Consider the following 57,671-nt stretch of genomic DNA (forward strand, 5'->3'; position numbering starts at 1 on the left):
TTATTATGGTTTTCTTATGTAATGAAGGTTTTTGCTGAAACGATTAAAATTAAATTTATCAGTAAGTTGATTGCTTTATTTTGGGGTTTTTCATTGGTGGTTAGCTGATGTTTATTATTTAAATTATTAATGTTTGTAAAATAAATGAAAAATATTATTGTACAGTTTCAATGTTATCTACTTATATTTAAGTCATCTTTATCAGCTGGCTGATAGAGATCACATTAAAAAAACAAGACAAAATAGATTGCGCTGATTTCTTTGCTGCTGTTAACCACACCAGAAACAAGCTTAAACCCTCTTTAGCGAGGTGTTTATTTACCCTCCGGCGTCCGACTTATCAGGCCCCCCGATAAGCTCTTACGTGGAGATAGTGATTTGCTTGATTTTTGAGGTTTTCCATGGCGAATTCAGCGGTTGGCGCAATTGATATTATTTCGCGGCAAAACGGGGCATTGATTTCAGAGGTTGCAGGTAATCAGTCAGTCGTGGCGCTTAACGGGTTGAGCATCGTGCGAATCCATGGCTCGGTAGACAGTGTTGCCAGCTATGAGCGTCAGGGTAATGATCTGATTTTGCACATGAAAGATGGCACCACGGTGCGTTATCAGCACTTTTTCACCGCCGACGCTGAGGGAAATTACAGCGAATTGGTGTTTGATGATGGTGTCAATCCACCGGTACATGCCACTTTCCCTGCTGCCATGGGCGCAGCAGCTGCGGGTGATGCCATTCTGATGCCACAATTTACCACAATCGATGGTGTGGCCGGTTTAGCTCTGGGGGGCAATACCAGCTCGGCGGGGCTATTGGCGGGCGCATTGGGCTTTTTGGCGATTGCCGGCGGTATTGGTATTGCTGCGTCCCACAACAGTAATGGCAGCTCAAGCGGTGGCAGTTCGGGAGGAAATAACGGCGGTAATAACGGCGGTAATATTGATCCTCCTGGTAATGGCGGCAATCCGAATCCCGTACCCACATTGACAGTCAATCCATTGACCGGCGATAACCGCCTCAATGGTAGCGAAGTGAATTCCAATCAAATCTTAAGCGGTACAACAACGGGGGTTGCCGCAGGGCAGTTGGTGAATGTCACCATTAATGGCACCACCTATACGGCGAAAGTTCAAGCCGATGGTTCGTGGAGCGTTTTGTTACCGGCCGGTGTACTGCAAGGCTTACATGACGGTAGCTATCCGGTGGTAGTCACGGTAGCCAATGGTAGCGGTCAGACTGCGCAGCAAACCATCACATTGATGGTTGATACTACCGCGCCAACATTGACCCTCTCTCCCGTCGCTGGTGATGGCATTATCAACGCAGCCGAAGCCAAAGCAACAGTTGCCATTGGCGGGACATCATCAGCCATTGGCGCAACCGTCACCGTGGTATTTAACGGGAAAGCCTATACCGGCACGGTACAAAGTGATGGGCGCTGGAGTGTGGATGTTCCGGCCAGCGCGCTGGTTGGGTTAAAAGACGGTTCACAGTCGATATCGGCTACGGTGAGCAACAGTGCGGGCAACAGCGCCAGTGCCAGTGGCAGTGTGATGATTGATGCTGATCCTGCTAACTTTCCCACATTACTCGTCAACTCATTTGCCAGCGACAATCATCTGAATGGTGCAGAGCAGAAAGTCAGCCAGACATTGAGTGGCGAAACCACCCATGTCGAAGCTGGCAGATTAGTGCTTATCACGCTGAATAATAAGACCTATAGCGCCACGGTTGGGGCGGGTGGCAAATGGAGCACTCAGATTCCACCTGCCGATTTGGCGATGCTCGCCAATGGCTCCGCCACTATTCACGTTGAAGTCACCAATGCTGCGGGCAATCCGGCCAGCAAAGACAGCGTTTTCACTGTCGATAGCACGCAGGGCGGTTTGGGGATAAACCCGGTCTCCGGTGATAACCTGATTAACGCTAATGAAGCGCAGACTGATCTCACCGTCACCGGCACATCGGCAGGGCTGGCGGTGAATACGCCAGTGAAGGTCACATTAAATGGTGTCACTTATCACGGCACTGTGGATGCCAATGGCAACTGGAGTGTACTAATCCCGAAAGGGGATTTAGGCAAACTGAGCGATGGCCCGATAACCTTAACGGTGCAAGCCGCCGGGTTACCAGACGCCACCTTGCCACTCGGGATTTATATCAATAATCTGCCAGCGGCGACATTCAGCACGCCTTTTGGTGATGGAAATCTCAATGGCACCGAGGTGAAGAGCGACCAAACACTCCAGGGTTCAACGGGGGTGAATGGGGCGGGGCAGACGGTGACGGTGAGCTTTAATGGCGTGACATATCACCCGCTGGTGGCGCTGGATGGCAGTTGGTCGCTGGTTTTCCCCAGCGCGGTATTACAGGCGCTGGGGCAAGGGAATATCCCACTGCTGGTAACCGTCAGCGATATAGCGGGTAATAGCAAAAGTCAGCTACTGACAGTGAATGTGGACACTCAGGCTCCGACACTGACGGTCAATCCGGTTGCTGGTGACGGCACCATTAATGCTATTGAAGCTGCCGCGCCGGTAACCCTTAGCGGCCGAAGTTCTGAGATTGGCGCGACAGTCGTCATCACTTACGCAGGGAAATCTTATCAGGCCGTGGTCCAGGCGGACGGTTCCTGGCATGTCGATATCCCTGCTGGCACATTAGCGGGGATTACTGATGGCAGCCACCCGTTAACGGCGACGGTAATGGATGCGGCGGGTAACATCACCAGTGTTACCTCGAATGTGACGTTGGACGCCAATCCTGCCAATCTGCCTACCTTATCTATCAATACCTTTGCGGGTAACAATATTCTCGATGCTGCCGAACAGCGCGTTGACCAGATAATCAGTGGCACCACCACCCACGTGGAAGCCGGCCGTGTGGTCACTATCTTGCTGAACGGTAAAACCTACCAGACCACGGTGGGGGCTGATGGCAGTTGGAGTGTCAAAGTCAGTGCTGCTGATCTGGCTCTACTGGGCAATGGCAATGCTGGCATCACCGCAACTGTCACGGATGCCAGTGGCAATGCCGCCACTGAAACTCATAATATTACCGTCAATGATAAGTTGACCGGGCTGGGTATCAATCCGGTGACGGGCGATAACCTGATTAATGCGGCTGAAGCAGCGGCAGGTGTCACGGTCAGCGGCACATCATTCAATGTGAATGCCGGGCAAACAATCACCCTGACATTAAATGGTAAAACCTATACTGCGCAGGTGGGGGCGGATGGACGCTGGAGTGCTCAGATTTCAGCGGCGGATCTGGCTCAACTAGCGGATGGCAGCGCGCTATTAACTGCCAGTGCCACCGATGCTGGCGGCAGTCCCATTAGCAGCTCGGCAAATCTGGGTATTTATACCCATACGCGACCTACTGCCAGCCTGACTCCACCTTTTGGTGACGGCACACTCAACAGTACGGAAGCGGCACTCGGCCAGACATTAACCGGCAGCACCGGTGTTACTGGCAATGGTCAGAAGGTGAGTGTGACTCTTGGCGGGGTGACTTATGCCGCTACGGTTGCCGCAGACGGCAGTTGGTCATTGCCGCTTTCAGCCAATGCATTGCAAGGATTGGGGCAAGGCACCCAGCCACTGGCGATTACTGCCAGTGATGCGGCCGGTAACAGCAATACCCTCAACACTCAATTCAAAGTGGATACTCAAGCCCCCACGTTATCTGTTGCTCCGATTGCGACAGACAACATTATCAATGGCGCAGAGGCCGCCGCCAGCATTACCGTGCGGGGTACCAGTTCGGAAATCGGCGCTATCGTGAAAGTGAGTATCGGCGGGCAACTCTACTCCGGCGCGGTGCAGCCTGATGGTAGCTGGAGTGTCACTATTCCGGCTGGTGCGCTGTCATCACTGGGTGATGGCCGCTATGTAGTGAGCACGCAGGTTCAGGATGCAGCGGGTAACAGCACCACCGTGACACAAGATGTCATGCTGGATGCCGATCCCCGTAATTTCCCAACACTGTCTATTAGTGCCTTTGCGGATAACAATATTCTGGATGGCGCTGAACAGAAAGTGAGTCAGACCGTCAGCGGCAGTACCACCGGCATTGAGGCTGGGCGAACGATTACGATATCCCTTAACGGGAAAACCTACAGCGCAACCGTGGATTCCGCCGGTAAATGGAGTACAACCATTCCAGCCGGGGATTTGGCATTACTGACCAATGGTATGATCAATATTACCGCGACGGTCAGTGATGTGAATGGCAATGCCGCCAATAGTAGTCACACCATTATTGTTAATAATACTCAAAGCGGGATTGGTATCAGCCCGCTGACCGGCGACAACCTGATCAACGCGCAGGAAGCGGCGGCAGGTATCACGGTGAACGGCACCTCCAGCAATTTGAATGCTAACCAGACTATTACGGTGACGCTGAATGGCAAAACCTACACCACCACCACCGGATCGAATGGGAATTGGAGTCTGGCGCTATCTGCTGGTGATTTAGCCCTGTTGGCTGATGGGAAAATCACACTGACCGCTACTGCAACTGACAGCGCGGGGAATACGGTATCCACCAGCAGCGAACTTGGGGTTTATATTCATAATCTGCCGGCGGTTGTGACCAATCTCCCCTTTGGTGATGGCACCCTCAACCAAACCGAGGCCGGTATCAGCCAAAGTTTAAACGGCACCACCGGTGTGACGGGCGCAGGGCAGTCGGTGATGATAACCATCGGGGGAAAAACCTATCAGGCCGCCGTGGGTAATGACGGCCAGTGGTCATTAACCTTGCCACCGAGCGTGTTGCAAGGGCTGGCACAGGGCGGGCAGTCAATTAAGGTACAAGTAACTGATGCTGCGGGGAATACCAATAGCGCCACCAGCGCCATTTCGGTTGATACGTTGCCGCCTGAGTTATCGGTAGGGCCAATTGCCGTTGATGGTGTCATAAACGCCACGGAAGCGGCGGTCAACATTCCGGTATTTGGTACCTCGAATGAAGTGGGCGCGGCAGTTAATGTGGTGATAAATGGCCAAACCTACAGCACCACGGTGAGCAATACTGGCAGTTGGAGTGTTGATATCCCGGCTAATACCCTCAATTTGTTGGCCGATGGCAGCTATCCCATCACCATTACGATTCAGGACAGTGTTGGCAATATCACTACCGTGACTGAGAATATCAAGCTGGTCACCCAGTCGCTTCCGAATCCAACACTCAGTACGCCGTTTGCGGATGGCTATCTCAATGCCGCAGAAGTCACCTCCAGCCAGACATTAACCGGCAGCACCGGCGTGAGTGGCGCGGGGCAACAGGTGGTGGTGATGGTGGGCGGGGTCAGTCACACGTTGGTGGCAGATAGTCAGGGCAACTGGCAATTAACTCTGCAACCGTCAGAATTACAAAATCTGCCTAATGGCAATCTGGTGATCTCAGTTACCGCGACCGACAGCGCAGGTAATAGCAACATTTACACTGGCAGCGCGACGGTGGATAAAATTGCCCCCGCACTGGTGGTTAACCCTATCAGTAACGACAATATCATCAATGCCATCGAGGCCCTGAGTACCGTCAATATCACGGGGAGTGCGCCTCAATCTGAGGCGGGGCGAACAGTGTCGGTGCAGCTAAACGGGGTAACTTACAGCAGTTTGGTGCAACCGGATGGCACCTGGAGTATTCCGCTGAGTAACAGCGTGCTGCAAGGGCTGGCGGATGGTAACTATCCGGTGCGCGTCACACTCAGCGACAGCGCCGGTAACCAAACCACAGTCGACCGCACGCTAACCATCGATGCCTCGCCGGTCAATCTTCCTACGGTGACAATTAACAGCATCTCGGGTGATAACTTTATTAGTCGTGTTGAGTCCACCAAAGATGTGTTGATCAATGGGGTGTCCAGCCATGTTGAGGCCGGGCGCACCGTCAGTGTGATGCTCAATGGCAAAACCTATAGCGGCACGGTGCAAAGTGACGGCAGTTGGCAAGTGACGGTTCCGGCCGCCGATGTCAGTCAGTTACCGGAAGGGGCCTTAACTGCGCAGGCGACCGTGACAGATGTGGCGGGGAACCCGGCGAGTGATACGCATCAGGTCACGGTGATTGCCTCTCTGGCAGACCAACCTGTCTTGACGGTTTCCACGGTCACCAGTGATGACATCATCAATTATCAGGAAAGCCAGTCAGCACTGACCATCAGTGGCAATAGCCAGCGGGTACAAGCAGGGCAAACCGTGACCGTCAGTTTACACGGTAAGAATTACCAAGGCGTGGTTCAGGCTGATGGCTGTTGGAGTGTGTCGGTTCCGGCGGGTGATGTACAGACGCTGCCACAAGGCAATAATGTCATCAGTGCCACCGTCAATGATGTGGCGCAAAATCCTGCCAGCTCGACCCATAATGTCACAGTCGATACTCAGGCTCCGCTACTGACTGTTGATGTACAAACCAATCTCGACAATGTATTGAATCTGGCCGATGCCTTGCTGGGGCTAGTGGTGAAGGGCACTTGCGCCGGTGAGTCCGGACTCACCGTCACCGTGACGCTAAATGGTCATAATTATAAGACGCAGGTACAAAGTGATGGCAGTTGGAGCCTGACCATACCTTCCGCTGATCTGTTGCTGTTAGGGGATGGCCCATTAGCGGGCGGAGTGAAGGTCAGTGTGACCGATGCCGCCGGCAATGAAAGCCACGATATCACTAACCTCAATGTCGCGATCAATGCTCTACCGACACTGACCTTAGCACCATTATTTGGCGATAACGTATTAAGTGTCGGTGAGATAAGTGCCAATGCCACTCTGACGGGCAGTTGTAGCAACTTAGCGGTCGGTACTGCGGTGGTGGTATCGATCGGTGGTAAAAATTATAGTGGCAGTGTGACCTCCGCCGGAGTCTGGTCAGTCAATATCAGTGCCGCAGCGCTGCAAAGTTTGAATGACGGTCTGACCAAAGTGACGGCGAGTGCCACCGATGCGGATTCGGGTAATAAAGCCTCGGCTAGCGTCGATCTGGATATCTTAATTCATAATGTGCCGAACATTACCCTGCCAGCATTGCCGTTTGGTGATGGTTATCTGAACAAGTTAGAGGCCGCCGCCAGCCAAATTCTGACCGGCAATACCGGAGCCACCGGCAGTGGGCAGACCATTACCTTGAAAATTGATGGGGTGACTTATTCTGCCACGGTGGCCTTGGATGGCACCTGGATCTGTGCATTGCCAGCGGGGGGGCTAAATGGTTTAGCTGACGGGCCGCACACTATTTCCGTCACCGTGACTGACCGGGTAGGTAACAGTGATACCGAGTCAGTGACCTTCAATTCTGCATTGAACATTATCCCAGCGCCGACCTTTGACGCCGGGTCAATTATTGGTGGCATTCTCAATGCGGCTGAAGCGGCGGCAGGCGGGCAATTAACCGGCAGCACCGGGATTGTTGGTGATAAGTTGCAACAGGTTACTGTGACCATCAATGGCACCGGTTATGCAGCAACGGTGACGGAAGATGGGAAATGGACATTAGCTTTGTCACCCGATGTGCTGAAAGCCTTACCGGAGGGAACCTGGGATGTCACGGTCACTGCCAAAGATGCTGCCGGTAATAGCGGTTCGCTGACCAGTCAGGTTGAAGTGCTGACTCACAATTTACCGCATCCGACACTGGTATTGCCATTTGGTGATGGGGTGCTCAATCATGCTGAAGCCGCGATTGATCAGACATTGAGTGGTAGCACCGGCGTAACCGGCGTCGGTCAACAAGTGGCTATCTCCATAGATGGCAAACTTGTACAAACCATTACGGCAAATCCTGATGGCAGTTGGTCATTACCGCTACTGACCGGATTACTCACCGGGCTGGCAAATGGGCCACATACTATTGGGGTAAAAGTTACGGATCGTGGTGGTAATGAAGTCACTATCTCACCAGAGATGACATTTACCTCACAACAGCAGGTGCCAACGCCATCTATCGATACACTTTCCTTCGGTGCCAGCATCAATATTGCCGAAGCCGCACTGGCGACCACTATCAGCGGTAAAACCGGCATAACCGGCAATAATCAAAATGTGCAGTTGCAGATTGATGTGGGGGGTATCAGCTATAGCGGAGTGGTCGATGCTAACACCGGTAACTGGACGGTGACGATTCCCGCAGGAGCCTTAAATGGCCTGACCAATGGGCAGCATCAAATTAATGTCACCGTGACTGACTCCGCCGGTAACAGCAGCAGCCAATCAACCAATTTTGACAGTTTCCTGGCACTGCCCGCGCCCACCATTAGCACCCCTTTGTTTGGGGCGACCTTGAATCTGGCTGAGGCCGGAACCGATCAATTACTGACCGGCACCACCGGCCTGCTTAACACGGCGCAAACCGTGAAAGTGACGATAAACGGGGTGGAGTATAACGCCAATGTCAATATCGCCACCGGAGTGTGGAACGTCACGGTACCGACGGCTGATTTAAAACAGATTCCTGATGGCCCGCAGCAACCGATCAGAGTGGATGTCACTGATGGCGGCGGCAATACCGGCAGCAGTTCACTCAATATCGGCGTCGTGACCCATAACTTACCGACCGTTACCGTCGATGCGCCGTCATTTGGTGCGGAGCTGGACTTTACTGAAAGTAAAACCCCCCAACGGTTAAGTGGTTCCACCACCAATATGGCGCAGGGAAGTCTGGTCAATATTAGCTTTGGCACCCTCAATCTCACCGCAATTGTGGGGGCAGATGGTAAATGGAGCGCGTTGGTGAGCAGTGCTCAATTGGGCACTTTGAGCGGCACTGCCAACATCAGCGCCACGGTGACCGACAGCGCTGGTAACGAGGGGCACACCACTAACCCAATCAATGTTAACGTTAATCTCAGCCCACCAGCGGTAGTGCTAACCATTAATCCCATCGCCACTGACAATATTATCAATGCTGCTGATGATCCCTTGGATATTACTATTAGCGGTAAGGTCACGGGGGCGGGATCATCGGGTGGAGAGGTGATTGTCCGTATTAATGGCGTTCCGCTGATTGACACTATTGCTTTCGGAGCTGATGGTAACTGGTCGGTGATATTACCGAAGCTCAGCTTCCCCGATGGCAATTATCAGATAACAGCCACAGTAGATGGGGGCACAGCCTCTGAACTGGTCGGATTGCTGGTTGACCGTTCGCCGCCGACCTTGACGCTTGCGCCTTTTGCCGACAATAACATCCTGGATGCTCTTGAATCCAAATCGCCACAGTTAGTGAGTGGTGTGGCTTCAATTGATGATATTGGGCGCACCGTGACCGTGACGCTAAACGGTAAAAACTATTCGGCGCTGATTGGGGCGCAGGGCCAGTGGAGTGTCAGCATCCCAACCGCTGATTTACAGGCGCTGACACAAGGCCCTCATACTCTGAAAGTGACACTGACTGATCTGGCGGGTAATCCTGCCGAGCAAACGACCACCATCGTCGTTGATACTATCCCGGCGCTTATCACACTGGATGTCGCGGCACCGGTTCTTAACAGTAATGTGCTGGGTTCAATACTCTCCGGCACCGCTCTGGGGGCGGAGGGTAAAACCTTAACCCTCACCTTGGGCAGCACCACACTCACCACTGTTGTTGGTAATGATGGCAAATGGAGTATTACTGTTTTGCCGGGCAATTTGAGTGGCATTGTGGATGGCCCGCTGGTGGCGGGATTGAGTGTCACTGATACCGCCGGTAACCCCAGCAGCAGTAATGTCACGGTGAATGTGGCGCTCAATCCGGCATTGGCACTGACGGTCGATCCGCTGTTCAATGGCGGCTATCTCAATGCTGTTGGTGCGTTGGTCGATCAAACCTTGTCCGGCACCGTATTGAATGCCGGTCTGGGGGCCAAAGTGAAGGTCACCATTAATGGGCATGAACAGATTGCTGAGGTGGGGGCTAATGGTAAATGGACCCTGACTCTTCCCGCGGCCGATTTAAGTCAATTGGCGGATGGCGCGTTAACAATGAACATCAGTGTAACCGATGCTAATAACAACGTGGTGCAGCTCCTCCCCGCACCGGTACTCAATGTGTTGACCCATAACTTACCGACCTTCGGCGCGCTGGACCCACTGTTTGGTGGCGATAATATTCTGAATGGGGTGGAGTCCGCTGTGACCCAGACGTTGGGTGGGGTGATTAATAATGTCGCCGCGGGGGCGACAGTGACTGTCACCATCGGCACCCAAGTGTTGACCACCCAAGTACAGGCTGGCGGGGTGTGGCATGTTGATTTGCTGCCTTCACTATTAGGCGGGTTACAGGACGGCAGCTTGCAAGTGGGGATTTCGGTAAAAGATGTCGCCGGAAATATCGTCAATACTCAAGTGGGGATTACGGTGTTGACCCACGATCTACCGCTGGTCACCCTGAACCCTATCTTTGGTGATGGCATCCTGAATGCGGCTGATTTACTGTTAAATCAGACTATTAGCGGCACAGTTAAAAATATGCCAGCAGGTGCGGAAGTCACCATCAAGCTGGGTACGGCGCTGCTAAAAGCCATTATCGGTGCTGATGGCTCATTCACTGTGCCGGTTGATAGCCTGACATTGAATGGATTGCTGGCCGGTTCACTCAATGTTACCGCCTCGGTGACTGACTCTGCGGGGAATACTAATACGGCAACCCGCCCATTGCTGGTGGATGTCACCCTGCCGGTTATCTCGCTGAATCCTGTTTTTGACGACGGTAAGCTCAGCCTGGCGGATACCGCCATTGCGCAAATCATCGGCGGTACGGTCAGCGGGGTGGAGGCGGGGACTCAGGTGAAAGTCACTCTGGGGGGGAAAACCTTCTTTGGCACCACCACGGCGAACGGCAGTTTCACCATTACGGTTCAACCAACGGATTTAACCGCATTATTGAATGGCAACCTGACCGTAGGTGTATCGGTGACCGATTCCGCCGGTAACACCGGAACAACCTCCGGCAGCGTCAATGTCATTATTAATAATGTGCCTAAGTTGATTTTAAATCCGATTTTTGGCGACGGGCTATTGAGTATTGACGATAGCAAAGTGACGCAAATCATCAGCGGGACGGTGGTGAATGGCACTGTGGGGGCGCAGGTTTTGGTGCAAGTTGGCAGCAATCAACTGACAGCAATTGTCGGCACGGGTGGTGGCTGGAGTGTTCAGGTTCCGAGCAATATATTGAACGGATTGTTGGATGGTAGCCAAACCATCAGCGCATCCTTGGTGGATAGCGCCGGCAATACCACCAGCGCCAACGGATTGGTGAATGTACTGATTCATGCCCAGCCAACACTGTCAGTTAATCCTATTTTTGGTGACGGCATCCTCAGTGTGGCGGATTTACTGGTAGCGCAAACTATCAGCGGCACCACCACCAATGTGGCGCTGGGAACTCAAATCAATGTGGTTCTCAATGGCAAACCCTATACGGCGACGGTGGGCGCGGGCGGTAACTGGAGTGTACTTATCCAGCCGGTGGATTTAAAAACGCTGGTGACCGATGGCCCGCTGACGGTGAATGTTTCACTGCAAGATGCGGTGGGCAATCAGGCCAGCACTTCTGGCGCGTTGAGTGTTATCGCCAATGCGCTGCCAACCCTGTCACTGGACCCTGTTTTTGGTGACGGCCTGCTCAATGCTGCTGATGCACTGTTAACCCAAACTATCAGCGGTCACAGTACGTCTGCTGCCGGAGCCAATGTGACGGTGAAAGTGGGTAATCTCACCTTGAATACCACCGTGAAAGCTGATGGCAGTTGGAGCATTGCGGTGCCGCCATCGGCGCTGGCAGGCCTGCTGGATGGCAGTTTTACCGCCAGCGCCAACCTGACCAATGCCGCCGGGCACAGTGCCAGTGCCACAGCACCGATCACGGTTGGCATCAGTTTGCCGACCTTAACACTGAACCCATTCTTTGCTTCGGATAGCTACCTCAGTGGGGCTGAATCGACCACGGCCCAAGTGATTTCTGGCACCAGCACCCACGCCGCTGGCTCGCAAATCACCGTGACTGTTGGTGGCGCGGTCTTGACCGGCATTATTGGCAGTGATGGCCACTGGAGTGTGCCGATTACGCCTTCGGCCTTGACCGGTTTGTTGGACGGTTCCGCCAAAATTGGTGTATCGGTCACTGACGCCGTGGGCAACCATGTTGCTGTTAACACTGATTTTACTGTGAAAACCCATGCGTTACCTTTGCTGGGGGTTGATGCATTGGGCAATATTGGCAACTTACTGCAACTGCCAACCAATGGCCTGATTGTTTCAGGTTCCAGCTTAAATGTGCTGGCCAATACCAAAGTTAAAGTGACGCTACTGGGTCAAACCTTAGAAGGTACCGTCGACAGTAGTGGTCACTGGAGTGTGCAGTTCTTCGGCTCTTTCCTCAAAGCGCTGAACGCTGTCAACATTTTAACCACTCCGGTAGCGGTAGCGGTCACTGATGAAGCCGGTAACTACAAAGCCATATCGGTTGGCCTGCTTTCCGGCTCTGGTATCCAGTTATTGTCAGCCGATCATGATATTCAGGCCGCCAGCATGATGGTTACCCATGATGCGGATACCTCTCATTTAGTCGCACCACTGGCACAGCCTATCGACAGCATTCTGACCACCACGGTGACGGAGGGCGGCTATACCATCGGCGGTGTCACGTTGAATCTGGCTGATGGCGTAGTGATGTCCGGCGAGGCTCTTACCGGCAGCAGTGGTGCCGATGTTTTCACTGTTAACTCGTTGAACTTCAACCATATAGATGGTGGCTTGGGCATGGATACCTTGCTGCTGGGTGGGGTGAATCAAACATTGGATCTGACCAGTTTAGGCCTGAAGGTGGAGCATATCGAAATCATTGATTTAGGTCAGAGTGGCAGCAACAGTATCCGGCTTGATTTACAGGATGCGCTCACGCTAACCGACAAGCCAGAGGATGATTTGCTGATTAAGGGTGCACAAGGCGGGCAAGTCACGCTCAGTAATACCCCGGATGGGGTGTGGAGCAGCGTAGGGCAGCGCAGCATTGATGGACAGGCGTTCGATGTCTATCACAACTCATCGCTAGACAGCAGTAACACATTGGGAGATGTGTTGATTCAGCACGGCTTGCAGGTGCATTTGGTGTGAAATCACCGGCTCGGTTAAGAGCAAGAAAACCATAAAAATGATCGGCACAGGAGTATGTCGGCGATGAAAAGAGCAGCGGGGTATTTTGCTCGCCGGGGTCTCTCCGGCGCATGGTGGGTGATCGCGGTGCTATCGGTAATGGGGCCGCCGTCAGTACGGGCGGCTGACTCCGCGACGGCACCGGCGTTTAACTGGCAAGCCGCGCCGAGCGAAGAGCAACTGGCCGAGCTGAGTTTGCGCGAGGCCATCTTGCGTGCTTTTGCCCGTAATCCACAGATTGCACAGGCGGCGGCGCAGATAAGAGTGGGAAAAGGGGAGTTAGAGGTTGCTGAAAGCGGCTGGTATCCACAGATTTCTTTGCAAGGAACCACAGGGAAATCACATCAAACTGACTCAGCGGGCAGCTTGAATAGCAATGCGTCAGCCGGAGTTCAACTGAGTCAACTGCTGTATGACTTTGGCAAAACCGGCGGCAGTATCGATGAGCAGGCCTCCTTGTCGGAGGCCTATCGCTATGACCTGTTCAACACCATGACCGCAGTGGGGCAGAGTACGGTTCAGGCTTATTTGCAAGTCAAACGCTATCAGGCGTTAAGTGTGGTGGCGCGTAACAATATTGCCTCTCTGGAGAAAGTCAAACAGACCGCCCAACTGAGAGCTGATGCTGGCCTCAGTTCGCAATCTGATGTGCTGCAAGCTGAAACCCGCATCGCCGGTATGGTGGCGACGCTGGAACAATATCGGGCGCAGCAACGTTCGGCTCAGGCGCAACTCACGGTGCTGACTGGCGTGGTGTCCGATAACCTGCCGGATCTGCCCAAAGATCTGCTCAAACAAAAAGTCACGCTGAATGCCATTCCCTATGACGCCAGCAGCGCGGTGCGCAGCGCCGAGGCCAAACAACAGGCCGCAATGCAGCGGGTGCGGCAAAGTCAGGCGCAGCACTGGCCCACCTTAAAGATCCAGGCGGGCAGAACACGTTACGAAAATGAATCACGCTCTTATTGGGATGATCAGGTGCAACTGGCGGTTGAAGCGCCGGTTTATCAAGGGGGAGCGGTCAGTGCCAAAGTCAGGGCTGCTGAGGGGATGCGCGCTGCGGCGCAAGCTGAAGTGGAAAAAGCCAAGCTGGATGTGAATCAAAAAGCAGCCACGGCGTATGCCGACATGATTGGTGCTATACAGCGCCAACAAGCAGGTGAGCAGCAACTGCAAAGTGCCGTGCACACCCGCAGTGTCTATCAGGATGAATATAAGTTAAGCAAACGCAGCCTGAATGACTTGCTGAGTGTGGAACAAGATGTGTTACAAGCCGACTCGATGCGGCTGATGGCGCTGTATGACGGTTGGGACGCCACGGCGCGCTATGCCTCCGCCGTCGATAATTTGGTGGATATGTTGGGAATTGATCGGGTTGCTCAGAGTGGTGAAAGGTTACCCACTCTCTAATACCCGTCATTCTTCAAGCCGCATGTGCGTTGGCTGCCTTCGCGCACCCCAGTCACTTACTTATGTAAGTTCCAGGGGATTTACTCAGTTGCCGCCTTCCTGCAACTCGAATTATTTAGGGTATGACAGGCCGCTTTACCCGCCGGAAAAATTATAGCCCACAAGGCAGGGGTAACATGACAATGCAATCGACGCCAACAGAGGTCTGGATAACAGCAATGGCGAGAGTGGCCAGCCGTTATGGTAAACCCGCTGATATGAACTTTCTGGCCCAGCAAATGCGCTGGTTTGAGCAATTAAGTGGCTTACGCCAATTGGAACGACTCAGTGGTTTACTGGGCTTGCAGACCAACGTGATGGCGCTGAAAAAAGTCCGCTGGCGCAATGAATTACTGCCGGTATTACTGGAGCTGGAACCCGGCAGTGTGGCGGTGTTGGAACACATTAATGACAGCGGGTTGGTGAGCTATTGGCTCAGTGATGGCGGTGATGTGGTACGTGAAACCAGCCTGGAAGAGTTAGTGGCGCGCAGCCAGGGCCGGGTGGTCATGGTCGGGGTTGCCAACCGTGGCCGCGATAGCCGTATTGATGAATTTATCAGGCCTTACCAGCAGCACTGGTTCTGGCAGAATTTTCGCGGTGCCGGGCGCAAAATTGCGGAAATCTCACTCGCCTCGGTGCTGGGTAATGTGCTGGCGCTGGGGGGGATCCTGTTTTCAATGCAGGTTTACGATCGGGTGATACCGGCACAATCCTACGCCACATTATGGGTGCTGTTTTTTGGTGTTTTGCTCGCTGCATTTATGGAATATATCATCCGGCTGACCCGCACTCAGATCTCTGATTTGATGGGTAAAAAAATCGACCTTAATGTGTCGTCGATGCTATTTGTGCGGGCGATGGCCATCAAGAATGAAGCACGCCCTAAATCGACGGGATCCTTTATTTCCCAGTTGCGTGAAATCGATCAGGTGCGTGAACTGCTAACTTCCACCACGGTAGGGGCGGCGGCAGATATGCCATTTGTCCTGCTGTTTCTGGCGATTATGGCCTTTATCGGTGGCCCGCTGGTGGTCATTCCGCTTTTAGCTATTCCACTCATTGTTATCCCCGGTTTATTGATTCAATTCCCGATGGCGAAACTGGCGAAAGAGGGCATGCGGGAAGGAGCACTGCGCAATGCCATTTTGGTCGAAACCATTGAAGGTATTGAAGATATTAAAGCCTTACAGGCCGAGCCTTATTTCCAGCGCCAATGGGAGCAAACCCACGAGGTGAGTGCTGCTGTCGGGATGAAACAGCGGCTATGGGGAGCGCGCCTGACCGGGTGGGCGTCGACGGTATCGCAATTAACCTATGCCGGAATGTTGGTTTTTGGCACTTACCTGGTGCTGGCCGGTGAGATAACCACCGGTACGTTGGTCGCCAGCAGCTTGCTCTCTTCCAGAACTATCGCGCCATTAATGCAACTGACAATGGTTTTCTCGCGCTGGCAGCATGCGAAAAGTGCCATGACCGGCCTGAATGAACTGCTTAAAAAACCGTTAGATCGCCCCGAGGAGGGGGAGTTGGCGCATTGCCCAATATTAAACGGTCACTACCAATTGCGTAATGTGCAGTACACCTATGATGAAGAAAAAGGGCAAAACGTGGTTGCCATCGCTGCACTGGAAATCAAGCCGGGGGAGAAAGTGGCGATTTTGGGCAAGGTGGGGGCAGGTAAATCCACCTTGCTGAAATTATTGGCCGGTCAGGCCAGCGCCACACAGGGCAAAGTGGTGATTGATGGCGTGGATATCAAACGTATTGAACCGGCTGATTTGCGCCGTCAACTGGGCTTTTTATCGCAGGATTCCCGCCTATTCTTTGGCTCACTTCGGCAAAACCTGATGCTGGGGCACCCGCATGCCACGGAGCAGGAGATGATACAGGCGCTGCGCATCAGTGGTGCGATAGCTATGGTGCAGCAGGATGCTGCCTGTCTCGACCGGATTATTAATGAAGGCGGGCAGGGGCTATCGGGGGGGCAGCGGCAAATGGTATTGCTGAGCCGCATGATTCTACGCAATCCACAAGTTGTCTTGATGGATGAACCTACTGCGTCAATGGATGAGCATTTGGAAGATTATGTCATTCGTCAGATGCATGTCTGGTTGGATGGCCGCATGTTGGTGTTGGTGACTCATCGGCCAGCGTTATTAAAGTTGGTGGACCGCATCATTGTTATGGATAACGGGCGCGTGGTGGCCGATGGCCCGCGCGACCATATTCTCAATTCGATGGCGAATAAATCGCAACAAGGTGCTGCCTAACAGGAGTGAGCCATGAGCAGTCTGAGCCTGCAACAAGAGAGGGCGCATCAGGAGCGGCGCATGTCAGCCATTGTTTGGCTGATGTTGGTTGGGATGATTGTGATGTTCATTTGGGCTTATTTCGCTGTTCTCGATGAGGTCACGGTGGGCACCGGGAAAGTCACCCCATCCAGCCGCGCGCAGTTAATAGAAAGCCTGGATGGCGGCATTATCAATGAGTTGTTGGTGCATGAAGGGGCCATCATTCATAAAGGCCAAATTCTGGCGCGCCTCGATCCGACCCGTTTTCAATCTAATTATGGTGAGGCTGCCGCTCGCGTGCGGACCTTGCGCGCGTCATCGGAGCGCCTGCGGGCCGAGCTAACGGGGGCCGCATTGGCTTTCAGTGCCGATACCTTAAAAGAGCCGGAACTAGTGGCACGGGAAACGCAATTCTATCTTTCACGGCGGCAGAACCTCAATGAAACCGTGAGCAATTTACAGCAATCCCTGAAACTGGTGCAGCAAGAGTTGCGGATGACTGAGCCGCTGGTGGCTAAAGGGGCGGCCAGTCAGGTGGAGGTGATTCGGTTACAGCGCCAGATAAGTGACTTGCGCGGTAAAATTGATGAAGCGCGCAATCAGTATGCCGTCAGGGCCAGAGAAGAACAGGTCAAGAATAATGCGGATTTAGACGCACAGTTGCAGGTGGTTTCCGGTAAGCAAGACCAACTTACGCGAACCACGCTTATTTCACCGGTGCGTGGGATCGTCAAAGATATTCAGGTTTCAACAGTTGGCGGCGTGTTACAACCCGGTGGCAAACTGATGGAAATCGTCCCCATCGAAGAGCAACTGCTGATCGAAACGCGTATCAACCCACGCGATATTGCTTACATCCGGCCAGGATTGCCGGCGACAGTCAAAATAACCGCTTATGATTCATCCATCTACGGCAATCTGACCGGAGTCGTGGAAACCGTGTCACCGGATACATTGCAAGATGAGGTTAAGCGAGACCAGTTTTACTATCGGATTTATGTTCGTACTAATCGGGCTGATCTGACTAATAAGGCTGGCAAATTATTCCCAATATTACCGGGCATGGTTGCCAGTGTAGAAATTAAAACCGGGCAAAAAACAGTTTTGGATTATCTGATCAAGCCGTTGAATAAAGTGAAGGAATCACTGAGAGAGCGTTAATATTATCAACGCATTATTTACCCCCTATTTGTACCGGGGGCGGGTCAAATAGGGTCTTTATCTGAATAAAAATATCAAATAAAACCAATAAATAGTCGGGTAATAGTTATGCTATTTGACTATTTATTACTCTTAACAATCTAAGCTATTCGTGCTTAAATTAAAATATGGAACTATATCGTTCGGCTATCATTTAATTTTGTAAATATACCCGCCATTGTAAATATACTTAATTATATATATTGCAGGCAATAAAAAAGCCGGTCAAAGACCGGCCGTAACACTAACGAATTATCTGGCCGCAAGGGCCACAATGAAGGAAATAGTAAAATAATGATGATAGCGGGATTATTATAGTTCCTGATTGACGAATGTCACTTGTCAATTTGTGCTGTTTTGATTGTTGGTTAACTTGTTGTTTTGTATTGATAATTAATTAGTCTTGATTATGAGTGCTATATTTTGCGTGTTTTTAAATTCTGTGAAAGTTCTGTGATATTTACATTTTGAAATGCTTTTTGGAGTTATGAAACATTATCCGAGACTTCGTAGCATTTTCTGTATAGATTAATCTGAATCTTATTACCACAATAGCGTAACCCCATTGGGATTATATGCTCGTAAGAGCAGTGGCATAGTTAGATCTAATAATTAGAGGATAATAACGATGAAACTTCGAGTTCTTTCCCTGCTGGTTCCCGCTTTATTAGTTGCCGGTAGCGCAGGCGCGGCTGAAATTTACAATAAAGACGGCAACAAACTGGACTTGTACGGCAAAGTCGATGGTCTGCATTATTTTTCTGACGACAAGAGCAAAGACGGCGACCAGTCTTACATGCGTTTTGGCCTGAAAGGTGAAACACAAATCAGTGATCAACTGACCGGTTACGGCCAGTGGGAATATCAGGCCAATTTAAATAAAGCTGAAGATCAGGATCAAAACAACTTTACCCGTATTGGTTTTGCTGGTTTGAAATTTGCTGATTACGGTTCTTTCGATTACGGTCGTAACTACGGCGTGCTGTACGACGTAACTTCTTGGACTGACGTACTGCCAGAGTTCGGTGGTGATACTTACGGTGCAGACAACTTCATGTCGCAACGTGCTAACGGTTTGGCGACTTACCGTAACACCAACTTCTTTGGTCTGGTGGATGGCCTGAACTTTGCGCTGCAATATCAGGGTAAAAATGGCAGCCCTACTGAAACCAACAATGGCCGTGATGTGCAAGGCCAGAATGGCGACGGTTATGGTATGTCCGTCTCTTATGATCTGGGCTGGGGTGTGAGTGCCGCTGCTGCAATGAGCAGTTCTAAACGTACCGATGAGCAAAATAACCTGGCATTTGGTCATGGTGATCGTGCTGATGCCTATTCTGGCGGTTTGAAATACGATGCGAACAATGTTTATCTGGCTGCAACTTATGCCCAGACTTACAACCTGACTCGCTTCGGTAACTTCAAGAATAACACTGATTCAGGCTTCGCTAATAAAGCGCAAAACATTGAGTTAGTGGCTCAGTACCAGTTTGATTTCGGTCTGCGTCCATCCATTGCTTACCTGCAATCTAAAGGTAAAGACCTTGGCAATGGCTACAGCGACCAGGATCTGGTGAAATATGTTGATGTCGGTGCAACTTACTACTTCAACAAAAACATGTCCACTTATGTTGATTACAAAATCAACTTGTTGGATGAAAATGATTTCACCAAAAATGCCGGTATCAACACTGATGATATCGTAGCAGTTGGTTTGGTGTACCAGTTCTAATCCTGATAACAGGGTCGGTTCTGACAAAACGCGGTCATTTGGCCGCGTTTTTTTGTGCCTGCTGTTTGCTGGTGGTCAATTTTATTGGGGATTTTGGTTTTGGGCATCATCGCCTAACGCGGGCGTATTTTTAACCGCTTTGACTTTTTTTGACCAGTTTTGGCATGAAGTTTAACCAAACGAACTAAATTCTAATTTTTTTTGAATGAAACACTAGACATATCATCACGCTATAGATGATAATCCCGCTCATTGGAAGGATGGCCGAGTGGTTTAAGGCAACGGTCTTGAAAACCGTCGACTGTAACAGGTCCTAGAGTTCGAATCTCTATCCTTCCGCCAAATTACGCCGGCATAGCTCAGTTGGTAGAGCAACTGACTTGTAATCAGTAGGTCCCGAGTTCGACTCTTGGTGCCGGCACCAATTAAAAGCCCGTTATCTGCATAAGATAACGGGCTTTTTGCTTTCCGACAAATTTGCATGGCGGCAGGATTTGTCACTGCCGCTGATTGAATCAACTATTCTTGGCTAACTGAGCGACCAACCGATTCACGCCATCACTCATATTGGTGAACTTAGTCAGTTGCGTGCGGGTGACCACCACGAAAACCCCAATATTCTTCTCCGGGATCATCGCCATATAAGTAATAAACCCGCCACCACCACCCGTTTTTTGCATGATACCCGGTAGTTCGGCATTAGGTGCCATGTAGACCCAACCTAGCCCCAGTGCAGCGGCTTGGCCAGCAACATCCATACCTTTTAATGAAACCAAATCACGACGTTGGAAATAGAGCGTTTGCTCGCGTTTAGCGGTACTTTTGCGCGCGTTGTTATTGGAAGCCAGGAATTGCTGCATCCAGCGCTGCATATCTTCTGGTGTTGAATAAACTCCACCGCTGCCCGCCGCCGCAATAGTGTTTTCACAGCGACTGCTACCCACGCCGACCATCAAACGGCTACATTGTTCAGCGGTTGGGGTGAGGGTGGTGTTACGCATGCCCAGCGGTGCGGTGATTTTATCGCGCAGCAGACTGGTATAAGGCTTGCCGGAAGCGCGTGAGAGCGCATCGGCCAGCAAATCGTAAGCTAAATTTGAATAAGCCGCTTTTACGCCGGGTGGCACAGTGACCTTAGCCAGTTTCAGCCATTGCCAGCGGTTATCTTTGGTCGGCCAGGTAAACACCGGCCTTTTTTGTGGACCACCGGGCTGTTCGCGCGGCAGGCCGCTGGTATGGCTGGACAGATTGAGCAGAGTAATCGGCTGTTTAGCATTATAAGCTGGGACTCTGGCACCCTTAGGTGCCCATTTCTGCAAAGGATCAGTCAGTTTTACCGTGCCGTCCTCGGCCAGTTTGACCATCACTTCACTGGTCATCAGCTTGGTAATAGAGGCAATGCGGATCAATGAGTCAGGCCGTGGGCGCAGATTGTTACCGGGTTTGGTTTCGCCAAAACTGCGGTTGACCACCTGATTGTTATCAATAACCACCAGCGCCATCCCCATGGCCCCGCTGTTATAGAAGATATGTTCGGCATATTGATCAACAACTTGTGATGTCAAAAGCTCGGTGTTGGCATAGCTGTGTAATGGCATGGCGAACAGAGCTGCGGCCAGTAGCGGAGGGGAGAAATGTTTCAGCAATCTTTTGTCCATGTGCAAAAAGAAAAATAAGAGTTCGTGAGCTTATAGTAATCGGATATTGGTATAAAACCTGCTGAATTTTTCGGGTAAACGAATAATTTACACTGTGGAAAAACGGTGCTAGGAGGGGGGGAGAAAATCAAACCGCAGCAGATTAAAGCCGCTGCGGTTTGGGGTGACAATCTTATTCCGTTAGCTTTCAGTAACCGGCTTAGGTATCACATTCGATGATTCTTTCATGCCAAGAGGGTTGTTCCCCCAGCACTGCTCATACTTCCAGCCAGTGAGTTCTTCCGCCACTGCTCTGGCATGAGCCGGAATATCGGCCATCGCACCGCCACTTTTAATCCGATCAATCTCTTCCAGCAGGATCTTGTGATTCTTGCGGTCCAGCTTCATCTGTGTGGTGTAATAAATAGCAACCAGCGCCAGTGAGACAACGCCGATGGCAAAGACACCAACAATGGCTTGCACCGCTACTTCCGGTTGGCTCGATTGCCCGGAAACAAAGCCAAAGCGGCTTAATGTCCAGCCCATAGCGAAGACGATAATCGAACGCACCATCTTACCGGCAAATGTCATGGCTCCCGCATAGATCCCTTCACGGCGGCGGCCAGTCAGCACTTCGTCCACATCGGCCAGGAAGGTATAAACCGTCCAGGGAATGTAGTAGATACCGCCGGTGCTTAAACCGAAAACAGCAGTGATGCAGAACAACACAATCACGGTGGTGGTCTGCGACCAGCCCGTGAAGTAGAGCGCCGCATAGGCAATCACACTCACAATCACCACTTGCAGAGCGATACGGAACGGGCGTGCAAAGCCCATTTTGACGCAAATACCGATAAAGATAGCGGTAGAAATCAATTGCATGATTGAACTGAAACTATTGAGCTGAGAAACCAGCGCGGCATCCTGACCTAAGCCAAAAATAATAAAGTAGGTGAATGCAGATGCGAACAACCATTCAGCACCAAAGCCGAACAGATACATACCCAGATGTTTGCGGAAAATACGCAGATGGAAAGTCGATGCCATATCAATGCAAAGCTTTTTCAACGCCTGACCTAAACTGCTGGTGGTTTCCCTGACCACTTCGCTGGCCGGGCGCTCCCAGGATGAACTGTAAAGCCAAATCATGGCGCAGCACATAATCAAACCGTAAGCGATACCGGTATAGAGGAAAGGTGTTGCCGAATCTTTGCCATAAATAGCAATAAACTGGCCGGGAATAAAGGCCGCCAGGAAGTTGGCGACTTTGCCGAAAATGGCTTTAGAACCGGTCAGTTTCGAGCGTTTGGCGAAGTCGGTTGTCATCTCGGTAGCCAGTGTTTCATAAGGCACCATGATGGAGGTGTAAATCAGCTCAAACAATGCGTAGGTTAGCAGGTAATACCAGAAACCAAACCCGCTCATCCAAAGCATCGGATAGACCAATACCAGTGGAATCCCCAGCAAGATAAAGAAGCGACGGCGGCCAAACAGGCGGCCAAGTCGCGTATTGTAAAAGTTATCAGTGATATAACCCATTACCGGGTTGCTGATTGCATCGAGAATACTGGCGATTGAAAAGATAGTGGCTGCTTCGACGACAGAAAGGCCGCAAAAGGTGGTGTAGAAATACATCAACCAGGCACCGCTGATTGCCAGCGCCCCACTCCCCAGTAAGTTAGCGCTCCCATACGCTAGTGTGTGTCTTGTTGTTATCGCTTTACTCATTTTTACCGCCACCTCAAATTAAAACAATGTTTCATTAATAATGGATAATCGTTTTCTTTATAAAGGTACGGCGTTTTTAAAAATGAGTGATTGATCACGAAAAAGGGTTTTGTGGCCTGAAACGGCGCGTATTACAGTAAAAGTTGATATGAATCAAATTAGTGGTGAGTGGGAATATTCGGTAAAAAAACAAAATATCCATAAGAATACGAATGAGTGATAATGCACGCTTACGGCAATCATGACCGTGATAGGTGTGGCAAGATTTTAATCAGTCGCCTGAAATATCATCATCAGCATTAAGATTTGTGGCTCGCTGCGCTCAGATATCAATATTGGGCATGTGGGGGCGGTTACGGGCATGGCCCATGAATATTTCTGGCTGCAACAGTGGCTGGCAGTGAAGGAGGTAAAATGGCGAAGAAAAACCCTTATTATGATGCCAGTAAGCCACATCACACCGAGTTTGGCTTTCAAAATTTGGAGCCAGTCGTCCACCATCCACAAGATTTGAAACGCTGGCGCGAGGAACGAAAGCGCCTGGCATTGCCTAAGCCTCCACAACAGGGGTATGAGCAGTTTGTTGCGGACTGGTGGCAACGGGCAGATTTCAGCGGCCAGCAAGATGCATTATGGTGGCTGGGACATGCTTCGTTATTATTGCGCGTTAGCGGCAAAACTGTGCTGTTTGATCCGGTGCTTTCCCATCGGGCTTCACCTCTCAATTTTTACGGGCCAGCCCGCAGAACACCGGTTCCGGCCAGCGTAAAGGCCTTACCACATATTGATGTGGTGGTGATTTCCCATAATCATTATGACCATCTGGATGTCACAACTATCTCCCAGTTATTGCGTCGTTTCCCCGACGTGACCTTTTTGGCTCCGCTAGGGCTGAAAAATTGGTTCCTGCATCACGGTGCTCGCCATGTTCACGAATTGGATTGGTGGGACACCCACCTCGCGGCTGAATTTGAGTTTCATTGTGTGCCCGCACGCCATTGGAGCATGCGCACACCCTGGGATCGCAACCAAAGTTTGTGGTCAGGCTGGGTGGTTAAACGCGATGCGATTAATTTCTACTTCACCGGCGATACGGGGTATTGCCCGCAATTGCTGAGCATTGGTGAAAGATTGGGGCCATTTAACTATGCCGCTTTACCGATTGGTGCTTATGCTCCGCGCTGGTTTATGAATGCGCAGCATATGGACCCGCAGCAGTCGGTGCAGTTATTTAAGCAATTACAGCAGCCTACGACGGTGCCTATTCACTGGGGAGTGTTTGAGTTGGCTGATGAATCACTGGATGAGCCGCCACAACAATTGAAGCTCGCATTAACCGAGGCCGGCGTTGCGGGAGATAATTTTGCACCGCTTAAAATTGGTGCGCGAATATTACTTGAATAGCGGCGTGTTTCAGCGGGTTAAAGGTCACCCGCTGAAACCAACGAAAACATATGCGATTGAACGCGCGTACTAGATTTTGAATTGGTTCACGGCACTGGTCAAATCAGCCGCCTGAGCTTGTAATGCTGCAGAGGCTGCGGTCGATTCCTGCACTAATGCGGCATTTTGTTGCACCATAGTATCTAATTGCGTCACCGCACTGTTGATCTCATGAATACCGCGCATTTGTTCATCTGCGGCGTTAGTGATTTCTGACATTATTGTCGTGACATCAGATACGCTGCTCACAATTTCAGTCATGGTATTACTTGCCTGGCGCACCTGATCTGAGCCAGAGGCGACACTGCTAACCGTCGAGTCAATCAGTGTTTTTATCTCTTTCGCTGCTTGCGCACTGCGTTGGGCTAAGGTGCGAACTTCCCCTGCGACTACCGCAAACCCACGCCCTTGCTCACCCGCACGAGCTGCTTCTACCGCTGCGTTCAGGGCCAGAATATTGGTCTGGAAAGCAATACCATCGATAACACTGGTGATATCGCCGATTTTGCCCGAAGCAGCCTCAATAGATTCCATGGTAGTCATCACTTTAGCGATAACCTCGCCACCACGAGAAGCATCATTAGCCGCAGAAAGCACCGCGGTATTGGCTTGTCTTGCCGCACTGGCAGACTGTGCCACGGTTGCGGAGATTTGTTCTAATGCCGCCGAGGTTTGTTGCAAACTGGCGGCGGCTGATTCTGTTCGGCCCGACAAATCCTGATTACCCGCAGCAATTTCATTGGCGGCAATGCTGACAGACTCGCTGGTATTGCGAATTTGCGCCATAACGCCACTGAGCTTGTCGGCAAAATTATTGAATGAAAGGGCTATCTTAGCCACTTCATCACGACCTTCGACCGGTAAGCGCTGAGTTAAGTCTTCGGTACCTGAACTGATGGCATCCATGGCTTTGTGTACATGTGTCAGTGGTGTCAGCGCGCGTTGCGTAATCAGGCTAATAATGACTACAGCAATTAAGATAATGACAATCAGGGTCACTAAAGATGTTGTTAACAATGAATGCATACCCGCAGTGGCATGGGCTTTATCCAGGGCGACCACGGCAAACCACTGAGTACCGGGTACCGCTTGCGCGAGCAACAACTTAGTGCTGCCACCGATCTCTGCGGCGGTAGGGGAGGTTGCAGTCAGCAGTGTTTTAAGATCCAATGTTGGCGCTATCTCACTCAACGGCTTTAGGGTTAACTGTGAATCGGGGTGTGCGATAATGGTGCCATCCGCATCAATTAACATCCCAAAGCTATCATCCGTTGGATGGATGGATTTCACGTTCGCAATCACGCTATCCATGGTGACATCGGCTGCTAATACGCCTTTCACACTGCCATCTTGAATAATAGGCAATGCAAAAGTCACAACTAACTGATTAGTCCCGGCGTCAATGTAAGGGGGAGTCACCACCGGGCTACCCGCTTTCACTGCTTGTAGATACCAGGGGCGGCCGGTGGGATCATAACCCGCAGGAATACCATCAGGATTAGAAAAAACAGCCGTCTTATTTGCGTAACCAATATAAACGTTAATGAAGTTGCCTGCGGCAGCGACCTGGCGTAAGGCTGCAATAGGGTCCGCTGTCAGTGCGCTCTCTTTAAGAGACACGATCATTTGTGTTTTCATCGCTACCCAGTCGGCAATTCCAACCCCATGACTGGCGGTGACCGCCTTCAAGGTGTTATCGATTGCGCTACTGTTATATTTGTTGGCAACGGAGTAGTTAAAGTAAGTGTTAATGGCAAGGGAGCCCGCCACAATGATGATACAGGCAGCCAAGATACGTGAACGAATGGAATCAAGCATAGAGCGTCCTAAATAAAGGGGAAGGCGTAATTCAAGTAACGGCTTGGCTGAGATAAACTTGAGCTGGGTCACAGTAATAAACTGTAATTAGTGCGCTATTGTTAATGCTTTTTTATGTAACAATGACAAGGAAGGCGTATTTTGTTGAACTTGATATTTAATAAAAACAAAAGCTTGGTTATCTGTTTAATCTTAACTTAGTAGTAAAAATTCAAATAAAGTTGAAAAAAATAGAGACATTTAAACTGCAAAATCAGCATCAATCTGTGGACGAGAGTTTGCGTAAGTAATGTTTATCCTGTGCATTGGCCTTTCCCACAATTAAGCCGGTGACCCGGCATAATTGTGATTAAGACTCATAAACCAGCCATTCATCAGCTTCATCAAACATTTCTTCAACCAAGCGGTTTAACACTGATTTTTCTTGTTTAGTTGCATCAGTATTAATGCCATTGGCTTGCATCGGTTTAACCCTCACTTCTGCACCTGGAAACACCCGATGCACTCGTTTGGTTAGCTCTGCTTTAATCAATTCGGCGGCGTTAGTTAGGCCGGCGACATTCCGTTTGTCATAAATTAATTCTACTCGCATGATTTCTTTCCTCAGTACTTCTTTCCTTAGTAAATGTGCTGTACAAATATACAGTATATTTTAATGTTAAACAACCGCATTTCATGCTAAATTTATCCACCTCACACCATTGCATCGTTTCAGGTACCAGTATGTTTACCTATCAAGAAATATCATCGCTGAACGAACTGGAATTGATAGTCTATAACTACATCATAAAAAATACTGATAAAGTGATGTATATGACCATCAGGGAGTTGGCAGATGCCGCGGGTGTTTCGACCACCACCGTTTTGCGTTTTTGTAAAAAAATGAATTGTGATGGTTATTCTGAATTCCGTGTGCGTTTTAAACTTTATTTAGAACATGATGAAAAACCGCCCGTCAGTTTTGGCATTAGTGAAATAATTAGCTACTTTAAAAGTATTAATAATAGTGAGTTTGACGAACTTCTTGATAATGCTGCCGCACAAATTGCGGCTACACGTAGAATTATTTTTGTTGGAATAGGAACGTCAGGTGCATTAGGGAAATACAGTGCGCGTTTCTTTTCTAATGTAGGGAAATACAGTACCTATATTGATGATCCTTATTATCCAATCAATAGTGATATGTATCAGGATGCGATTGCAATTATCCTCTCGGTTTCCGGTGAGACGGAAGAAATCATCCGTATCGCCAACCAGTTTAGCTTGCAAAACTGCAAGATTATTAGCTTGACCAATAGTGATAATTCGACTTTAGCTAAGATGGCGGATTTAAATATCTCTTATCATATGCCGCCTATTATATTAGAGGGGCAATATAATATTACTACCCAGATTCCAGTTTTATATATTATTGAAACTATCGGCAAAAAACTCCCTCAATTAGTTAATAAAAACACCCAATAAAACAGGGTGTTTTTTACATGTGACATATTCCAATTCACGATTTTTGTTATATCGTGACTTCATCTTTCTTTTTGCTAAACTCCAGTCTCAATCGAAAAAATATTAATAATAATCCGATAACACTCTGTTTATCTTATACTCAGCATTCGTGACAGGAGATTAATAATGGCAATTGATTACGCATTAACCGCCCAGGAAATTATTAAGTATATTGGTGGTGATAATAATGTGATTACCGTCACACATTGTGCAACACGTTTACGTTTTATATTGAAAGATAATAAAGCTGTCGATAAAGAGAAACTAAATCGTGTTAAAGGCGTTATTACCGTTATTGAAGCGGGTGGGCAAATGCAAGTGGTTATCGGTAACCACGTCGGCGATGCCTATAAGCATGTCACGAACCTGATTAATATCGATGAAAGTGCACCGGTTGCAGCACCTAAAGTCGGTATCGTTAGCCGGTTGATGGATATCATCTCCAGTATTTTTGCACCTTTCCTTTATCCGCTGGCCGCCTGCGGTATTTTACAAGGGATTATTTCTTTTCTGGCAGCGATTGGCTGGATGGATGCCGCCAGCGGCACTTATCGGATTTTAAATTTTGTCTCCTGGACCGGATTTACCTTCTTACCGGTGATGGTGGCCTTTACTGCGGCCAAAAAATTCAATGTTAACCCTTTTACCGCCGTTATTACTGCTTGTGCCTTGATCAGTCCTGATTATATGAACATGCTGACGGCTAATAAAATTGTCACGGTGAATTCCGCAGATCCTGCCATTCAGCAATTGATGCATGAAGCGCTGAATAATCCGCAGGTTGCCCACATTTTGGATACTATTGCTGGTATTCCGTTATCTTCACCCACCTTGGATTTCTTCGGTATTCCCGTGCAATACCTGAGCTATACCGCCTCGGTTATCCCGATCATTTTGATGGTTTGGGCCATGTCTTACGTGCAGCGCTTCTTTGAAAAAGTATTGCCAATGGTGGTGCGTAACCTGTTTACCCCGATGTTCTGTATTGCCATTATGGTGCCCTTAACCTTGCTGGTATTTGGCCCGGTGGGTAACTTGATCGGCGGGGCAATTGGTGGCGTTTACAATACACTTTATAATCTCAGCCCAGCGATAGCAGGGTTTATGGTTGGTGCATTCTGGCAGCCACTGGTCACATTGGGTGTTCATTGGGGTATCACCCCGGTCACTGTAGGGAACTATGCGACATTGGGTTATGACACCTTTACCGGCTTGCAAGCCTCCGCAGTCTTTGCCATGGCCGGAACCATGTTTGGTGTTTACTTGAAAACGCGTAACCGTGAAATGAAAGGAATTTCATTGTCTGCGGGGATTACCGCTTTGTTCGGTATTACCGAGCCTGCTATTTACGGCGTAGCATTACGATTGAAGAAACCTTTCTTATGCAGTTGCGCCGCAGGGGGGATCGGTGGGGCTATCGCAGGGTCTTTTAATGCGGTGTCATGGAGTTACTGTCTGCCGGGTATCGCGGTATTGCCGGTCTTCTTTAAAGAAGGGCATATGGCACAGTTTTTGGGATTCCTGCTGTCTATTACCGTCGCTTTCGTGTTAGGTGCGGTTTTCACCTGGTTGGTTGGGTTTACCGATGAAGCAGAGAATGTGGAACAACCAGGCAGTGCTAAAGCATCTGAAGCACCTATTGCTCAGGCACAAATGAATCAAGGCTAGAATATTTAATGTTCGGGCGGGTTAATTATCCGCCATTGATTTTCATTTTCAGGGTGAACAATTGCCCACAGTATTAAGAGGGAGAGAGTTATGAGCCACAAACAATTACCGAAAGATTTTTTATGGGGCGGCGCAGTTGCGGCACATCAGGTTGAGGGCGGCTGGGATAAAGGCGGCAAAGGTGTAAGCATTGCCGATGTATTGTCCGGTGGCGCTCACGGTGTTGATCGAGTTATGACTGATGGCGTGCAAGAGGGTTATCGCTATCCAAACCATGAAGCGGTTGATTTTTATGGTCATTATAAAGAAGACATCGCGCTGTTTGCCGAGATGGGCTTTAAATGCTTCCGTACTTCCATTGCCTGGACGCGTATTTTTCCGAAAGGTGATGAGTTGCAACCGAATGAAGCGGGTTTGCAATTTTACGATGATATGTTTGATGAGCTGCTGAAATACGGTATCGAACCGGTTATTACACTATCTCATTTTGAAATGCCCTGGCACTTGGTGAAAGAGTACGGTGGCTGGAAAAATCGGAAAGTGGTCGACTTTTTCGTGAAATTCAGTGAAGTGGTCATGGAGCGCTACAAAAGCAAAGTCAAATATTGGATGACATTCAACGAGATCAATAATCAGCGTAACTGGAAATATCCGTTATTTGGTTATTGCTGCTCTGGCGTGGTGTTTACCGAGCAAGAAAATCCTGAAGAAACGATGTACCAGGTTCTGCATCATCAGTTTGTCGCCAGTGCCAAAGTCGTCAAATTGGGCCATGCCATTAATCCGGAGTTCAAAATCGGGTGTATGGTTGCAATGGTGCCGCTCTATCCATTCTCCTGCCATCCAGATGACATGATGTATTCGGTGGAGGCTATGCGTGAGCGTTATCTATTCGGTGACGTCCACATGCGTGGTTACTACCCTTCATATATTCTGAATGAATGGGAGCGCCGCGGTTTCACTATCAAGATGGAAGAGGGCGACCTTGATACTCTACGTGAGGGCTGCGCCGATTACATGGGCTTAAGCTATTACATGAGTAACGCGGTTTCTGCGGTTAATCCCGGCAGCGGCAACTCCCTTTCTGGCTTTGAGGGCAGTGTGCCTAATCCACATGTTAAAGCATCAGATTGGGGATGGCAGATTGATCCCGTCGGCTTGCGTTATTCACTGAGCGTATTGTATGAGCGTTACCAGAAGCCGCTATTTATTGTTGAAAATGGTTTTGGTGCTATCGACAAAGTGGCTGATGACGGCATGGTTCATGATGATTACCGCATTGCGTATCTTAAAGCCCATATTGAGCAGATGAAAAAAGCAGTGTTTGAAGATGGCGTAGACCTGATGGGCTACACCCCGTGGGGTTGTATCGATTGTGTATCATTCACAACCGGTGAATATAGCAAACGTTACGGTTTTATCTACGTGGATAAAAATGATGACGGCACCGGCACCATGGCGCGTTCACGTAAACAAAGTTTTGACTGGTATAAAAAAGTGATTGCCAGCAATGGTGAAGAGCTTTAATCCTTCGATAAACCAGTCAACAGGGAAGGGCCGTTTAACACCGGCCTTTCTCACCATCATTTTCTCCTTTATATCCTTCCAACGCAGTTGGTTACATTTTTTATTAATGAAAATATAGCTTCAATTCAATCTATTACAATAATTTTCTCGCGCTGTAGGAAGTGACTGACATACCCTAAAAAAAAGCTGAGTTACTCTTTTGCTCCGGCGGCTATTGCCATATTTTGTATGGTTTTTCGTCAGGTCTGATTTGGTTTTTTTTGCTTAATAGGGATAAGAAATGAAAGGAAAATTATTGTTTGCTGCAATGTTGGCAGCCAGTTTTTCAGCAAATGCAGGGGAACATGCTCATTGGGGATATGAGGGGCAGGAAGACCCGGCACATTGGGGGAAACTCTCACCTGATTTCTCACTTTGTGAAACGGGCAAAAATCAGTCACCGGTTAATATTCAAGGTGCAATGAAAACCCATCATGGTCAATTGGAATTACATTTCCAGCAAGGCAAACAGCAAATCGTTAATAATGGTCATACGATTCAGATTAATACCAGCGCTGGCAATACGTTAAAGCTGGATGGTGATACGTTTACGTTACAACAATTCCATTTTCACGCCCCCAGTGAAAATGAGATAGATGGCAAACAGTTCCCATTGGAAGCTCATTTTGTTTATAAAGATAACAAGGGTGGGCTGGTAGTATTGGCGCTACTGTTCCAGCAGGGAAGTGCTAATAAACAACTGGCACTGGCCTGGCAGCAAATGCCAGCGGCGATTGATCAGATGGCAATATTAAACAGGCCTGTGGATATTAATGCATTGCTACCAAAGCAGTTCAACTTCTACCGTTTTAGCGGTTCACTGACCACGCCACCGTGTTCTGAAGGTGTAATCTGGTTAGTGCTTGAACAGCCTGTTAATGTTTCCGCTGAACAAATAAATCAATTCCATTCTGTTGTTCATCATAACAATAATCGGCCAATACAGCCGCTTAATGGCCGCGTTATAGTTGATTAATATTTAGGTATCAATAAAAAAGACAATGTTATACCGCGATACTTCATAACATTGTCATAGCACTTTATCATTTAATAGATAGCCATTATCCGAATAAATATTTTGTTTAATCTTTGAATTAGGTAATTTTTTAAAATGGATGTTTGTAATTAGGCTGAAATAGCCTCAATGATCGATATATAGCTTCCGGTATCGATAATACGATTAAGTTTCAAATTTGCGCTGGCAAGCAGTGTTTTAAGTTCCTCCTCAGTTCGAGCTTGTCCACCATCAAAACTACCTAATAACAAAAGGTCGATCTCTTTGCCACCCTGTCTGGTATCTTCTCTGGATATAACAGGTTCAAAGATAAGCACTTTTGAATGAGGTCGCATTGCATTACGACAACTGCGCAATATCTGACTTGCTTGTTCTTCCGGCCAATCCATCGTGATGTATTTTAATAAATAAATGTCAGCTTCTGGGCAGCTTTCAAAGAAATTACCCGTCTGGGTTTCCCAGCGAGTATCATCTGCCAACTCACCAAGGCGATTCTTTGCCAAGACCGCAGGACGATCGAATAAAATACCATGTAATGTGGGATTATTTTGCAGCACCTTCAACAGTAGCCCACCAAAACCACCGGCAATATCAACCACTATGGTATGTTCTGGAAAGTCGTAACTGTGAACCAGGAAATTATTTTCTACTGAGGACATAGATGACATTCCAGCATGAAAATCACCTTCTGACTCAGGGATGTTTTCCCGTGACCAGTATTCATAAAAAGACATACCAAATGCCTGTTTAAAGGCCGATTTACCTCGTAAATTTTCGACAAGATTACCGAGTGGGAGCCAAAATGTTTTATCCGTCAGCATTAATACCGCCGCGCGCAGTGAGTCACTATGATCTGAACGAAGATACTGTGCCGCCGGAGTCAGTGAAAATTGACCATCTGCTGATTCTGCAAAGATATTTCGCGATGCTAACATGCGTAATACCCGATTTAATTGACGTGGTTCCGCCCCCACGGTCTGCCCAAGTTCCTCCGCTGTTTTCGCTTCTTTCGTTAGATGATCCGCCACTCCTAAAATTGTTGCAGCACGCAATGAGGCTTGAAAAGTAAACCCCATCGCCTGCTCCAATAAATCTAGCGCCGCAGTATCATCTTCATTCTTCAGTTGATTATTATTGCCCATGGTAATAACACCCTCTGGTAATCGATGTGATTTTATGTAGTTACACTAAATATAAGTGCAACTAAATTTATTAGGATGATGAATGTATCCATCAAGAATGTAGTTCATTAAATTGATTTATTGCAAATGGTATATTGTGCTGGTTAAGCGTTTTGATAAAGATCTGATGGGCAATTTAATGAAAACTCTGACTTTTAATAATTAATAATATTTATGTGTTTTTGTTTTACTGGTAATTTAAATTAATGATTATTCTCTGTTCGCGAATGAGTCATTTTTTTTCTTGGCCTTCCGCTAAATTTTCCTGCCATAAAATTTAGACAAAAAAACCAACCCTAACGGATTGGTTTTCTTTGGGATATTTGGTCGGCATGAAAGGATTTGAACCTTCGACCCCCGACACCCCATGACGGTGCGCTACCAAGCTGCGCTACATGCCGATACAGTGGCATTTATACTACATTTTACAGTGACTAATGCAAGACCATGCCATTACGTTCGCTGATTTTTTAACCGCAGCATGCTCAGATTTTAGAGCTAGTTCGCAATAAAACGTTTTATATCAGTCAGCACTTGCAACAGTAACGGAAGCTGTGGCTTTTCATCTTTGATTTCATTGCCTTGCTCATCATAGGTACGGTAATTACCATTATTATCTAACACAATTGTCTGTGTTGGTGTGGTAATCACTAGCGTGCCGTTATCACCCGTCGCCACCCAGTTGTTGTTGCGTTGTGCCGCGAACAAGTCTTCCCCCTGCGAATAATCTTCTGAGGCAGTTTTGACGTGCAATAGCCGCTGCATCAGTGTTGTCATGATGTCTTCATGGTTCGTTAGCTTATTCACTTTCTGCGCGGGAGTGCCCGGCCAATGAACAATTAATGGCACTTGTAGCTGCTGGCGATTGAAGCTGCTGCCAGCACCCCAGTTATCATTACCAGTGTCATTAAATTCGACACCATGTGCAGCAGTAATAATAACTACAGTCTTATCAAGTTGGCCACGTTGTTTCAGTGTATCCAGAATGGTTGCAATCTGCTGGTCCACATCTTTAGCTCCCGCTTTATAGTGGCGGATAAAATCAGCAGGCGCAGCGACTTTATCACCGGTAACAGGATCTTGTGCTTCAACCGCGCCATTCAGATTAATGTATGAGAACCATGGCGCATTGTTATTGAGTGTTGATAGCCATTGCTGCCACTGTGCGGTGGTTTCACTGTCTGTTTGCTCTGTTGGTGCAGGCAAGGTGAAATCGGATAGCAGAGCCTGACGGTAGAGCGGCGAGGCAAAGCCATCGGATGAGAACAGCCCAAACTGGTACCCTTGCGCACTCAATGACGTGATGAATGCGGACGGCCTACGCGCAGAAAGAATACCGTCAAGGTAGGTCGGGGAGATGCCATAAAACAGGCCAAACAGACCCGTATCCTGGCGATTACCCGAACTGTAATGCCGCTCAAACTGAATGTTGGCATGACCAAATTCAGACAACGCTGGCATATCTTTTTGCAGGCTATTCGCACGGATGCCATCAACCACAATTAATAACAGGTTATAACCACTGCCTTTGTTGCTAAAAACAATGGGGCTGAGGGGATATTCCACCGTTAGGGCATCTGGATTACCTTGTTCTATCAGGCGACGCTGATACTCTTCTTGATCAAGTAAGCCATGTTTTTCAAGGAATTTACGTGCGGTCATTGGGTATGAGAGCGGTAAGTTTGCGCGCTGCATACTAATTGGTCGATAGAAATTAGCATCTGCCCAGATATAAATTAGATGTGAGGCAAAGAAAGCTGAAATAAACACGGCAACCAACGGCTTAACGAAGCGCTGCCGGTTGAGACTACGGAGTTTTTGCCATGCCCAGGTGCCGAACAGCATCTCGACCAGAAAAATGACTGGCACGGCAATAAACATCAATTGCCAATCACGCGCCAGCTCAGTTTGATCCGGGTTAACCACTAACTCCCACACCACGGGGTTAAGATGTAAATGGAAACGGGTAAATACCTCGGTATCCACTAATAACAGAGTCAAACCCGCAGTAGCAAAGGCGGCGGAGAGGAAGCGGAGTAACCGTTGTGACATCACCACGAAGGTCAGCGGGAATATCACCAGTAGATAGGCGGCAAAAACGATAAAACTAAAGTGCCCCAGCCAACTGACAAGGGCATAGACACGGCCAATCAGCGATGAGGGCCAATCGGAAACAAACAAATAGCGGCTACCCAGCACCAGGCTGAACAGGATATTAAACAGGGCGAACCAGTGCCCCCAGCTGATCATCTGGGAGACTTTTTCACGATAGCGCTGACGATTTGTCACCATATTGAGATTGCAGTCTTGGCCGATAAATTAATGAGCTTTGTCTTCACGTACTGAAGCTTGAAGGGCTTCAGCGAAAGAACGAGCCAATACTTTGCGTTGCGCGGGAGCAATGCTGGTATTGATCAGATTTGTTACCATATTCCCCAAAACCATCAAAGAAAGATCGGTTGGAGTACGGTGTTTTTCCAGTACGCTGACCAATTCAGACAGCAATTGTTCAACGTGTTCGTCACTGTAACGGGATGATTGTGGCATAAAAATTGAACTCAACACCTGATAAAGTCCCATATCTTACCGTATAGGGACGCGCTTTTCCGCTATTTTATAGCATTAAGAATCATTAGCCATTAATTGGAGGGCGGGATAGCTTTTGGGTTGCAGCCCTCAGGCATCAGTGATTGAATACGCCCCTAGCCAAAAGGAGTATTTATCATGAGTCTGGATATTGACCAGATAGCCTTACATCAGCTTGTCAAACGTGATGAACAAACGCTTGATGTGGTGTTGCGCGATTCGTTATTACCTGCCAATGCTGTAGTTGAAGAAATGATGGCCGAGCTGCATCGGGTTTACAGTGCCAAAAGCAAAGCTTATGGGTTGTTTAATGAACAAAGTGAGCTGGCTGATGCGCTAAAACGGAGCCGTAAGGGTGATGAAGACTTCCTCAGCTTTAGCCGCGCAGCGACCGGGCGTTTACGCGATGAGTTAGCCAAATACCCGTTTGCAGAAGGTGGCGTGGTGCTGTTTTGCCAATACCGCTATCTGGCAGTGGAATATTTGCTGATTTCAGTGCTGAGCAGCTGCAATAGCATGCGGGTGAATGAGCAACTTGATCTGAGCACGACCCATTATCTCGATATCAATCGTGCTGATATTGTGGCTCGTATCGATTTAACTGAATGGGAAAACAACCCGGAGTCCACCCGTTATCTGACCTTCCTGAAAGGGCGTGTAGGGCGTAAAGTTTCTGACTTCTTTATGGATTTTCTGGCCGCAAGTGAAGGTCTGGATACTAAAGCGCAGAACCGTGGTTTATTACAAGCAGTTGATGATTATTGCGCGGATGCTGAGCTGGGTAAAAATGAACGCCAGGCATATCGCCAACAGGTTTATAGTTATTGTAATGAGCAGTTGCAGGCGGGTGAAGAAATTGCGTTGCAGGAACTGGCGCAAGAGTTGCCGAAGTTAGGCGAGAAAGATTTTCAGCAATTCTCGGTTGAACAGGGTTATGCATTGGAAGAGAGTTTCCCGGCGGATCGCGGTACGTTGCGGCAATTGACCAAATTTGCCGGCAGTGGCGGCGGGTTGAGTATTAATTTTGATGCATTGTTATTGGGCGAGCGTATCTTTTGGGATGCAGCAACAGATACGTTGACCATTAAAGGTACGCCACCGAATCTGCGTGACCAGCTACAGCGCAATTCAGGTAAATGATAATTGTTTGAATCGCCAATAAAAAACGCCGCATAAGCGGCGTTTTTTATTTCGGCGTCCCGAATATCAACAGCGACGCGATTAAACGCGAACGAAGTCGATATGAGTCAGTTTTGGCTTGAAAGCGTGACGCTGAACAGCCTGTACTTTAACTTTGGTTTCTTTACCGTCAACAACCAGAGTCAGTACGGAATCATAAAAGCCCGGTTTCAATTCAAGGTTCTTGGTGGTGTCATGGTCAAGAGCAATAGAGATTGCTGCTTCTGAACCACCGTAAATGATTGCCGGAAATTTATTTGCTGCACGCAGGCGGCGGCTCGCACCCTTACCCTGGTCGTTACGTACTTCTACATTGATAGTGGTCATTTTGTTTTCTCTTAAAGAAAATTTACCCTGCTACAGGCGACCCAGCAACAGGTTCGATACTCGGCTTTGATTGGGTAAACCCAGAGCAAAGCGGGCGATATTCTAGCGAAGTATCGGGCAGACAGCAAACGAAACTGTGAATTTATCAGGCTTAATGCGGCTCAGGCGAGGGAATCGGCTCGTCTAAAACGGCCCTGATAATCAAAAACCTTTTCCCGAATTTGCCACCATTGCCCACGACGGCGGGCGACAACAAAATCGGGGTAACGCAATAGCGCTTGCTGGGCAATGATATCTGCGGCAGTTTGCCATTTAAGCGCAATACCCGGCGCCCGTTGGTGCGGGCGAAGGAAAATTTGCTCGAATGCCATCCGCTGTGCAGCAGTGGTTAAGCGAAACCGCTCACTGGTATTGGTACCCTCTTCGTCGTAATAAGTGATTTTTAGCCACTCGCCTTTGGCATCCTGCCCGGCTTCCAGACTCATTCCGCCACAGCGCAGTACCAGTGCATCCTTTAATTTCAGTGCGGCTTTGAGCATGTCATCGGGATCGACCAACACCTCCTGACATTGATGACAGCGGCGGGCCGCAATATCATTTTCTGCGCCGCAATGCGGGCAAGATTTAAATCGGAAGCGGTAATCACATTGTGCTCGTGCGCCTTGATCATCTTCAAACCAGCCCTGACAGCGGCGGCCGAAGTGTTCGATAATCTCGCCGGACTCAGTGCATTTCCCCCAGAAGATATTGGCAAAGCCGCAGTCTGGGCAAAAGACCTGCACCGGTTGGCTGTCAGCGTGGGGTTTGCTGGTACCCACTTCTGGGGTGAAAAGGTCGTGGGGGTTGCCGGCATAATCCAGAATCAGACAATCTTTTTTGCCCGGAGAGAGCCGCAGCCCGCGTCCGACAATTTGCTGATACAAACTGACTGACTCGGTAGGGCGAAGAATGGCAATCAGATCGACATGCGGGGCATCAAAACCGGTCGTCAACACCGCGACGTTCACCAAATAACGTAATTGCTGCTGTTTAAAAGCGCTAATTAACGCATCCCGTTCGGCCGGCGGCGTTCCGGCACTCACCAACGCAGCCTCACCTTTAGGCAAAAGCCCATAGACCTCTTTGGCATGCTCGACGGTGGCGGCAAAAATCATTACCCCCCGTCGATGGGCGGCATATTCCATTATCTGGCTGATAATATGTGGGGTAATTCTTTGCTGTTGCTTAAGCTCACGGTCTAAATCCGCTTCACGGAACATGCCGTCGCTATTGCTGGTCAAACGGCTGAAATCATATTGTACGACGGGCATATCCAGCCGTTCCGGTGGCACCAGAAAGCCGTGCTTAATCATATAACGCAGAGGTAATTCATAAATACAATCGCGGAACAGGGATTTTTCATCACCCCGCGTGATGCCGTGATAGTGGAATTGATAGATCCAGCCTTTGCCCAGGCGGTAGGGGGTGGCAGTCAGCCCCAGTAAGCGCAAACGTGGGTTGGTGGTGCGTAAATGCTGAATAATTTGCTGATATTGGCTATCATCTTCATCGCTGATGCGATGGCATTCATCAATTATCAACAGCGAAAAGGCACTATCAAACAGTGACAAGTTTCGCGCCACGGATTGTACGCTACCAAAAACCACTTTCCCTTCGCTTTGGCGTTGTTGCAGCCCGGCGGCAAAAATATCGGCCTCTAACCCATAAGCACAATATTTGGCGTGATTCTGCGCCACCAGTTCTTTGACATGCGCCAGCACCAAAACGCGCCCGCGAGCCAGTTTTGCTAATTCAGCAATAACCAGACTTTTACCGGCCCCGGTGGGCAAGACAATCAACGCAGGCTCGGCATGGCGGCGAAAATGAGCGAGAGTCGCGTCTACCGCTTCTTGTTGATAAGGGCGTAACGTAAAAGCCATTAATGTGCCTGCCCGGTGATTTTTATCATCATTTTCAAATTGTTCAACTCATTCACCATTTGCAACACTTTCCTGCAACGTATAAGTGCCATTGATCTTCAAGACTTTCTATTATTATGCCCGTGTGTGGCCGCTGGTGCGAGAGGCGGGATCACGCGGATAACTCGTTTCTCAATAACGGCTTTTTGCGTAACTGTTCCTAGGATGATATGGCAACCGCCGCTATACTGTTTTATTAATTTCACACCGTATTATTAGCATTCTGTCATCGTTGGCAGGTGTGAGTGCGGGTATCGTGCCCCTCGGTGGCATGACTATACCTTAAATAATTCGAGTTGCAGGAAGGCGGCAACGGAGGGAATCCCAGGAGCTTACACGGGTAAGTGACTGCGGTGAACGAAGGCAGCCCACGCACATGCAGCTTGAAGTATGACGGGTAAGACAACAGGCAAAGTAGATTCAATGCGATTGGACAAGTTTTTATCTCAGCAATTAGGGGTTAGCCGGGCGTTAGTTGCGCGCGAGCTGCGGGCAAAACGCGTCACCATAGATGGTGAAGTGGTCAAAAGTGGTGCTATCAAGCTGACACCAGAACAAGACGTGAGATTTGATGGCAATCCATTACAACAAACCGTCGGCCCACGTTACTTTATGCTGAACAAACCGCAGGGTTATGTGTGTTCAACAGAAGACCCGGATCATCCGACCGTGCTGTATTTCCTCGATGAACCCGTAGCATACAAACTTCATGCCGCTGGGCGGTTGGATATCGATACCACCGGATTGGTACTGATGACCGATGATGGTCAATGGTCACACCGCATTACCTCACCACGCCATCATTGTGAAAAGACCTATTTGGTAACGCTGGAACAGCCGATTGCTGATGATACTGCGCAGCAGTTTACTGACGGCGTGCAGTTACATAACGAAAAGTCTCTGACCAAACCGGCTCAGCTTGAGGTTATCGAGCCACAGTTGGTGCGGTTAACCATCAGTGAAGGGCGCTACCATCAGGTGAAACGCATGTTTGCGGCAGTGGGCAATCGCGTGCTGGAACTGCATCGTGAGCGCATTGGCGATATCAAACTTGATGATGACTTGGCTCCTGGTGAGTATCGCCCACTGACACCGGAAGAAATTGCCAGTGTTGGCGCTCCCCACTTGTAATTGATGTGCTGTTGCAGTGTGGAATTCTTGTTTCCACACTGTTTTGCCGTTGATATTGTCCGCGGTTGGTAGGTTATTGAAGGAGTTGTCGAACGTGCATGCCAGTAATCCAAATGAAGCAAAGAACCGGACATCCCACGTTGGCTTAATCTTTATCCTGGGCTTGCTATCAATGCTTATGCCCCTGGCCATTGATATGTATCTGCCCAGCATGCCCATCATCGCGCAGGAGTTTGGCGTAGAAAGTGGTGCGGTGCAGATGACGCTAAGTGCATATGTACTGGGGTTTGCCATCGGCCAAATGTTTTACGGGCCAATGGCCGATAGTATTGGGCGTAAGCCGGTTATCTTTTGGGGCACGCTTATTTTTGCTCTGGCGGGAATGGCTTGTGCCATGGCGCAGTCGGTTGAGCAACTGATTAACTTGCGTTTCCTGCATGGTTTGTCAGCCGCCGCTGCCAGTGTGGTGATTAATGCATTGATGCGAGATATGTTCACTAAAGATGATTTCTCTCGGATGATGTCTTTTGTGGTCTTGGTGATGACTATCGCGCCGTTGCTGGCACCGATTATCGGTGGTGCATTGTTGGTGTGGTTTAGCTGGCACGCCATCTTCTGGAGCATGGCGGGTGCTGCGTTGGTGGGGGCGATACTGGTCGCACTCTTTATTAAAGAGAGCTTGCCGAAAGAGAAACGGCAGCGGTTCCACTTGCGCACCACTATTGGCAATTTCGCGACATTATTCCGCCATAAGCGGGTACTGTGCTACATGTTGGCCAGTGGCTTCTCATTTGCCGGTATGTTCTCATTCCTCAGTGCTGGGCCCTTTGTTTATATTGATTTAAATGGAGTTTCTCCGCAGAACTTCGGTTATTACTTTGCGCTGAATATTGTCTTTCTGTTCTTGATGACCTTAATCAACAGCCGTAATGTTCGCCGCTTTGGGGCACTGAAGATGTTCCGTTTTGGCATGTTAGTCCAATTTGTCATGGGGATCTGGCTGTTGGTGGTCTGTGCCACCGGGTTAGGATTCTGGGCGCTGGTGTTGGGTGTTGCGGCTTATGTCGGGTGCATCGCGATGATTACCTCAAATGCGATGGCAGTCATTTTGGATGATTTTCCGCATATGGCTGGGACGGCTTCTTCTTTGGCTGGAACCTTACGTTTTGGTATTGGTGCAGTAGTGGGAACGCTGCTGTCGATGGCACCATCACGTAGCGCCTGGCCGATGGTCAGTTCAATGGCATTTTGTATTATCGTCGCCATGCTGCTGTATCTGTATGCCAGCCGTCCGCACAAAGGTGCGGCAAGCTAACCCTAATGAATTGAATGTGAAGGGCAGATGCTTTCGGGGCCTCCCTTCACGTTTATTATTTGTAGCCAGTTTGTCAATTTCTGCCTTACTTATTCCTCGTCCTTACTTTACCTTTCACATCATTAGCGATCGCTCTATTTGTACCTGAAAAGGGCGAAATTCTTGCGCTCAATCAATATAGTAAGCATGCATATCATTATTTATTGCATAGTTTTGTCTGGCACCATATTGTTAACTTTTTGAGCGATGTATCAAAAAAGATGAAATTGTTATAACGTTATTTTTACCTGTTATTCTTGCTCGTAAGAGAGAAGTTGATATCAGCAAATTTATATATTTATCAATTAATTAAATCTATTTTATTAGACGTAATTGACGGCGAATTGTTCCGTAAATGTAAAATATTGGCTGGTATTAGGTAATAGGTTTGCAAGAAAAATGGTTGAGATAGCCGCCATAAAGGTATAAATATAACGAAAAATGGGATCTAAATCCCAAACCAACAGTTTCGGCCTTGTCGCTGGGAACTGAATGATGGTTAAAAACAGCACAAAAAATAGCATTGTAGATTTTAAGTTTCTAAATTGTTATCAAAGTTGTGTTTTGGAGAGGTTTGAACCAGGCACAATGACAACTTAGAGGCTATAACTTTAGTGAGTGTGAGCCATTGTGGTGCTTTTGTGATTTATTGAATTTTTATTTTTGACTAGGAAAAATACGTGAATAATATCCAACTTTCGGTAGTACATCGTCTGCCGCAAAGTTACCGTTGGTTATCTGGGTTTATCGGCGTCAAAGTTGAACCGATACCACTAGCCGCGATAGACGATAGCAACAATGACCTCATGGGGCTGAAGTTATTGAGCCATGATGGTAAACAAGCGCAGATTATCATGCAGCGGCTCCATCTCTCGCTACAAGAGATACAAGTGGACTCCGCGATTGTGGAATGGGAAGGCGAGCCTTGCCTGTTTGTTCATCGTCAGGATGAAAGTGCGACCATGTGCCGCCTGAAAGATGTCGGTGTGGCGATTGCTGAGACCATGACCGCGCTTTATCCTTTCTGATTCGCGATTAAGCTTTCGTCAGTGATTTCTGCTGGCGCTTTCGTATGCCCTGATTCCCGATATGCGCCAAACTAGTCAGCAAATTGCAATAATTGCTGAGTATATTGCTGTTTTGGCGCAGCAAAGATGGCCTGGCAGTCACCTTGTTCCACCACCTCTCCCTGTTTTAATACAATCACCTGATGGCACAGCGACCGTACGACTTGCAAATCATGACTGATAAACAGGTAACTGAGTTGGTAGCGCTGCTGAAGGGATTTCAGCAAAGCCAGAATCTGTGCCTGTACCGATTTGTCCAGCGATGACGTAGGCTCATCGAGGATAAGTAATTGAGGTTGCAGGATTAATGCACGCGCAATAGCAATACGCTGGCGCTGTCCACCAGAGAACTCTGTCGGATAGCGATAACGGCTCACCGGATCCAATCCAACTTCTTCCATCGCCTTAATCACACGTAGCTCGCGATGTGCTGCACTGAGTTTCTGATGAACCTCCAGTCCCTCTGCAATAATCTGTTGAATATTTAAGCGAGGATTCAGTGCCGAGTAAGGATCCTGGAACACCACCTGAATGCGGCTACGATAAGGCAGCATCTGTTTGGGCGAGAAATTATGCAACGGTTGACCATCAAACCAAATCTCGCCCTTAGAGGGTAGCAGGCGCAGCAGAGCCAACCCGGTAGTGCTTTTGCCGGAGCCGGATTCACCCACTAAACCCAAGCTTTCACCGGGCCTTAAATTAAAACTCAGGCTCTTCAGAGCATAATGATGCGAGACAGTCCGGCGCAACAAGCCGCGTTTGATGGGAAAAGCCACTTGTAGCCCTTTGACTTCAAGCAAGGGTTGCAGGCCCGCCTGGAGTGGCAGAGGGTCGCCCTGTGGTTCGGCATCCAATAATTGGCGTGTGTAGGCATGCTGTGGTGAGCTAAACAGTGCCTGACGGGTATTACGTTCAACCACGCGCCCCTCACGCATCACGGCCACGTTATCAGCCAGTCGGCGCACGATATTCAGGTTATGGGTGATAAACAGTAAACTCATGCCCATCTCTTGCTTTAACTCTTTCAGCAAACTCAAAATCTGGGCTTGTACCGAAACATCTAATGCAGTCGTTGGCTCATCGGCAATCAGGAGTTTGGGCTTAGTCAGGACAGCCATGGCAATCATGACACGCTGGCGCTCTCCTCCGGAAAGCTGATGCGGGAAGTCAGCCAGTCGGCCTTTGGCATTGCGAATACCGACCCGATCGAGACATTGGATAATCTCAGTACGGGCAGCCTCCCGGCGCATGCCTCGGTGCAGCGACAGCACCTCAGATAGCTGCTTCTCAATGGTGTGTAGTGGGTTTAACGACACCATCGGTTCCTGGAAAATCATGGAAATCTGATCTCCACGAATACCGCGTAATGTTGGCTCATCCGCATGTAATAGCGATTTACCGGCAAACAGGATATCGCCACTGGGGTACACCACGGGGGGGGAGGGTAGCAGGCGCAATATCGACAGGGCAGTGACACTTTTCCCCGAACCAGACTCCCCGACCAAAGCCAGTGTTTCACCGGCATTTATTTGCAATGACAACTCGCTGACGACCTGGTGTTCAACACCTGCCTGGCGAAAGGCGATACTGAGATTTTGAATATCCAGAAGTGGGGAGGTCGCCATATCAGTACACCTTACTTGGGTCAAAGGCGTCACGTACCGCTTCGCCGATAAAGATCAACAGAGATAACAACACCGCCAATACCAGGAATGCAGTTATGCCAAGCCACGGAGCCTGAAGGTTATTTTTACCTTCCAATAATAACCCGCCTAATGATGGCGAGCCCATTGGCAAGCCAAAGCCAAGGAAATCCAGTGAGGTGAGGGTGGTTATCGAACCGCATAAAATAAAAGGTAAAAAGGTCAGAGTGGCGACCATGGCATTGGGCAGCATATGCCGTGACATAATCACGCGATCGCGCACTCCCATCGCCCTTGCGGCACGGATATAGTCATAGTTTCGGGTGCGCAGAAATTCTGCCCGAACCACGCCGACCAGCCCCATCCAGCCAAATATCACGGTGATGGCTAATAACCACCAGAAGTTTGGCTGCACAATGCTGGACAGCAAAATCACTAAGAATAGGGTCGGCATACCTGACCAGACTTCGATAAACCGCTGGCCCCACAAGTCAATTCTGCCACCGTAATAGCCCTGGACTGCCCCGACACAAATCCCAATCACGCTGGAGAGCAGGGTTAATGTCAGGCCAAATAACAGTGAGATACGAAAGCCGTAAATGATCTTGGCCAACACATCGCCGCCAGTGCTGTCAGTACCGAGCAAATTAGTGCGGCTCGGTGGCGAGGGGAAAGGCACGTCTGTCGCAAAATTAATGGTGTTGTTGCTAAAGCGGATGGGTGCCCAGATGGCCCAGCCATTATCTTTAATCCGGCCAATGACATATGGATCTTGGTAATCCGCTGCCGTGGTTAAAATGCCACCAAAGGTTGATTCGGTGTAGTTGGCCATAAAGGGCATGTAAAATTTACCCTGATAGCTCACCAAGAGCGGCTTGTCGTTGGCTATCAATTCGGCAAACAAACTAATAATAAACAGTGTTAGAAAGATCCACAGTGACCAATAGCCACGGCGGTTCTGGCGAAACCGCGCCCAGCGGGCTTGATTAATTGCACTTAGTCGCTTGATCATTGGCGGCCCTCAAAATCAATCCGTGGGTCAACCAGGGTGTAAGTGATATCGCTGAGGATATTCAGCAATAAACCAATCAGAGTGAAAATATAAAGAGTGCCAAACATCACCGGATAATCGCGTTGTAAAGTGGCTTCATAGCCCAGTAGCCCTAAGCCATTCAGTGAAAACATCACTTCTATCAATAATGACCCAGTAAAAAACATGCTAATAAAAGTGGCAGGGAAGCCGGCAATCACCAGCAGCATGGCATTGCGGAACACATGCCGATAAAGGATTTTTTCTTCGGGTAAACCTTTGGCGCGAGCAGTAACCACATATTGTTTACGAATTTCGTCCAAAAACGAGTTTTTGGTCAGCATGGTCAGTGTGGCAAAACCGCCAATCACGGTGGCCAGAACCGGTAATGTGATGTGCCACAAATAGTCGGTTATTTTGCCGTACCACGGTAGGGTATCCCAGTTGCTGGACACCAGCCCTCGTAACGGGAACAGATCGAAATAACTGCCGCCGGAAAACAGCACAATCAATAAAATGGCGAATAAAAACGAAGGGATAGCATAGCCGATAATGATTAAGGTACTGCTCCAGGTATCAAAAGCCGAGCCACTACGCACCGCCTTTTTAATTCCCAAAGGAATTGAAACCAGATAGATAATCAGTGTGCTCCATAACCCTAGCGAGATAGATACCGGCAGGCTATGTTTAATCAATGACATAACAGATTCACCACGGAACAGGCTGTCACCAAAATCAAAACGTACATAGCTCCAAAGCATCTCGAAATAGCGCTGATGCAGTGGTTTATCAAAGCCAAAGCGCTGTTTGATCTCGGCAATAACTTCCGGGTCTAACCCGCGCGAGCCGCGATAGTGGCTATCACCGACTTGTGCGGCATTCAGCCCCACTTTGGCTCCTCCCAACGCGGCATCACCGCCACCGGCGGTATACCCGCTGGAATGCCCCAGTTCAATATTGGCTATTGCCTGATCAACCGGGCCACCTGGGGCTATTTGTACAATGAAAAAGTTAATCGTGATAATCGCCCACAAGGTGGGAATAACCAGCAATAGTCGCCGTAATAGATATGCGCCCACAACAGCCTCCTAATGACGTTCTGTTGGCAGGCGTGCTGCCTTGTTGACATCAAACCACCAGCTATCAAAGCCGAGCGAATAAGTGGGTCTGTCCGCTGGCATTGAAAACTTATCCCAATAAGCAAAGCGAGAGTGGTTGGAATACCACATCGGGATCATCAAATAGTTCCAGGTCAACACACGATCCAGCGCACGTCCGAGGGAGCGTAGAGCCTCAGGTTGTTCCTGATGCTTAATAATCTGTTCGATCAATTGGTCGATAGCCGGATCTTTAATACCTGAAGCGTTATAGCTGGAATCAATATAAGCCGAACTCCAGAAGATTTGCAGATTCGGGCTAGGGTAGGGGAAAGCACTGTAAACTGTCGGGATCATATCGTAATCCCGGCTGCGCAGACGGTTAACAAACTGAGAACTGTCCACTTCGCGGATATTCATCGTTATGCCCAAGCGCTGTAAATTATGTTTAAACGGTTGAACATATTGGAAATTACTGCCACTCAGTAACAGCAGCTCAAAGACAAAAGGTTTGCCAGTTTTACTGTTCACTAATTGCTGGTTTTTGACTTCCCAGCCCGCTTCACTCAGTAATTCGCGCGCTTTTAATAGATTATCGCGTGCGTTACCGCTGCCGTCAGTGTGTGGTGGTTGGTAAATTTGAGTGAATACTTCCGGTGGTATTTTACCTTTTAGCGGTGCCAGCCACGCCAATTCAGCGCTGTCAGGATAACCTGTAGCGGCATACTCGGTATTCTGAAAGAAGCTATTAGTGCGTTGATAACTGTCGAAATAAAAAGCCTTATTCATCCACTCAAAATCAAACGCTAATGTCAGCGCTTCACGAACTCGTCGGTCACTAAAAATAGGGCGTTGGACATTAAATGCCAGCCAGCGAGTATTTTGTGCCGAGTTATCAACGAGATCTTGTTTGACGATATAGTTTTTCGCAAAGTTACCGCCCACATATTGGGTCGCCCAACTTTTAGGTGAAGTTTCTTCACGGAAATCAAAGGCACCGGCTTTAAACGCTTCCAAGGCGACTTTATCGTCTAAATAATAATCATAACGGATAGAATCAAAATTATACTGGCCGCGATTAACCGGCAAATTAGCAGCCCAGTAGTCTCTGACTCGTTCATAGGTAATAAATTGGCCCATCTTATATTTACCAATACGATAAGGGCCGCTACTCACTGGCGGCTGACTCAGTGGGTCGCTGAGTTTATGATCTTTCCAGAAGTGCTCTGGCATCACGGGTAAACCAAATAGGCCCAGCATCTTATCTTTATTGGGTTCCGGGAATTCAAAACGGACTGTCAGGCGCGAAATGGCTTTTACCTGCACCCCTTTATAAACAATACGGAATTGCGGTACACCTTCAGTCATAAATTTATTGAAAGTGAATGCCACATCTTGGGCGGTAATGGGCTTGCCATCATGAAAACGGGCGCGGGGATTAATATCGACTTCAATCCAGTGAAAGTCGGGAGCAAAACGTGCTGACTCGGCAATCAAGGGATAATAGCTGCCAATCTCATTATCTGAAGTCGCGAATAATGAGTCATATAGCCGCTCAGTGCGCACCGCTGGGTTGCCACGCAGCGCATAGCGGTTGAAGTTATCAAAGGTACCAATTGCGGAGAGCGTAATATCTCCGCCTTTGGGGGCAGCCGGATTGACATAATCAAAATGGCTAAAATCTGATGAGTATTTAGGTTCGCCCAATATGGCAAAAGAGCTACCTTCTTTAATGGTTTCAGCTTGCAGACCAAAACTCAGGACTGATAGCGCCAAGGCAGCAAATAGGCGTAATAACATATTGGTGGTGATCTCCTGCGATATTTACGTAGTAATACTCTTAAATGAAATTACCAGTTTGCAGGAGTAAAGCAAACATTAAGCCAATGAGTTTTTGTTACGAAGTTTTTTGCGTACAAAACTCGACTAAATCCTCAACAGACAGCGGCTTGCAGAGTAGATAGCCTTGTAGGTAGTTAACACCGTGTTGTGCCAAATACTGGAGCTGTTGTTCGGTTTCAACACCTTCTGCGACGGTTTCAATATTTAGTTTGTTCGCCAACATTAATACTGCATCTAATACCGGTGCCGCGACAGTATTAATACCGATGGTACTGACAAAACCACGATCAATTTTAATAAAGTCTAAAGTAAAACGTTCTAAATAAATCAGTGCGCTGTGCCCGGTACCAAAATCATCAACAGCGATTTGTATCCCTTGAGAACGCAACCAGGCAAATTGCTCAATTGCCAATTCTTCTTCAACCATGCCCCGCTCGGTAATTTCGAATACCGGCGAAAATATATCGGTATTTAATTGTTGTAACATCTGGGTGACATCTTTGCGGAAGTCATCATCAGCAAGGTGAACAGGCGAAATATTAAAGGCTAATTTAACGCCTGCCGGAACGTGAGCTGCCATTAATTTGCTGTCTTTAATGATTAATTCAAATAAATGCCGGGTAAGAGGCTGAATCAGGTGTTGAGCTTCCGCATAGGGAATGAAAAGGTCAGGGGAAATACGCCCTTCAATCGGATGTTGCCAGCGGATAAGCGCTTCCAATCCTGATATGGAACGGTCATCTGACCGGAATGCGGGCTGGTATTCAACAAAGAATTCGCCACGCCGAATACCGCGCAAGATTTCCGCCTCAGCACTTTGGCTGGCAATTAAAATATAATAAGCCAGAATACCGACCAGGCCTGCAAGTAACAATCCACCCAACAATGTCATACGGATATCGTCCGCAGTCAGGCTGGTATGATAAATCAATATCTTAATTGGATAGCCGGGAAGTTGGATCTCACGTGCATCACGCGTGGGTAACTGGCTGATAGGAATAACTCTAGCGTCAAAAGTCGTTACTGCCAGCTCATCAATAATGATAGCTAAACCGTTGACCTGGTTATTCGAATAATTCAGTAATAGGTAAGGATGTAAAGTCAGTTCCAGTGTCGCCAATACACCGGTATTCCCACGGCCTGCTTCCCGTAACCATACACCGATTGCCGGTTTGCCTGGCATCATAGGTGTACCTTGCTGAATTTTAAAATCTAATGGCTGGGAGACATTAATTTTAGGGTATAGCGCGCTGACAGGTACATTCATTTCGCCCGTGGCCGATGAACAATAAGCGATATCATTCCGCACCAATAAGAAAGCCCGAACACCATTCGTAAATGCGGCGCGGTAGTGCAGTGCGGAGCTGGCCTGTTCACAATTTTTTGCGCTCAGTGGGATAAGCTGAGACATCGACGTTGTGAGTTCACTCAGGAACTGAGATGAATAGGAGATAATATGGTCACTTTGTGTTGTTAATTTACGTTCACTGCTGCGATAAAGTAATGACAAAGTGATGACGACAAAACAAATAAAAAAACAGAGTGCGAGGATGACACTTTTTTTAACGAGATGGCGTCTGGATAAAATATTGCGGGAGAACGCACTGTTTGAACCCATGTTACGTCGCTCCTCAGCAAGATCGATAAAGTGTTATGAGTATAAGTAAGTTAGCAGCACAGCGCTACCGATTTGCCAGGGAGCAATATTGACATTAATAAGCTTATCGATTTGAAATTCCATCCAATATAAAGCAAATATGCAATGTAAATGCATCAAATATGTGGTGTAAGTGAACTTCATTTTTATTGGCGTATTTTAGAAATACATATCCATAAAACAAATTTTCAGCTTAGTAACACTATCTACTTTATTCCAGAAAGAATAATTGTTGGTTGATATGTCTTAGTGCCAGAAAACTCTTGGTTTAGCGAAGCGAATTTTACACAGAAATTTCTTGAATTTCGCTGTGTGCGGCAAAAAAGGACGTTTCCTACAAGAGGGTGGGCAAAGGGACTACGAAAGGATATGTTTCGGCAATAAAAAACGCTGCCAAGGCAGCGTTTTCATCGTTTCGTTTGGTATCTCGGACAACAGGAATAAAAATCAGTTAGCTGCGCGAACTGCTACTTAGCACTCGTCGCCCATCACGATAACGCTTATTCCAATAATCTTCATTTAGGCTTGATATTGTCACGCCGACACTGGTCGATGCATGTACAAACTTATCATTACCTAAATAGATACCAACGTGGCGGCCAGTCGATCCCGCGCGGAACAGCACCAAATCACCGGGGCGCAACTTAGTACGTTGGATTTTTTTGCCAAGATCCTGCTGCTCAGATGTTGAGCGCGGCAAATCCATACCAAATTGTTCACGGAAAGTCGTTTGTACAAACGCAGAACAATCGATACCACGTTTGCTGCTACCGCCTAAACGATAGCGAACACCTTTCCACCCTGCATACTGTTCTAAAATCTTCGACTTGACGTCAACGTTGCGCACCATCGCTTCGAATTCATCCTGAGAGGCTTGCAGTAAAAGCCCATCTTTGTCATTAACTGCACGCATCTCAGTTTGCGTATTATGTAAGTTCGAAGTCTGTGGTGAACTACATGCGGATAACATTACCGCTGCTGCAACTGCAGGAATGACCCGCAGAATATATCTCATAATAGGTTGAGACTTGACCATTGTTGTTGTTTTCCCTTGCTGTCCTTACGACGGATGTCGCTACCAAAATGCCAAACGAATCGAGATTATTGATTGTGGTCAGATGAGACAATCACTTAACCAAATAAATGTGCAGGAACGCACAATATTAATCAGGATAAGGGTGAAATGCCGGTATCCGAGCACAAACGTTTTTGAGATTACCGTAATGATTAATAAAAGGCGAGAGCTTTTATGCCCATAATTTTACAAAATGTTAATGTTACATAATGTAATATTATAGATTAAAAGCGGATAGCTGAATTTGTAGCCGTTTGGTGATAATAAATGAGCGAAAGCGTTAATTACAGATAGAGCAAAAAATAGACTTTTTGCTCTATCATAAAGCAGTGCGCGGGTTAGCGACTTTTTGAACCTGGCAGATTTCGGTTAATAACATCAATGATTTTGTCACTGAGCGGTGTCATTAATATCCAACTCATCCCCACCAAAACAATTGAGAGCGAACCGACGGCAATATCAGTAAACCAATGCGCGCCAATCATTATTCGTGGCAGGGAGAAGACAACCACGATAACTAAAGCAATAGCAAACGCACCCCGAGAAAAATAACGCAGCATAAAGCAGGCAAAAATCATCAACATCATGCCGTGGTCGCCGGGGAAGCTGTCGCTTGATGCATCTTTGGTCGGAATGCCGGTTAACTCACTGACGCGGTTAATATTCTCAAAAGTCAGTGTCGGGCTGGGATGCGAAACCGGCAGCAAGTGGCCGAGCTGGTTGAGGATAACCGCGGTGAGCAGCATAACAAATCCCGTGACGATCAACCGACGTCGGCCAGCGGTGTTTTCCTTCATATAGAAGTACAAATAAAGCAGCCCCATGCAAAGCAGTGAAATAACATCAAAGGCCCGATTGTTGGTGAGCGCCACCAAATGCAGAAATGGAGGGCTGGACAGCAAGTGCTGGTTAAAATAGAAGAATATTGCTGAGTCTATTTTAAACCAAAAACCGTGATTCGCTGGAATATACCAAGAGAAAAACAGAGCTATTCCAAGTAAATTGAGCAGTAATATTGTCGGCAAATTACGACGGGTCATGCGAAGGCCTTTAATCTATAAATTATCAGTGTAAGAACGGTGCAGTAAATAAATTTTGGCGCATTATACCCCTTTATGTAGTCGAGTCCCGAGTAATTCATGCTGTAATGCATTCCAGTCAGGGTCAGTCGTGCTAATGAGTTCAATCCGGCTATCAAGTGGCGGGACCTGGCGCGTTTCAATTTGCAAGTCATGTCCTTGACGGTTAACCACCAGAGTGCCCTCAGGAATTCGCAGCACGCCTTTTATACGTTCTACCGGATTTAATCGTACCCATTCCAATAATGGTACTGTGTCAAATACAGTATCGGCATTAAATACCCAACCGCAACTCAGATAACCTTGACCCTGATTAAGGGCGCGACGCCAAGGTTCGTTACCTTTCAAACTCAATGCAGCCAATCCTTTTTGTCGTGTTGAGCCGTGATGATGCGTACCGTCGGGTAATTCATCATTATTACTGTGCGGCATATCCAACAGAGCAATATCAATCTTCCCTTGTTCAGTATAATAGAGTGGGCGTAATACTGATTGTTGTTCATACCATTGTTTTAATACAGCGTAATCCGCCTCGCTATAGGCATCTTGTTTATTCGCCACGAGAACATCGGCTGCGGCCAGTTGGTCACGGAAGTTTTCATTTTCTGCATAGCGTGGCTCACTCAACTGGCGAGCATCCAGTAGGCTCAACGTGGCATGTAAAGAGATCCATGGCCGATAAATCTCTGAGGTTAATAAGGATAGAATTTGCTTGGGATGGCCTAATCCCGTAGGTTCAATCAGTAACCGATCTGGTTTTGCTTGTTGTAGCAACATATTCAAACCGACTTGCATGGGTAGCCCATTAACGCAACACATACACCCTCCGGGGATCTCCTTTAATACTGCGCCGCTGTCAGCCAATAACGCACCATCAATACCGATCTCGCCGAATTCATTGACCAGAACTGCCCATTTTTCATGTTCCGGTTTTTGCGCCAATAAGTGGCGAATGGTAGTGGTTTTGCCACATCCCAAAAAGCCGGTAATCAAGTTCGTTTTCGTCATCAGAGTTCTCCGATATTAAATTTTTTTTAATGCCCTATTAAGTTTAAGGCCATTCGTGCCGTAGTTATATGTAGAGGATATAACACTGAGCAGGCTTATTTTGAAACGAAAAAAGCCAAAACACAGAGTATTTCCTAGGGGACTTAGGAACAGCGCCTAATGGGTATATCAAGATAGGAAATATAATTTGTTTCATTGAGGGATTTTAGTGAGTTATTGAAAGAGTAGCGCTATAAAAAATGCTCTATCATTTCCATTGCTCAGTCTGGAATCCTCTATCTTTAAAATGACAGTTATGAGAGTCGAGGTGGTTATGAGCAAATATCGGATACAGATTCTATTAGCAATATTGTTTTCATGGACAATATCTTTTGCCGCAAGTAGCGCACAGTCTACCCTGTCAGCAGGGGGAACAATTACATTTTCCGGAGCTATTGTAGAAAGCCCATGTGATACCTCATTTTCGGATCAAACGATAACAACCCGCTGTTATCGCAATGGTGAAACACTGACTCAACGACAGACACTCTCACGTAATATGTCCCTGACTTCTAAGTTACCCAATCAGTTGGCCTCTTCAAGCCTGGAATGGTTGAACCCACAACGTAGCCTGGGTATTTTGACCGTCACTTACCTCTGATGCTTCAAACTAAATTAATCATCCTATAAACACGGCTTATTCTACTGATAAGCCGTGTTAGTTTTTCGGATGTTTTCTTCTGCATTGAAATTGTTTGACCGCAATGAAATTGTTTGACCACATGATATACTGACTGTTATTCAGACACTCTTTGGTCAGGCCAATTTAGCATTTTCAATCCTAATACCTGATGCAGGAAATAAGGCTATGCGGTTATATCAGGAAGTCGGCAGTCAGCTGCGAGAAGCAATTATCAGTGGGCAATACAATTTGGGTGATCGTTTACCGCCTGAGCGTGATATTGCCGAAAATTTCAGTGTCAGCCGCAGTGTAGTGCGCGAAGCATTGATTATGCTGGAGCTGGAAAAATTAGTGGAAGTGCGTAAAGGTTCCGGCGTCTATGTGGTGAACGTTCCCGATAGGCTCGCAAATGGTGAGTCTGTCGTGTCCACCGACAGTGGCTATGGCCCATTCGAACTGTTACAGGCTCGTCAGTTATTGGAAAGCGAAGTTGCTGCTTTTGCTGCTATGCAAGCGACCAAAGCAGACATCATCAAAATGCGTCAGGCTATTGAGCAGGAAAAAAACGCTTTAGATGCTGGTGCTGTGGATGAAAGTGCAGATGAGCTGTTTCACTGCTTGCTGGCACAATCGACGCAAAACAGTGTCCTGGCGAATATGGTTGCAGAGGCATGGCAGGCGAGAAAAACCAGTGCAATGTGGCAGGGAGCACACAGCCATACCCTTGATTTCAGCTACCGTTGGCAATGGATGGAAGATCACCAAAAGATCCTACAGGCCGTGCTGCGCCGAGATAGCAAAGCAGCCAAGCAAGCCATGTGGCAGCATTTGGAAAATGTAAAAGTGAAGCTACTTGAGATTTCGGATGCGAACCATCCCGATTTTGATGGTTATTTGTTTGAGTCTGCGCCATTTCAGCTCGAAGAATAATTTACCCTGCGGCCTTGAAGCTACAGGGGGGTTGGCTGCACTCACTGTTCTGATTGGATTTAATGAGCCTCATTCTTGAGGCTCAGGCTGCTGACAAACTCAACAACTCGATCATGCAAGGTGAGGGCAGGTAGAAGAGTAAAGCGTCCGCGCCACGGATGGCGCGGCTCGAGCCCCCAGGGATGGGTTTACGGCGTCTTTACGATCTGCCTGTTTTCACCGTTACGGGCACTTTGTCATTAACCTCAGCCTCATCCGTGAGGCTCACAAAATTAAGCCTGCTGAGCCAAACGTTTTACCGTTTCTTTTGCGCCAACCTGTTTCAGGCTGAGATAAGCTTCTGTTACAGCCTGAACAAATTCAGGTTGTTGTGGCAAGGATTCACCAAACAGTGATTTCAGGGACAGCAAACTCTGTACTCTGGCGATACCGTCCTCGCTATTCTCAACGCATGTTTTAAAGCTATCCACCATTGGGTCACGAATATCAATAGCTTGCCCGTTATCATCTACACCGCTCACATAGCGCATCCAACCCGCGATACCCAACGCCAGGCAACGATATGGGCCACCATTTTGTAAATGCCAGCGTACTGAATCCAGCATCCGTTGTGGCAATTTCTGGCTACCGTCCATAGCGATTTGCCAGGTGCGGTGTTTTAACGATGGATTGCTATAACGCTCAATTAACTGATCAGCATAAGCATTCAGATCAATACCGGTGACACGCAGTGTTGGCGCCTGTTCTTCCATCATCAGCCGACGCGCGGTCAGACGATAATTTTCGTCTGCCATACAGTCATTAATATGCTGATAACCGGCCAGATACCCCAGATAGGAGAGATATGAATGACTGCCGTTTAACATGCGCAACTTCATTTCTTCAAATGGCAAGACATCATCGACGAGCTGGACGCCTGCGACCTGCCAGTCAGGGCGGCCCGCCACAAATTTGTCTTCAACCACCCATTGAATGAAAGGCTCACAGGCAATGCCGCAAGCATCGGCCACACCCAACGTATCGGCTATCTCTTGCAATGTTTCTGGGGTAGCAGCCGGAACAATACGATCGACCATAGTATTAGGGAACGTAACATTTTGCTCTATCCAGCTTGCCAACTCAGGATCGCGAGCGGTTGCCAGGCCGAGAACGGCATTTTTTACAACATGGCCGTTTTCTGGAATGTTATCACATGACAGGACAGTAAAGGGGGCCAGTCCACGTAAGCGACGCAACCGCAGCGCTTCAACCAGAATACCGGGAGCGGAAGTTGGGGCGTCAGGGATAGCGAGGTCGGCGCGGATAAACTCATTTTGCAGATCCAGTTGTCCGGTGCCGGGCTCGATGCAATAACCTTTCTCGGTAATGGTCAGTGACACTATCGCCACTTGCGGTTCGGCCAATTTTTCCAGTACTTGCATAACACCGTCCAGGCGGGCATGTACCGACTCACATACCGAGCCAACGACAATGGCCTGATTGCTTTGTGCGCCTTTTTCCAATACGGAGAAAAGGTGGTCTTGTTGGCGCAAGTGTTGAATCAAGACATCAGCACCAAACAAGCTAACTTCACAGATCCCCCAGTCTCCCCCTTGCTTATTTAACACCCTGTCCGTCAATAGAGCCTGATGTGCGCGGTGAAATGCGCCAAAACCGATGTGAACAATGCGGCTTTTCAGTGCAGTTCTATCATACGTAGGCTGCTGTACGGTGTCGGGGAGGCGGCTGTTGGCAATAGTGTTCATTCGTAGCTCCAGAATCATTGACCCCATGAGTATTACAAAGGGGGTTGCGATAAAAGATGTTAGATAAAAAAGTTGTTAGACCAGTTTCGTTTGGCTTCTATAGGAAAAAGCCACACCATACTGACCGTTTTCTTTTGCTCGTTGCTATGCAATAACGGCTTGCAGTGTAAAGCCATATGACAGAAAATAAAATTGGTAAGTCCAATAATGATTATATTCGTGAAGTGGATCAACCAATGAGGTTTTGCTTTTTGACACGCAGCGCTTAAAGAGTAAGGATAAAGCTGAGTGATACCTCTTGGAAATCGGTATAACAACATTGTCTGTATGAAAAGATTATCGATATAGCCGCATTAGTCGGTATAACAAAATTATATGCACCTGAACAGTTTACGTAGAGGGTAAAAATAAATGGAACAAACATGGCGTTGGTATGGCCCTAAAGATCCGGTGTCGTTAGATGATGTCCGTCAGGCTGGAGCCACTGGAGTAGTGACTGCATTGCACCATATCCCGAATGGTCAAGTCTGGCCGGTAAGTGAAATCAAACAGCGTCAGGCTGAAATAGCGGCTAAAGGGTTGGTATGGTCGGTAGTAGAAAGTGTGCCGATTCATGAGGATATAAAAACTCATAGCGGTGATTACGAAAAGTACATCGAAAACTATCAACAAACCCTGCGTAACCTTGCCGAATGTGGCATTGATACCGTGTGCTATAACTTCATGCCGATACTGGACTGGACACGTACCGATCTGGAATATCAATTGCCGGATGGTTCCAAGGCACTGCGTTTTGACCAAATAGCCTTTGCTGCTTTTGAACTACATATCCTCAAACGCCCTGGCGCGGAGAAGGATTACACCGCCGAAGAGCAAGTACAGGCGAAAGCTTACTTTGACGCGATGACCGAAGCTGATATTGCCAAGCT

Annotated in this window: 35 protein-coding genes and 3 tRNA genes (1 of these 38 running past the window's edge); 19 read left to right on the plus strand and 19 right to left on the minus strand. The window is 48.2% G+C overall.

Annotated features, from left to right (window positions below; translation table 11 throughout):
• Positions 1–401: 401 nt before the first annotated feature.
• The 7 genes from HU019_RS06380 (at position 402) to HU019_RS06410 (ending at position 20,238) form a co-directional block, all read left to right on the plus strand.
• Positions 402–13,100 carry an Ig-like domain-containing protein gene (locus tag HU019_RS06380; protein ID WP_174846977.1) on the plus strand — a complete coding sequence of 4,233 codons (12,699 nt, stop codon included), beginning with the start codon at positions 402–404 and terminating at the stop codon, positions 13,098–13,100.
• A gap of 63 nt (positions 13,101–13,163) precedes the next feature.
• Positions 13,164–14,549: a TolC family outer membrane protein gene (locus tag HU019_RS06385; RefSeq protein WP_174846978.1), complete on the plus strand. Its 1,386-nt coding sequence runs from the start codon at positions 13,164–13,166 to the stop codon at positions 14,547–14,549.
• Between the two features lie 176 nt (positions 14,550–14,725).
• Positions 14,726–16,861: a type I secretion system permease/ATPase gene (locus HU019_RS06390; RefSeq protein WP_174846979.1), complete on the plus strand. Its 2,136-nt coding sequence runs from the start codon at positions 14,726–14,728 to the stop codon at positions 16,859–16,861.
• 12 nt (positions 16,862–16,873) lie between these two features.
• Positions 16,874–18,043 (plus strand): HlyD family efflux transporter periplasmic adaptor subunit, encoded by a 1,170-nt coding sequence (locus HU019_RS06395; protein WP_174846980.1) that lies wholly within the window; start codon positions 16,874–16,876, stop codon positions 18,041–18,043.
• A gap of 667 nt (positions 18,044–18,710) precedes the next feature.
• Complete coding sequence (locus HU019_RS06400; RefSeq protein WP_174846981.1) at positions 18,711–19,814, plus strand: porin OmpC; 1,104 nt, start codon at positions 18,711–18,713, stop codon at positions 19,812–19,814.
• 254 nt (positions 19,815–20,068) lie between these two features.
• Positions 20,069–20,156 (plus strand) — tRNA-Ser (locus HU019_RS06405).
• Positions 20,157–20,162: 6 nt separating this feature from the next.
• Positions 20,163–20,238, plus strand: a tRNA-Thr gene (locus HU019_RS06410).
• A gap of 91 nt (positions 20,239–20,329) precedes the next feature.
• Here HU019_RS06410 and ampH read toward each other — a convergent pair.
• Positions 20,330–21,472 carry a D-alanyl-D-alanine-carboxypeptidase/endopeptidase AmpH gene (gene ampH, locus HU019_RS06415; protein WP_174846982.1) on the minus strand — a complete coding sequence of 381 codons (1,143 nt, stop codon included), beginning with the start codon at positions 21,470–21,472 and terminating at the stop codon, positions 20,330–20,332.
• Between the two features lie 180 nt (positions 21,473–21,652).
• Positions 21,653–23,179, minus strand: coding sequence for an MFS transporter (locus tag HU019_RS06420; RefSeq protein WP_050077963.1), 1,527 nt, complete (start codon positions 23,177–23,179; stop codon positions 21,653–21,655).
• A 414-nt stretch (positions 23,180–23,593) separates the two neighbouring features.
• Between HU019_RS06420 and HU019_RS06425 the strand changes: the two genes are divergently transcribed.
• A complete protein-coding gene (locus HU019_RS06425; protein ID WP_174846983.1) occupies positions 23,594–24,583 on the plus strand; it encodes an MBL fold metallo-hydrolase in 990 nt (329 codons plus the stop codon).
• Positions 24,584–24,652: 69 nt separating this feature from the next.
• Here HU019_RS06425 and HU019_RS06430 read toward each other — a convergent pair whose 3' ends face one another.
• Entirely contained in the window at positions 24,653–26,440 is a 1,788-nt protein-coding gene (locus tag HU019_RS06430) for a methyl-accepting chemotaxis protein (protein ID WP_174846984.1), read from the minus strand.
• Between the two features lie 349 nt (positions 26,441–26,789).
• Positions 26,790–27,032 carry a DinI family protein gene (locus HU019_RS06435; RefSeq protein ID WP_174846985.1) on the minus strand — a complete coding sequence of 81 codons (243 nt, stop codon included), beginning with the start codon at positions 27,030–27,032 and terminating at the stop codon, positions 26,790–26,792.
• Between the two features lie 131 nt (positions 27,033–27,163).
• Here HU019_RS06435 and HU019_RS06440 point away from each other — a divergent pair, with 131 nt between their 5' ends.
• The 4 genes from HU019_RS06440 (at position 27,164) to HU019_RS06455 (ending at position 32,153) form a co-directional block, all read left to right on the plus strand.
• Entirely contained in the window at positions 27,164–27,904 is a 741-nt protein-coding gene (locus HU019_RS06440; protein WP_174846986.1) for a MurR/RpiR family transcriptional regulator, read from the plus strand.
• Positions 27,905–28,069: 165 nt separating this feature from the next.
• Positions 28,070–29,611: a PTS transporter subunit EIIC gene (locus HU019_RS06445; RefSeq protein ID WP_174846987.1), complete on the plus strand. Its 1,542-nt coding sequence runs from the start codon at positions 28,070–28,072 to the stop codon at positions 29,609–29,611.
• Positions 29,612–29,701: 90 nt separating this feature from the next.
• The gene (locus HU019_RS06450) at positions 29,702–31,138 is read left to right on the plus strand and encodes a 6-phospho-beta-glucosidase (RefSeq protein ID WP_077173862.1); all 1,437 of its coding nucleotides are present in this window, start codon (positions 29,702–29,704) and stop codon (positions 31,136–31,138) included.
• A gap of 280 nt (positions 31,139–31,418) precedes the next feature.
• Positions 31,419–32,153, plus strand: a complete 735-nt coding sequence (locus tag HU019_RS06455) for a carbonic anhydrase (protein WP_174846988.1) — start codon at positions 31,419–31,421, stop codon at positions 32,151–32,153.
• 149 nt (positions 32,154–32,302) lie between these two features.
• Here the strand turns inward: HU019_RS06455 and HU019_RS06460 are convergent, their stop codons facing one another.
• The 4 genes from HU019_RS06460 to HU019_RS06475 form a co-directional block, all read right to left on the minus strand.
• Complete coding sequence (locus tag HU019_RS06460; RefSeq protein ID WP_174846989.1) at positions 32,303–33,334, minus strand: methyltransferase; 1,032 nt, start codon at positions 33,332–33,334, stop codon at positions 32,303–32,305.
• A 363-nt stretch (positions 33,335–33,697) separates the two neighbouring features.
• Positions 33,698–33,774, minus strand: a tRNA-Pro gene (locus tag HU019_RS06465).
• A gap of 97 nt (positions 33,775–33,871) precedes the next feature.
• Positions 33,872–35,665, minus strand: a complete 1,794-nt coding sequence (gene yejM, locus HU019_RS06470) for an LPS biosynthesis-modulating metalloenzyme YejM (protein ID WP_174846991.1) — start codon at positions 35,663–35,665, stop codon at positions 33,872–33,874.
• Between the two features lie 27 nt (positions 35,666–35,692).
• Positions 35,693–35,920, minus strand: coding sequence for a YejL family protein (locus tag HU019_RS06475; RefSeq protein WP_002208836.1), 228 nt, complete (start codon positions 35,918–35,920; stop codon positions 35,693–35,695).
• Positions 35,921–36,097: 177 nt separating this feature from the next.
• Here HU019_RS06475 and yejK point away from each other — a divergent pair, with 177 nt between their 5' ends.
• The gene (gene yejK, locus HU019_RS06480; RefSeq protein ID WP_005161874.1) at positions 36,098–37,099 is read left to right on the plus strand and encodes a nucleoid-associated protein YejK; all 1,002 of its coding nucleotides are present in this window, start codon (positions 36,098–36,100) and stop codon (positions 37,097–37,099) included.
• An 81-nt stretch (positions 37,100–37,180) separates the two neighbouring features.
• Here yejK and rplY read toward each other — a convergent pair whose 3' ends face one another.
• Positions 37,181–37,465, minus strand: a complete 285-nt coding sequence (gene rplY, locus HU019_RS06485; protein ID WP_004700538.1) for a 50S ribosomal protein L25 — start codon at positions 37,463–37,465, stop codon at positions 37,181–37,183.
• 161 nt (positions 37,466–37,626) lie between these two features.
• Positions 37,627–39,384 (minus strand): DEAD/DEAH box helicase, encoded by a 1,758-nt coding sequence (locus tag HU019_RS06490; protein WP_174846992.1) that lies wholly within the window; start codon positions 39,382–39,384, stop codon positions 37,627–37,629.
• Between the two features lie 462 nt (positions 39,385–39,846).
• On the opposite strand from HU019_RS06490, the gene rsuA reads away from it, so the two are divergent.
• The 3 genes from rsuA (at position 39,847) to HU019_RS06505 (ending at position 42,936) form a co-directional block, all read left to right on the plus strand.
• Positions 39,847–40,554 carry a 16S rRNA pseudouridine(516) synthase RsuA gene (gene rsuA / locus HU019_RS06495; protein ID WP_013650136.1) on the plus strand — a complete coding sequence of 236 codons (708 nt, stop codon included), beginning with the start codon at positions 39,847–39,849 and terminating at the stop codon, positions 40,552–40,554.
• A gap of 94 nt (positions 40,555–40,648) precedes the next feature.
• Positions 40,649–41,869: a Bcr/CflA family multidrug efflux MFS transporter gene (locus HU019_RS06500; protein WP_174846993.1), complete on the plus strand. Its 1,221-nt coding sequence runs from the start codon at positions 40,649–40,651 to the stop codon at positions 41,867–41,869.
• A 719-nt stretch (positions 41,870–42,588) separates the two neighbouring features.
• Positions 42,589–42,936 (plus strand): YejG family protein, encoded by a 348-nt coding sequence (locus HU019_RS06505; protein ID WP_174846994.1) that lies wholly within the window; start codon positions 42,589–42,591, stop codon positions 42,934–42,936.
• Between the two features lie 71 nt (positions 42,937–43,007).
• On the opposite strand, the gene yejF is transcribed toward HU019_RS06505, so the two are convergent.
• From yejF to HU019_RS06545, 8 genes are all read right to left on the minus strand, one after another.
• Positions 43,008–44,600 carry a microcin C ABC transporter ATP-binding protein YejF gene (yejF, locus tag HU019_RS06510; protein WP_174846995.1) on the minus strand — a complete coding sequence of 531 codons (1,593 nt, stop codon included), beginning with the start codon at positions 44,598–44,600 and terminating at the stop codon, positions 43,008–43,010.
• A gap of 1 nt (position 44,601) precedes the next feature.
• The gene (locus HU019_RS06515) at positions 44,602–45,630 is read right to left on the minus strand and encodes an ABC transporter permease (protein ID WP_174846996.1); all 1,029 of its coding nucleotides are present in this window, start codon (positions 45,628–45,630) and stop codon (positions 44,602–44,604) included.
• Complete coding sequence (locus HU019_RS06520; protein ID WP_174846997.1) at positions 45,627–46,727, minus strand: microcin C ABC transporter permease YejB; 1,101 nt, start codon at positions 46,725–46,727, stop codon at positions 45,627–45,629. The genes HU019_RS06515 and HU019_RS06520 overlap by 4 nt, the downstream gene beginning before the upstream one ends.
• A 9-nt stretch (positions 46,728–46,736) precedes the next feature.
• Complete coding sequence (locus tag HU019_RS06525) at positions 46,737–48,545, minus strand: extracellular solute-binding protein (protein WP_174846998.1); 1,809 nt, start codon at positions 48,543–48,545, stop codon at positions 46,737–46,739.
• A 97-nt stretch (positions 48,546–48,642) separates the two neighbouring features.
• A complete protein-coding gene (locus HU019_RS06530; protein WP_174846999.1) occupies positions 48,643–50,205 on the minus strand; it encodes a cyclic di-GMP phosphodiesterase in 1,563 nt (520 codons plus the stop codon).
• A 490-nt stretch (positions 50,206–50,695) separates the two neighbouring features.
• Positions 50,696–51,280, minus strand: a complete 585-nt coding sequence (mepS, locus tag HU019_RS06535; RefSeq protein WP_005171426.1) for a bifunctional murein DD-endopeptidase/murein LD-carboxypeptidase — start codon at positions 51,278–51,280, stop codon at positions 50,696–50,698.
• Between the two features lie 377 nt (positions 51,281–51,657).
• Positions 51,658–52,359 carry a phosphatase PAP2 family protein gene (locus HU019_RS06540; RefSeq protein ID WP_174847000.1) on the minus strand — a complete coding sequence of 234 codons (702 nt, stop codon included), beginning with the start codon at positions 52,357–52,359 and terminating at the stop codon, positions 51,658–51,660.
• Between the two features lie 63 nt (positions 52,360–52,422).
• Entirely contained in the window at positions 52,423–53,406 is a 984-nt protein-coding gene (locus HU019_RS06545) for a CobW family GTP-binding protein (protein ID WP_174847001.1), read from the minus strand.
• A gap of 313 nt (positions 53,407–53,719) precedes the next feature.
• Between HU019_RS06545 and HU019_RS06550 the strand changes: the two genes are divergently transcribed.
• Together HU019_RS06550 and HU019_RS06555 are read left to right on the plus strand one after the other, a co-directional pair.
• The gene (locus HU019_RS06550) at positions 53,720–54,046 is read left to right on the plus strand and encodes a type 1 fimbrial protein (RefSeq protein WP_227739234.1); all 327 of its coding nucleotides are present in this window, start codon (positions 53,720–53,722) and stop codon (positions 54,044–54,046) included.
• A 207-nt stretch (positions 54,047–54,253) separates the two neighbouring features.
• The gene (locus HU019_RS06555; protein WP_174847002.1) at positions 54,254–54,997 is read left to right on the plus strand and encodes a GntR family transcriptional regulator; all 744 of its coding nucleotides are present in this window, start codon (positions 54,254–54,256) and stop codon (positions 54,995–54,997) included.
• Between the two features lie 272 nt (positions 54,998–55,269).
• Here HU019_RS06555 and HU019_RS06560 read toward each other — a convergent pair whose 3' ends face one another.
• Positions 55,270–56,742 carry a mannitol dehydrogenase family protein gene (locus HU019_RS06560; protein ID WP_174847003.1) on the minus strand — a complete coding sequence of 491 codons (1,473 nt, stop codon included), beginning with the start codon at positions 56,740–56,742 and terminating at the stop codon, positions 55,270–55,272.
• A 411-nt stretch (positions 56,743–57,153) separates the two neighbouring features.
• On the opposite strand from HU019_RS06560, the gene uxuA reads away from it, so the two are divergent.
• On the plus strand, positions 57,154–57,671 hold the start of the coding sequence (uxuA, locus tag HU019_RS06565) for a mannonate dehydratase (protein ID WP_174847004.1). 673 nt of this gene lie beyond the right edge of the window; only the first 518 of its 1,191 coding nucleotides appear in the window; its start codon is at positions 57,154–57,156; its stop codon lies off the right edge, out of view.

The sequence above is a fragment of the Yersinia artesiana genome, assembly GCF_902726545.1.
Lineage (GTDB): Bacteria > Pseudomonadota > Gammaproteobacteria > Enterobacterales > Enterobacteriaceae > Yersinia > Yersinia artesiana.

Excerpts from the sequence above, each read along its gene's own strand:
- HU019_RS06380 (WP_174846977.1), top strand. The coding sequence starts at position 402 with ATGGCGAATTCAGCGGTTGGCGCAATTGATATTATTTCGCGGCAAAAC.
- HU019_RS06385 (WP_174846978.1), top strand. The coding sequence starts at position 13,164 with ATGAAAAGAGCAGCGGGGTATTTTGCTCGCCGGGGTCTCTCCGGCGCA.
- HU019_RS06390 (WP_174846979.1), top strand. The coding sequence starts at position 14,726 with ATGACAATGCAATCGACGCCAACAGAGGTCTGGATAACAGCAATGGCG.
- HU019_RS06395 (WP_174846980.1), top strand. The coding sequence starts at position 16,874 with ATGAGCAGTCTGAGCCTGCAACAAGAGAGGGCGCATCAGGAGCGGCGC.
- HU019_RS06400 (WP_174846981.1), top strand. The coding sequence starts at position 18,711 with ATGAAACTTCGAGTTCTTTCCCTGCTGGTTCCCGCTTTATTAGTTGCC.
- ampH (WP_174846982.1), bottom strand. The coding sequence starts at position 21,472 with ATGGACAAAAGATTGCTGAAACATTTCTCCCCTCCGCTACTGGCCGCA.
- HU019_RS06420 (WP_050077963.1), bottom strand. The coding sequence starts at position 23,179 with ATGAGTAAAGCGATAACAACAAGACACACACTAGCGTATGGGAGCGCT.
- HU019_RS06425 (WP_174846983.1), top strand. The coding sequence starts at position 23,594 with ATGGCGAAGAAAAACCCTTATTATGATGCCAGTAAGCCACATCACACC.
- HU019_RS06430 (WP_174846984.1), bottom strand. The coding sequence starts at position 26,440 with ATGCTTGATTCCATTCGTTCACGTATCTTGGCTGCCTGTATCATCATT.
- HU019_RS06435 (WP_174846985.1), bottom strand. The coding sequence starts at position 27,032 with ATGCGAGTAGAATTAATTTATGACAAACGGAATGTCGCCGGCCTAACT.
- HU019_RS06440 (WP_174846986.1), top strand. The coding sequence starts at position 27,164 with ATGTTTACCTATCAAGAAATATCATCGCTGAACGAACTGGAATTGATA.
- HU019_RS06445 (WP_174846987.1), top strand. The coding sequence starts at position 28,070 with ATGGCAATTGATTACGCATTAACCGCCCAGGAAATTATTAAGTATATT.
- HU019_RS06450 (WP_077173862.1), top strand. The coding sequence starts at position 29,702 with ATGAGCCACAAACAATTACCGAAAGATTTTTTATGGGGCGGCGCAGTT.
- HU019_RS06455 (WP_174846988.1), top strand. The coding sequence starts at position 31,419 with ATGAAAGGAAAATTATTGTTTGCTGCAATGTTGGCAGCCAGTTTTTCA.
- HU019_RS06460 (WP_174846989.1), bottom strand. The coding sequence starts at position 33,334 with ATGGGCAATAATAATCAACTGAAGAATGAAGATGATACTGCGGCGCTA.
- yejM (WP_174846991.1), bottom strand. The coding sequence starts at position 35,665 with ATGGTGACAAATCGTCAGCGCTATCGTGAAAAAGTCTCCCAGATGATC.
- HU019_RS06475 (WP_002208836.1), bottom strand. The coding sequence starts at position 35,920 with ATGCCACAATCATCCCGTTACAGTGACGAACACGTTGAACAATTGCTG.
- yejK (WP_005161874.1), top strand. The coding sequence starts at position 36,098 with ATGAGTCTGGATATTGACCAGATAGCCTTACATCAGCTTGTCAAACGT.
- rplY (WP_004700538.1), bottom strand. The coding sequence starts at position 37,465 with ATGACCACTATCAATGTAGAAGTACGTAACGACCAGGGTAAGGGTGCG.
- HU019_RS06490 (WP_174846992.1), bottom strand. The coding sequence starts at position 39,384 with ATGGCTTTTACGTTACGCCCTTATCAACAAGAAGCGGTAGACGCGACT.
- rsuA (WP_013650136.1), top strand. The coding sequence starts at position 39,847 with ATGCGATTGGACAAGTTTTTATCTCAGCAATTAGGGGTTAGCCGGGCG.
- yejF (WP_174846995.1), bottom strand. The coding sequence starts at position 44,600 with ATGGCGACCTCCCCACTTCTGGATATTCAAAATCTCAGTATCGCCTTT.
- HU019_RS06515 (WP_174846996.1), bottom strand. The coding sequence starts at position 45,630 with ATGATCAAGCGACTAAGTGCAATTAATCAAGCCCGCTGGGCGCGGTTT.
- HU019_RS06525 (WP_174846998.1), bottom strand. The coding sequence starts at position 48,545 with ATGTTATTACGCCTATTTGCTGCCTTGGCGCTATCAGTCCTGAGTTTT.
- HU019_RS06530 (WP_174846999.1), bottom strand. The coding sequence starts at position 50,205 with ATGGGTTCAAACAGTGCGTTCTCCCGCAATATTTTATCCAGACGCCAT.
- mepS (WP_005171426.1), bottom strand. The coding sequence starts at position 51,280 with ATGGTCAAGTCTCAACCTATTATGAGATATATTCTGCGGGTCATTCCT.
- HU019_RS06540 (WP_174847000.1), bottom strand. The coding sequence starts at position 52,359 with ATGACCCGTCGTAATTTGCCGACAATATTACTGCTCAATTTACTTGGA.
- HU019_RS06545 (WP_174847001.1), bottom strand. The coding sequence starts at position 53,406 with ATGACGAAAACGAACTTGATTACCGGCTTTTTGGGATGTGGCAAAACC.
- HU019_RS06550 (WP_227739234.1), top strand. The coding sequence starts at position 53,720 with ATGAGCAAATATCGGATACAGATTCTATTAGCAATATTGTTTTCATGG.
- HU019_RS06555 (WP_174847002.1), top strand. The coding sequence starts at position 54,254 with ATGCGGTTATATCAGGAAGTCGGCAGTCAGCTGCGAGAAGCAATTATC.
- HU019_RS06560 (WP_174847003.1), bottom strand. The coding sequence starts at position 56,742 with ATGAACACTATTGCCAACAGCCGCCTCCCCGACACCGTACAGCAGCCT.